The sequence below is a fragment of the Arsukibacterium sp. genome (assembly GCF_018402695.1).
Lineage (GTDB): Bacteria > Pseudomonadota > Gammaproteobacteria > Enterobacterales > Alteromonadaceae > Alishewanella.
In genome coordinates this window covers 1-57,671 of the sequence record NZ_JAGYIM010000019.1, presented here as the reverse complement: position 1 = coordinate 57,671, position 57,671 = coordinate 1, and the positions used below count along the sequence as shown (strand labels likewise).

Here is a 57,671-nt window from a genome sequence, read left to right as displayed (position 1 = left end):
ACAATTACAGAGCATTACCGATCTACCGGTATTTGGTGTGGTATCTCATACCGAGAAAAACGCTATTCTAAAGCAGGTAAGGCTTCACTTTGTGTATTTTACTGCGTTAAGTGGTGCTCTGGTATTGTGTTACTTAGCGTTGCTGAGTAATGAGATGCTGTTTGGCCGGTCAGCAGAGTTGTTGTTAAGGGTGATCCGATGAGTACTATTGAAAAAGCAGTAACCAAGTTAAATCGAGATAACAACGCCCGGACAGAAGAACGCGGGCAACAGCCTTCGCCGCACCATCAGACAGGGAAGGACCTTAATTCTCAGCAGGGTTTGGGGGGGCATGCGGAACAACGTGACACATCCGTACACACTGTACAGCTTGATTTAGCGATGCTGGAGAAAAACAATTTTGTATCGTTATCTAAAGAACGCAGGCTGATCAACGAAGAGTACAGAGTAATCAAACGTAAACTTATTAATAATGCATTTGGCGCGCTCAGTAAAACACTGCAGCACCCCAATCTGATATTGGTAAGTAGCTCCAGACCCGGCGAGGGTAAAACATTTTCGTCAATTAATTTAGCATTGAGTATTGCGCTGGAGCAGGATAAAACGGTGCTATTGGTTGACGCTGATGTGTTAAGACCTAATGTTAGTAAAACGCTTAATATCAGTCATGATTTAGGGCTGACTGATTATTTACAGTCAACCGACGTAACCGTGCCCGACATTCTACTAAGCACGAATATTGAACGGCTGAAGATAATTACTGCTGGCTCGCCCCATCATTTGTCAACTGAGCTGCTTGCCAGTGAGCGAATGTCACAGCTGGTTAATGAGTTTGCGACCCGTTATTCAGACCGCATTGTGATTTTCGATGCGCCGCCGTTACTTGGGGTTAACGAAACGGCAGTCATGGCGGCAATGTGTGGTCAGGCTGTTGTCGTGGTCGAAGAAAACCGTACCCGTCTGGCTGAAATTGAGCAGTCTGTGTCACTGCTGCCAAAAGAAATGGCAGTGGGTTTTCTGATTAATAAAGCACACCGGAACCAGGGAAAAGGTTATGGTTATGGCTATTACTATGGCGCAAGTTAAACGGCGCTTCGTTGTAACTGCTTCAGGCTTACTGGTAACTGCGCTAGCTGTGCGGCCAGCACTGGCTGTGGAAACAGAAATTAGGCCTCAGATCCGGACCAGTAGCTATGCGTATCAGATTGACGAGTTTGATACTGATGGTACAGACGAGGGCCTGGCGTTAGCGGTATCGCCGTCAATTGACTTTTTGTTAACCTCTAAAGTATTGCAAACCCGATTTAGCTGGCAACACGAATCTCTGTTTTACGAAGATAGCCAGCGCAGCAATCGTAGTTACAATGAGTTTGATTTCAGCAATGTGTTGTCGTTATACAATGAGCGGCTGACGTGGGGCGTTAACGCCCGCAACAGCTATCAGGTTCGCAACTCTCAAAGCGGGATTTTTAACGATAAGATCACTTCCGGCGGCGAGCTTAGCGAAGCGACCTCGTATGGCAGTTTTTTAAACCTGGCTACTGCAGCTTACAGCGATCTGAATGCTGCGCTCAGGCTTGAATATAATCACAGTGAATATGACCGGCCTGAGATTGATGATGGGCTACCGGCATTTGATAATGACAGCTATCGCGCCGGTCTGTTGCTGGCCAGCCGTGACCGCTCAAGAACCGCATTCTATCGTTTGGAAGGTGCACTGGGTAAAACGCGGCGTCAGGAGCTTCGTGATTACGACAGCCGAGCCGCCCAGGCAACGTTTGGATTACCCTTGTCGTCGCGGTTATCATTAATAGGTCGTGGCAGCTATGAATATACCGACAACAATAACTTTTACCAGAACGAATTTTCCTCGTATGGGGCTGGTGTTGAGCTTAAGTTAGGCCGGGTATCCTGGATAAATGTGTCGGTTAACAGTTCGACCACAAAGCGATTTGAGGAAGAAGACGAAGACAAGACCTACTGGGCGACGTCGTTTTACCTGGCGCCCACCCGTCGCACTTCGTTGGAAGGCGCTTACGATCGCCGGTATTTTGGTCGTACTGCGAATCTGGCGGGACAATATAATATCAGAGCAGTCACAGTGCGGCTGAATGTGACGGACTCAGTGCAAACCCAGACATCATTAGATCGCGAATTAACTGATTTGGGGATTTTCGTTTGTCCTGATACCGCTGCTGAGGTTACTGACTGTTACCGCCCCCCAAATGCTAATTATACGCCGCAACCTGGTGAGTCTTATCAGCAGGTGTTTGATGTCGGCGTTGAACTTGACCAGGAATTAGTGCTTCGTCGCTCAGCCAGTTTTGCGCTTGGCTACAGCAAACGACGGTTAAGTGTCAATTTGCTACTGAATGCCACGGATCTTGAGTATGTCGAGCGCAACGATGAGCAGAGTAATCTGAGTATGAGTTTACGTACAGGCTGGCGTTTCTCAGAGCGAAGTAGTATTAATGCTGCGTTGCGGGTTTACCAGATTGACTACCAGTTTGCGGACCGGAAAGATGATAATATTCTGATGTCAGTCGGGTATGAGATGACACTTTCTGAACACTCAGAAATGTCTTTGTCGCTGCGCAGGACCGAGCGCAACTCCAGTATTGACAGATTTAACGGCAGTGAAAACAGAGTTTGGCTAACCTATATTTATAGTTTTTAAACGTTAGCCAAACCGTTTTGATAATTAGCTTTCTTTGTGCTGGGTGTCCAGCAGTTGCTTTTGCTTTTTCAGTAACTGATCAAGCTCTTTTGCCAGCTTAACTTTCTGCTCCAGCGAACTATCGAGCATAGCATTAATTTCTGTCAGCACTGTGGGTTTAATTTGTGCAGCACTTTGTTCAGCCACGGGGTGCGGGGCAACCTGATTGGCAACTTCCTGCGATAACTCTGTGATGACAGCCCGCACATCTTGCTCACCGATCGTGGTCAGCTCCTCCAGATAGCCATACAGCATTACTCTGTCCATCAGCAAATTTATCTTTCTGGGAATTCCGCGGCTATATTGCTGGATGTGGGGATAGCAGTCGTCTGCGATAAGGCCAGCTTTTGCGCCTGCCTGATTAAGTCTGAACTCAATATAAGCGCGTGTTTCGTCGGTTTGTAATGGCGTTAAATTAGAGGACGCAATAATTCGTTGGCGAAATTGTTCCATATTAGGCGCCTGAATGATTGGGTTTAATTCGTTTTGTCCCAATAAAAAGCTTTGCAACAACGGTTTACCATTGACCTGAAAATTAGACAACATTCTAAGCTCTTCAATCGATTCCAGTGGCAGATTTTGTGCCTCGTCTACCAGCAGTAGGGCGCGACGGTGTTGAGAATGCAGGCGCTTTAAAAAGCTGTATATAGCATCCAGGTAGCTGGCTTTGTTGTGCTCGGTGACAACCAGGTTAAAGCTTGAAGCAATCATTCTGATCAGGTCATCTGGTGCTAACCTGGACGTAACGATTTGCTTGGCAATAATTTCGTCCTGATTCAGTTGATTGAGTAGCTGATTAGCGATAGTGGTTTTGCCTGTGCCAACATCGCCGGTAATAACGATAAAACCTTCACCCTGAGTTAACCCATATTGCAGATAGGCCAGAGCGCGTTTATGCAGTTTACTGGCAAAAAACCAGCTGGGATTTGGGGTTAGCTGAAAAGGTCGCTCTTTAAGACCGTAGTGGGATTCGTACATAGAAATGTCCTTATTAGTTAGTGAGCGGTTGGCAGAAGTAGAAATCCTTAATCTCTGCATACAGCCCAGCAGATGCACTATGCTTGCAGTGTATACAAAATCGTGGCTAAAGACGATAACTGCACTGGTTTTTGTATCTGCTGACAACGGTATTTAACTAAAAGTAGTGGTTAGTTATTTTCGTTAGCTGATCATAATAAGTTATTGGAAAATCAGCAGGCTGACTGGCTGAATGCTGGAATTTCCGGCAGAGAGTTTAAAAATTGGCCGAACAACATTTTGGCCAGAAAAAACTGTTGACACATTTACGGTGTCACCCTAGAATGCGCCCCGTGTTCAGCGATAACGTTACGACGAAATCGCTTGATGCTAAAGTGTGGGGCTATAGCTCAGCTGGGAGAGCGCTTGCATGGCATGCAAGAGGTCAGCGGTTCGATCCCGCTTAGCTCCACCAAGATTTCCAGTGCGTCCCCTTCGTCTAGAGGCCTAGGACACCGCCCTTTCACGGCGGTAACAGGGGTTCGAATCCCCTAGGGGACGCCACTTAAATCTGCACACTTTGACTGAATACAGCGTCCCCTTCGTCTAGAGGCCTAGGACACCGCCCTTTCACGGCGGTAACAGGGGTTCGAATCCCCTAGGGGACGCCATTTTAGTCATAGACTCAACTTGTTGTTACGTTATTTACTGTTATGTCCCCTTCGTCTAGAGGCCTAGGACACCGCCCTTTCACGGCGGTAACAGGGGTTCGAATCCCCTAGGGGACGCCATCCAATTTTCAATTAACTCCTACACTATTTCTTCTATCGCCGTGAGGGCGGTGTTGGAACACCGCGCTAAACACTTTGGCACGGCGGTAACAGGGGTTCGAATCCCCTAGGGGACGCCATCCAATTTTCAATTAACTCCTACACTATTTCTTCTATCGCCGTGAGGGCGGTGGCATAATTTCTTTCTTTTATTTATTTTGAATCTCTAAGTCTTTTAGTAAATCCGCTACAAAATCACTAATCATCGGCTGGGCTGCAACATTAGGATGAATACCATCCGCCATCATTAATTCGCTGTTTATCGCAATGCTGTCCATAAAAAATGGCCACAGGGTAATGTTATGTTTCTCGGCAAGCTGTGGATAAAGTGCAGTAAATTGTCTGACGTAGCGTGGTCCATAGTTGGGTGGGATCCGTATTTGCATTAGCAGCGGCTGAGCATTATGCTGCTTGACCAGTGTAATGATTTTACTCAGGTTTGCCTGAATCAGCTCAACCGAAAAGCCCCGCAGGCCATCGTTGCCGCCAAGTTCAATCAGCACAACATCCGGCTGATGTTCTGTCAGCAGGGCAGGTAGCCGGGCCAGGCCACCTGAGGTGGTCTCCCCACTGATACTGGCATTGACCAACTGCCATTGGGTGTTTTCCTGCAGCAGCGCTGGCCAGCCCTGGTGTTGTTGCATACCGTATGCTGCACTGAGGCTATCACCCAGAATAAGTAATTTGTCGGCATAAGTGACGTTACTGATTAAACTGATTAACAACAAAAAGATGATGCGCATGAATAAAACACCTGAATTACATATTAAAGCAATAAACCTTGCTAAACGCGTCAAGGTCCCGGAGGGATCACTGACTATCCTGCATGATATCAGCCTTACAATCAATCGTGGGGAAACGGTAGCGATAGTCGGTGCCTCAGGTTCAGGGAAGTCAACCCTGCTCAGTTTACTGGCAGGACTGGACACACCCAGCGAAGGTGAAATTTATATGGCGGGTAAACCTTTGCATCAACTGTCAGAAGACGAGCGGGCTGGGGTAAGAGCGCGGGATGTTGGTTTTGTGTTTCAGTCGTTTTTATTGTTACCCAGTTTAACTGCATTGGAGAATGTTACGTTGCCTGCTGAACTATCGGGTGACAGAAAAGCCCGGGAGCGGGGTCTGGCCTTGTTAGAGCAGGTAGGATTGAGTGCCCGGGCCGACTTTTTTCCATCGCAGTTATCCGGCGGTGAGCAACAGCGGGTGGCTATAGCCAGAGCTTTTATTACTAAGCCGGCCATTTTGTTCGCAGATGAGCCGTCGGCTAATTTGGACGCGGTAACCGGCAAAATGATCGAGGATTTGTTATTTGAACTGAATGATAGTCAGGGCACAACGTTAGTGCTGGTGACCCATAACAATGAGCTGGCACAACGCTGTCAGCGCCAGCATAAGATGCGCTCGGGTAGTTTTGTCACATCTGACGCGGCGACAGAGGAAACTGCTCATGTTGGCTAGAATTGCAGGCCGCTTGTTCTGGCGCGAGTTAAAACGGGGCGAGTTATGGGTGATAGCTTTTGCTTTGTTTCTGGCCGTGGGCTCAGTTGTCAGCTTAAGCGGTATTACCCAAAGTGTGAAAAGTGCCTTGCAGCAGCGCAGTGCGCAGTTTACTGCTGCTGATAGGGTGTTGGGCTCGAGTCAACCGTTTGATGACAGTTTTTTTGAGGTGGCAAACGGGCTTGAAGTCGCTTCTGCCCGCCAAATGCAATTTGATTCAATGTTATTTGCTGGTGAGCAAATGCAACTGGCGACGATTAAAGCGGTCAGCGCCAGCTATCCGCTGCGCGGTGATTTAGTGTTACACCGTTCGGCCAGTATTACCTCCGGTCCTGCTGGCCAATTAACCCCGGGTGAAGTCTGGTTTGAAGCGAGATTACTGGACTTACTGCAAGTGAAGCCGGGCGACAGGGTTGAGCTTGGCGATGCAAAGCTGGTGGTAGCCGGTGTTATTGTCAATGAACCGGATGCACCTCTGAGTGTTTTTGGCGGATCGCCAAGAGTTATAATGCATCTGGACGATGTTGCCGCAACCAATATTGTGCAACCTGGGAGCCGGATAAGTTATCGTTACTTGTTTGCGGGTAGCAACACGGCGCTGGATAGCCTTACTGCCACCCTGAAACCTATGTTAAGCGTTCATCAGCGTTGGCGTAACCTTGACCGGGAGTCTGCGATTGGTAGCGCACTGGAGCGGGCAGAGCGCTTTTTACTGCTGGCAGGGCTGTTGGGGATAGTTCTGGCAGCTTGTGCTGCCGCAGTAGCTGCCAGTCGTTATAGTCAGCGCCATACTCAGGCCGTCGCGATTATTAAGGCGCTTGGTGCAACCACCGCTAAAGCAAGGTTGCTTTACAGCAGCCATTTACTGTTAGTGGTAGTGTTTAGTCTGGTGTTAGGATTGCTGGGTGGCCAGTTAGCCATTTTTGCTGCAGAGCTGGGTATAGGTCACTATATCAGCGATTATCGGCCCGAATTCAGCGTCAGGCCACTGCTGCTTGGCACCCTGACCTGTATTATCTGCGCGCTGCTGTTTGCAGCCAGACCATTATGGCAACTGGCCAAAACCCCGGCTATTGAGGTATTAAAGCAGCCCGCTGCTGCAATAAACCTCGATAAGTGGCAACTCATATTGGGTGCCGCGGCTATCTGGGGGTTGATGTGGTTGTTCAGTGGCGAGTTGCTGATAAGCGTCGGCTTGTTTTTACTTTGTGCACTATTTGCTGCCATTTTGCTGGGGTTTGCAGCTGTTATGGTGAAGCTGGCCCGCCCGGTAGCAGCAGGACAAAGCAGTGCCGGCAGGCTGGCGCTGGCGAATTTACGCCGCCGACTTTGGCCAAACAGTTTTCAGTTAATCACCTTTAGTCTGGCTATCTTCCTGACTCTGTTATTGTATTTTTTACGTGCCGAACTTATTGGTCAGTGGCAGCAACAAATTCCGGATGGCGCACCCAATCATTTTTTAGTCAATGTCAGCGCCGAGCAGCGTGCTAAGGTCACCGCGTTTACTGAGACAAATAATCTGCAGCCAGAGCCGTTTTATCCGGTAGTACGGGGCCGGTTAACCAGTATTAACAGTGAACAGTTGCAGCAGGAGGCGTCTAAAGAGGATCGCAGCGAGCAACGTGTGGGCGTAGGCCGCGAACTGAACCTGACCTGGCTGGCGCAAATACCCGCCAATAACAAGATTCTTGCCGGGCAATGGTTTAATGACGATACCCAGGCTGAAGTATCAGTTGAACAGGAAATAGCTGAGCGATTGCAAATAACACTTGGTGACAAGCTGGATTTTTCAATCGGTGGCCAGCAAATCAATGCAACGGTAACCAGCATTCGGCAGGTCGACTGGAACAGTTTGCAGCCCAATTTTTATATGATCCTGAGCCCTGATGTCCTGGCAACGTTTCCGGCAACCTATATTACGGCCTTTTATCTGGAGCAGGGCAGCGGTAATCTGATTAATCAATTGGCCCGGCAAATGCCTACGGTAACGGTAATAAGCGTTGATGCCATTATTAATCAGGTTAACGATATCATTGCCCAGGTGACTGTTGCCCTGAGCTTTATACTGGTTATTATCGCGCTGGCAGCGGCGTTAGTCCTGGTCGCTCAGGTGCAGGCGACATTAGAACAACGGGAGCAGGAGCTGGCCATTTTGAGGACTCTTGGCGCTAAGTACGTATTCTTGCGAAATGCGCTGTTACTTGAGTTTGCTTTTCTGGGTGCCCTGGCCGGTTTATTTGCGACTGTGCTGGCTGAGTTACTATTGATGATACTGCAGCAGCGGGTTTTTGAGATGCCCTTTCAGTTTCATTTTGCGCTGTGGTGGATGGGCCCCGTGATCGGTATTGTGTCGGTAAGCGCTCTGGGCTGGTGGCAATTGCGTCGCCTGCTACAGATACCGGGAGCGGTATTGATCCGACGGGTTATTCAAAGTTAACGGGTGAGGTTACAAGCCTGAAGCTATAAATCTGTTTCTATAAGTCTAGGTCTGCCAGCGCAGCTGGCAGCTTTGGAAACTGAAATTTGAAACCAGCATCCAGCGCTTGCTGTGGCACTACCCGTTGCCCATACAATAAAATATCTGCCATTTCACCGAACATCAGTCGTAGCATAAAAGCTGGCATCGTTAGCCTGGCGGGGCGGTTCAACCGCTCGGCCAACGCCTGACTGAATTGTTTATTGGTTACGGCTTTTGGTGCAACGGCGTTAAAGGGGCCCTGCAAAGTAGGAGACTGCAGCAAGAAGTCGATTAACTTAACGATGTCATCAATATGGATCCATGACATATATTGCTGACCGTTACCGATGGGGCCTCCCAGGCCAAAGCGGAATGCTGGCAACATTTTTGCCAGGGCGCCGCCCTGATCAGACAACACTATGCCTGTGCGTAATAAGCAAACCCGGGTCTTGTCACTGGCCGCCCGCAGGGCGAGGTTCTCCCAGCGGGCACATATGTCATGACTGAATTCGGGATAAAAGGCACTGTGTTCTTCACAAATAAACTCGGTACCCTGACGGCCATAGTAACCCACTGCAGAACCACTGATCAGGCATGCCGGTGGTGTGGTGGCTGCCTGAATGTACTCGCTCAGTTGTTCCGTAAGCTGCCAGCGACTGTCGCAGATACGTTGCTTTTGTTTGTCCGTCCATCTTTTATCTGCTATCGGTTCACCGGCTAAATTAACAACCGCATCGAGCTGGTTAAAGTCGACTTGTTGCAGGGTATTAACATAGCGTAGTGCTGAAGTTTGCTGCAGGTTGGCAACAGCTTGCCGGGTTAGCACCGTTATTTGATGTTGATCACGCCAGTATTTGAGCAAGGCAGAGCCAATAAGACCCGTTCCACCGGTGACCAAAATATGCATTGTGTGCTCCTGTTTATCCGCAAACTGCAGCTAAGTATAGCCCTTTATAGTGACTATTTTACTTGTTTACCGATAAAGTGAGTGACACAGAGTCAGCAAACCGCAATGCATGAGGCTTATCAATCTCAACTTCAGCAAAGCGGACAGCAGGATGCGCACTAGCCAACGCCAGCACATCTGCTGTTAACTTTTCCAGTAAGCTAAAACGGTTCATTTCTACCAGTTCGATAATTTGCTTGGTAATGGTGCGGTAATTAAGTGCATTATTCATGTCATCACTGTTGGCTGCATTGTTTGCGCTATATTGAATTCTGGCATTAATAATTACATCTTGTTTATTGTTAATTTCATCGTCTTTAATACCAATAAAGGTTCGTAAACGCAGGTTTTTTATCTTAATGGTTGCAGGGTTAAGTTCCATGATGGTTTTTCCTCAAAATATTTCATTGCTTTACGGTAGCAGTAGGCGGGGCGATCAGTGATAGTTTATAACTTGGTTGTTGAAAATTTTATTATTCGGGAAATATAAGTTCGAATTTGGCGCCCCCCAGCGGGCTTTCGGTAACTTGCATTCCTCCGGAGTAAGACGAAACTAATTCTGCAACTATTGACAAGCCAACGCCGTGACCATCTTTGTAGGTATCAAGCCGGGTACCACGGGCAAATAGTTTTTTTCTGTCATCTTTGGCGATGCCCGGACCATCATCTTCAATAATCAGATTAAGCGGGTTCTGGCTTACCGTCAGTTTTACCCGGTGTCTGCAGGCTTTGCATGCATTGTCGAGTAAGTTACCCAGCATTTCCATCAAATCAGTCTCATCGCCCCGGAATGTGGCATTAGCCGGGCAGTCTATCTGGATATCTAAGTCTTTATCCCGGTAAATCTTTTGCAGAGCGTTACAGAGCTTATCGATATGGGGCATAATTTCAAATTGCTTTTTCCAGATATCCTGGCCAGAACTACTGGCTCTTTTCAGCTGATGATCAATCATGGCGCTAATCCGATCAAGCTGTTCTTTCAATTCTGGTTGTTGGCTTAGCACGGAGGTATTTAACACGGCTACCGGTGTTTTTAAGGCATGAGCCAGATCGCTCAGATGGTTTCTGTAACGTTGTTTTTGCCGGTTCTGGTTGGCCAGTAGCAGGTTCAAGTCTTCTTTAATTGTGGTTAACTCTGCCGGGTAGTTACCATTAAGATGGTCCTGCTCACCCCCTTCTAATTTACGTATTTCCTGATCAAGTTTACTCAACGGTTTGGTAGTCCAGTAGTATGCCAGGACGCTAAATAATACCAGGGCCGCACCAATCCAAACAAACCAGGTAAGCAGGGTATTGCGAAAGCTCAGATACGGCGCGGTTAACATGGCATCAGTTTGCACGATGTGAATGGTTAACGGCCGGGTTTGCTCGCCCGAATCGAATAACAGGGCAATACTCAGTAGCCAGTACTCCTGTGCGTCACTGACATAAGGATAAAAAAGGTGCTCACCCGGAACCAGAGTGGTGTCAGGAGGACTGAATTTCTGGCTTAACGATGAGTCTGACTGCCAGACAATACTGTCAGTGTTATTGCTTTCAAAGCTGCTACTGTTGACTGACATACTGTCACTTGCCGCACCGCCAGAACCAATGCTGTCATTGCTGGTAATATAAGCACTTAAACCGGAGTCAGGCCGGAAAAAATCCGGCGATAACGTATTATTGCTGAGTTCTATTTTGCCATCATTAATTTTCAAATCTGACAAAATAGCGTACATATGTACTTCTAATTTCTGCTCGGCATTGGTTAGCAGCTGTGTGAAAAATGCCTGATCAATCGCCACGAAAGAGCTGGGTAATAATAGCATTAGCAATACTATACTTACCAAGCCCTGCCGCAGCTTGAGTGACAGTGTCATGCTTAACTGATCGTCAGATTAAAGCGATAACCACGACCACGTAATGTTTCTATCGGCTTTAATTCGCCCTCAGGGTCGAGTTTTTTACGCAATCGCAGGACAAATACTTCGATAACATTACTGTCTAAATCAAAGTCCTGATCGTAAATATGTTCGGTTAACTCAGTTTTCGAAATAACTTTATTTGGATTCAGCATAAAGTATTCGAGCACCTTATATTCGTATGCGGTCAGACTGATCTCTTCATCATTTACCCATACCTGCTGGGTTCGGCTGTTAAGCGAAACCGGCCCTGCACTGAGTGTCGGATCGGGTTGTCCTGCGGCACGGCGGATTAATGCGTTACACCGTGCCAGCAATTCCTCGCCGTGAAAAGGCTTAGTTAAGTAATCATCTGCTCCGGCATCCAGTCCTTCTACTTTTTCCTGCCAACTGCCACGGGCAGTCAGGATAATAATCGGCGTTTTAATTTCCTTTTGTCTGGCTTTGCGGATCAGCGTCAATCCATCCATCTTTGGCAGACCCAAATCAATAACGGCCAGGTCATAAGGGTATTCAGCCAGTTTAAACCAGCCATCATCACCATCTTTTGCGATATCAACACTGAACTGTTGCTGCACCAGCTGTTGTTTTATCTGATCAGCCAATAAGGTTTCATCTTCAACCACTAATACCCGCATTATTTATCATCCCTTTCAACCCGGCCGGTACGATTATCGACCAGTACGGTAATTACCCTGCCATCAGCCTGAATTAACCGAATCCGATAATGGTGGCTTTCAGTCTGCACTTTTAAAATTTTCCCCGGGTAACGTTGTTGAGCAAGCGTTGCCGCTTGTTCCTTTGTGACGTCGGGTTGTTTGTTACCAAGTGCCACCGCGTCTGGCGTCAGTGATACCACTAACAACATGAGCAACAACAGCAGTGAACGACGCATGCGATTCTCCACATTTGGTTTAAGTCGTATGTTACCTAACTATATCGTAGGCAACAATAAACTTAGTAATGCAATGAACACCCAGCCTATGCCACTCAGCATTAATTGTCGCTGAATAGAGACACTATTAAAATTGATAATTAAAGTTGCAAATATATTGCAAAAGTTAAAATATGTCCTAATTTATATTTGATTGGTATTAAAAATGTTGCTTCTCTGGGTCTTACGCCAGGTCACTGTTTAAAGGACCAATCTAAACAGTTGTAGTGGCTTAAACTTTTTACCTATAGCTTTGCAGGGATGCAACCAAAAAATATTAAGGAAGAAACTATGAAAAACGTAATGATAGCATTGTTACTAACGGGCCTTACTTTAACAGCAAACCAGACTCTGGCCGCTAAAGCGGGTGCCACACTGGATAAACAAACTGCTACTGCTCAGCAACAGCAGAAATTGAATCTTAATAACGCCAGTGCTGAACAGCTGGAAGCCGTACCGGGTATTGGTAAAGCCAAAGCGCAAGCCATATTAAACTATATTCAGGAAAATGGCCCGATAACAAGCCAAAAACAACTGACAGAAGTTAAAGGTATAGGCGACAAACTGGCAGCAAAAGTTGCCCAGTATGTCAGCTTTAACTGAGCGTCAGCTTGTCGATTAAAGACCAGGCCTTAGGGTTAATCTCCTAAGGCTTTCATTTGCTCATTAGCCCACTGCACAGCGGTGTGATAGGCGTCTGGTACTTTGTCACTGGCAATACCAAGTTGATTCATTGCCTGATTTGCCTGCTGCCACTGCGCAGCTTCATAATACTTTATCAGGGCCATATAGTCGGCAAGCACGCCGCTGTTTTCCACCAGCGCATCTTTAATTTCTTTAGCCAGTGGTAACTTCTCCATTACACTGGTAATGGGTTCATCTAAAATGGCATCCATCAGCGACATTAAGCCGGTCAAAAATGCTTTGCCAGTGTCTACTTTGCCATCAATACCCCACAGCGGAGCCTTCTGCCAGATGAGTCAGCGGCGGAGAGTTGTTTTGCTCGGTATAGCTGGAATCGGTATCAGGAATCACAGCCAATTTACAAACGTATTCCTTTCTTACACTCACCACGGTTATGTTCTGGTCGCTCGCTGTTGCTGGACTTTTGCGAGCACAGTCACGCAAGATGCTCATCCTTACGGCCTCACTCTTTATCGTGACTTTGATTGCCGGTTCACTTTTCCGCGAAGCCATCGGGGCATTGCCGGTCTTTGCTTTGATGTTGATCGCGACGTTGCCCGGTTTGTGGTGTTTTGCTCAGAGACGCGTGCTCTTGATTGCCGTTGGATTGTTCTTTTTTGTATTAGGTGCTGCTCCACAGTTTTTGTCCATGCTCTCAGGAACACTCGCTCGTGACCCGTTCCTCACCTTTCGAGTCGACCAGTCGGGTGACCTAGGAGTGCCTCTGTGGGCATTTGTACTTCTTGGTTCGCCCATTTTGGCCACGTGGGCACTGATTCTATGGGTTCAAGTTAAACGCAAGGGGAACGCGGAAATTGCACTTTTGGTTGGCTGGTTCATTTCCTTTGTACTGCTTTCCTTCAATGGCGCGTGGGGTTTTGGGCAGGAGCCCTATCGCTTCTGGATCAACTCCGTCATTGTCTTTGTGGTCGTTGCCGCCCTTACCCTTCCCGTTGGACTGATACCCGCCCTGCGGACCAATATTCCACTTCGGATCTTGGCAGCACTCGCCGCTGTGTTAGTGGGTGCCTCGTTGTGGAATGTGGGAGGGTTCAGGGAATATGTCGGTCAGCAGGGAAACATCGATTTCAGTTCTCCTCGATTCACCGCGCTCGCAGAACTTATCTCCGCGGAGCCTTTAGCTGCCGGACTTCTTACCGCAGAACCCTGTCTGGACCCGCGCGACCTTAAGGTCGTCACCGCAGCCCCCGTTGCCTTTTACAACCTCGGCTTGGCGTGGCCTGAGAATAAGAATGAGATTGACGCGTTGATCGAAGCGAACAATGCTGGCGTACTTGACGTTGAACTAATGCGGGCCGCCGGCGTCTCCTACCTGATCACGGACACAGGGTGCCCCACCCAGTGGTACCCGGCCGGTAATTCCGGTGTCGCACAATTTTCCAGCGTCGAGTACTCCACCGATCAAGGGGATCAACGACTGGAACTGTGGCGAATCAATCAGCCGGTGCCTAATAATTGAGTACATTCAATAATGTTGGATGTGGGACCGAGAAAAATTGCGTCGGAAAAGGGCCACTCGGGTGAAAATACAATCGCACCGGTGCCACTCGGGTTCGATCGACAACCTTCAACGACGCCCTGCAACATTGGCTCCCAGGCTGGCCTTGCTTGGGAACGGAAACCGAAGCGCCAGACAGCTGGCAGGCCTATAAAACAGCTAAAAGTATTCCCACAAGGGTGAACACAATCGCGTTGCGCTTGTGAATTAAGGAATCCGCGATTACGACAGTACCAATTAATAGAACTGCGAGCGGAACCACGAAATAGCGATTATTCGAGTAACCCGCCAATGCAGGAATAAGACCCATGAGAAACCCAACAAAAATTAGCCACCCGGCTGCTGCTTGCTTGCTATTTCCTTTGAGATTGAGAAACACGACAGCCAGAACAAGGGCCAGCAGAATTCCCGCTCCCCACAGAGAGTTGGGAGACACCAAGTCTGATTCGATCAGCCCTGAGCCAGAAAGTCGTGTTAAGGCTGGTGCCAACGTGGCGATCGCCACCGGAATCTGAGACACCCACTGCGTCAGGCTGTCAAATGTGATGGCAATGGGGCGAGAGTTCTCAGCGGTAATAACAACAAGGAACTGAACCAGTAATCCAATTCCGAGAAAGAATAAGTTGACAAGGTTTCGTCGTCGATTCACTTTTGCGGTGAGTAAGAAAAACACAAGAGGAATGGCAAGCACCGCACTTGAAGGGATGGTTAATGAAGTCATTAAGAGAAATATTGGAGTCAGCCACACCGGTAATAATGGGGAAAACCTGAACGAGACAAGAATTGCAGCAATGACAAGCATGATCATGTAGGCGCTGCCTGAGGAATTTATTGCTTCAAAACCTACAATTGGGATTGAGACCGGGATCAGCCCAGCGATCACTGCTGCTCCTCGAGAAACATTCGCTCGGACCAGTAGCCACGCAATGAAACCTGAGCCCAGACCAATTGCTATCGCTGCAACAAGATTTGTTACAAGTGGCCATTCCGACAGTGGAAACAACGAAACAGGCCACGCTAAAGTTCTGGAGAGAAAGAGTAGGTATCCCGCAAAGGGATCTACCAAGCAGGAAAAGTACCCGTAACTATTGATGCAGAGCGGGAAAAGTCCATCCTCAGCCCACACGAGTTCAGATAGAGCTGCTGAGTTTGTTACCAAAATTCTCGACAGTGAAATTACTGCACCTGCAAGGGCAACAAGCACAAACAGTGGCACGAAGGAAAACATACCGAATAGATACATGGAATCACGGTTGATCACGGTGAGTTATCTGCGTGTATTGATCCTGCATTACTGTTGTTCCGTGATCAACACGGGCGAGACACCACTAGTTTCCGTTGTAATCCCGGTTTTTAACGGCATGGCGTATGTTCAAGAAACCATGGACTCAGTCTTGGCTCAAACCTACCCACACGTAGAGCTGGTCGTCGTGGACGGTGGTTCAACCGATGGGTCTATCGATTGGGTGAAACAGTTGCCTGACTCAGTCGTCAAAGACTTTCTGCCTGCAGGTTCTGGGGCCGCTGCTAACTGGACGCGCTGTTGCCAACTTGCTCACGGGAGATTTGTGAAACTCCTTTGTCAGGACGACGTGATTTACCCAACCGCAATCGCTGATCAAGTCTCAGACTTTATAAACTACCCAGAGGCAAAAATCGCTTTTGCACAACGAGACATTATTGGACCAGTTGGGCAAATCCTTAGCAGGTCCCGCGGGTGTCAAGGTATGCCCAATGGGGTTATCAGTGGCAAAGAAGCACTACTTATCGGGTACCGCTCCGGAACAAATATTTTTGGCGAACCCGAAGCTGTCATGTTTGACCGAGAGGCCATGTCCGCCGAGCTGCCGTGGGATGACACGCACCCTTTTCTACTTGATATGTTTTTTTATTCCAAGATTTTGAGAAATCATCCGGCAGTTGTTCGCAGGGAGGCAATAGGGGCTTTTCGTATTAGTTCCGAATCATGGTCCACTCGACTCGTGGGTGAGCAAAGGAAGCAGTTTCGTGCCTGGCAGAAGCAGGCCGCTGTGTACTCTGGGAATGCGCGCGCCCAAGATCACATTCTTGCATTTGTGAACAATGAAAAAACAACACTGCTTCGCAGATCCGCTCTATCTCTGGCTCACTCTGAAAGGGAGCATGGACTAATCGTCGTTTGAATCCGCTTTAACAACGTATAGCGGCCTTTGCTTAGCCTCAACAAAAATCCGGGAAATATACAGGCCCACAACCCCAAGAAAATTAACTGAACAGCCGAGAAGAACATGACTGCCACCACCACCGAAGCCCACCCTCGGACAAGATCTCCCCAACTAAATATGATCGACAAAAGGACGAAGATCAACCCGAGAACAGCTAAGCCCATGGCTCCAAAACCAAATGCGACCGCTAGGTACAAAGGTTTGTCGGAGAAGCCCACGATTCCGGCCAAGCCAAGGCGAACCATGCGGGTCATGGAGTACTTAGAGTCGCCGCTAAATCGCTCTGCTCTATCAAAATACACGGGAACCTGATTAAAGCCAACCCACGCCACCATCCCTCGCATGTATCGGTCTCGCTCTGGCATGGAGCGAAGCACCTCAACGACCTGCCGGCTCATGATTCGAAAATCGCCCGTGTCCGAGGGAATTGGTGTATCGGACAGTTTTCCCAGTAATCGATAAAAAAGAGATGCACTGGAACGCTTAAAAACACTTTCTCCACTCCGAGATCGACGGACCGCGTACGCAACGTCGGCGCCGTTTTCCCAGGCTTTGATTAATTCAGGGATCACCGCCGGCGGATCCTGTAAATCAGAGTCCATGACAATAACCGCCGACCCATGTGCTGCGAAGACACCCGCACTAATCGCGGCCTGATGACCGAAATTGCGGGAAAAGGTAATCACCCGAAGACGCGACTCACGAGCAGTCCACGCCATAAGTTTCTCGGACGTGCCATCGCTGGAGCCGTCATCGACAATCAGAATTTCACACTCGAGTGCAATCTTGTTCACTTCTGCAATCACTTCACTGAGGAATTGATCAACACCTTGTTCTTCATTCCACATGGGAGAAACAATGGTGATAACGGGTGGTTCACTGTTGTGTTTCACATCTGCTCCTGAACGTCCCCGAAACTCCAATGGAGGAAGTGTATTAGGAGGTCATTGCCCCTTGGCACCAATCTCCCTTGCGAAGAAAATCCTTCGGCCGATTGTTCGTGCCTTCAGGTTCAATCGAGCATGCCCTTCCTCCCACGAAGACAGTGTCACGAACTGGCGATCAAGTTCGTGTCGCTTCCACTCTGAAAACTGGGCGGACTGTTGGCCAAGGAGTGACGCACTCCACGAGTGGGCACTCACTCGAAATGATGACTGAACCTTAAAATTGCAAGCTACTGGACCAAACCGCATCACGTCTGCGTAAATCGCAAGGTCTGTCAGATACGGCCACTCCGAAGGCCATGGCATAACTTCTTTGACTAACTCTGATCGAAACATCACCGATGCTGGTTCGCCTAGCAGATTAGTACCTGCGATCAGACACTTTTTTAAGGCAGACTCCCCACTCTCAAGTTCTCGAAATCCATTGAGCCCATGATGCTTTTTTCGCACGATTCCGTTGGAGTCGATAATTCGACGCTTACTTGCGGCTATTGCCGCTGTTGGATACTTTTCTAACAAGCGGACTTGATCTCCCACAATGTCGAGATCTAGGAGGTCGTCAGCACACAGGAGCTTGAGAAACTCACCTGATCCAGATTCAACCGCTTGTGTCCAATTTGCTGCAGATGGCTGCGTTGTGTCCCGGAATACACACCTCACCTTTGGATTCGACAGGGACTTTAACCACTCCGTCGTGCCATCGGTTGAGGCATTGTCCATCACAATGACTTCTGTGTTTTGATAACTCTGATTTAATGCGGAATCAACAGCGGACTGAACGTAGGGCATGCCGTTGTACACCGGGATCACAATTGAAACTTTTGGAGGCATTAGCTGCCAAAACTCCTCGCTGATAAGTGACCAAACTACTGTTTGCAAGATTCAGTTCGAGCAAATTGGGTTAAACATTTGATTGTGTGTTTCCAGAGTAATTATGCAACAACTGAGACGTTATTCCACGCACGATCTCAGTTCGATCTAGCGTGGATATCCACCCGAGGGAAGCCAACCACGAGGCGCTCACTTTTGTTGGAATTACATCTTCAATTCCAAAGCTGGCTAACGGATCTGGTCGACCAATCATCGAGAACGCCTCTTTCACGTCTGAGACAAGATCCCCCATGTTGGCTACATGACCCGGCAGAGTCGCACAAATCCTTGATGGAGGGATTTCTGTCGCCAGCAGCAGTAAGGCTTGGCCAACATCACTTGCACTCACAAATTCTCGGCTGGTCCTGGGCCCAGACCTAACAGTGATCGAACCTGACTCAACCGCTTCTGTCATGAGGGACCAAGGAAGTAGTTTGTTTTGAGGTGAATTCACTCCCTGTGGAACGCAGAAGTAATTTGCGATTCGAAGAACCGAACCACTTGGCCCCGACTCCTTCAACCATACTTCTTCATTCCGGGCATTGGCTTGAGCATATTCTGAGGTTGGCAAGGCTGGGGCATCCTCGGAGGTTGCCTCCGTGTGACCCTCAAGCACCCGCAGGGTGGATAAAAGCACTGACGGTAATCCCGTGGCCGAGACAGCGGGCGTTAACGCCTCACACGTGTTAGTTCCTGAAACGGCAACCCCGCGATGATCACCGCGGGAAGAAGCAATCACGAGAAGGTCAACTTCACCGTGATGGATCAGGTCACTTGCTTGGGAAAGACTTAACGCAGGAGGTTTCTGGTATGAGCTCCTGCTACTCACGGGGGTAACCACATGACCTTCATTCGTCAATGCTTCAGAGACACTTAGGCCCACCTCGCCACGTGCACCCGCAATCAGAATCCGCATGGTGAATCATCCCACACTAATGAGTGGGCACAGCGAAACCAGGCACCAGGATGCAGCGCCTACTGATCGAAGATAAACGGTGATGTGAATTCACCCAGGAGTGGAAGTGCTCGGTCACGCTCAGAGAAGGTGAGGGTATTCATATCACAGCCGAGGTCTAATTCGGACATGTTCACACCTGCGTCAGTATCCACATGGTGGTCCCCTTCCTGAATGTAAACAACACATGCTTCTCCTTCCAAGGTGACAAATCCGTGTGCGCAACCAGCTGGGATAAAAACCCCCATGCTTGCCGGCGTAAGTTCGTCGCTCCATACATTGTGAAATGTCGGGCTTCCCATGCGTAGATCGATCACGAAATCTTGGATTCGTCCACTTGTGACAAACACCAGTTTGCGGCCATCATGGGGAGGCAATTGAAGGTGCATGCCTCGTGCCACCCCCTGTCGCGATTGAGACCAATACACCTGATCGCAGAGAAAAGGGACTTGATCCTCGGGCTGCATTGCCAAAATTTTGTTAAAAGTTCCGCGCGAATCAGAAAACTGAGGGTTCCCCACACGATACAGGCCTGGAATCGACTGCAGGGTCCAAGGAGTAAGCACGAATCGAGTGTATTGGGCAAACTCCCAAGGGTTACTCAACGATAGGCTATGTCCGTGACTGTGGCGAATGGGACAACTACTCACAACATAAGCATTGTGATTCCCGTTTACGACGGATCCAGCACTCTCACCGCACTATTGCAAGAGATCGCCGGGCAGGTGACACCTCAACACTCTCCGCTGGGTAACTCGTTTGTGGTCAGTGAGGTGCTCCTGGTCTGGGATGGTGGATCACAACGGTCCGCCGACGTTGTTCGCCATCTAGATTCCCAATACTCCTGGGTGAGAGCCATTTGGCTCTCACGCAATTACGGCCAGCACGCGGCAACTCTGGCTGGCATGTCTTCCACTGCTGGTGAGTGGGTGGTCACCATGGACGAGGACGGTCAACATGATCCTTCGTACATCGGGCAACTCCTCGATTGCGCCTTGTCCAACTCCACTCAACTGGTGTACGCCTCACCATCAAATGGCAGGCCCCACGGATTATTTCGTAATGCAAGTTCGGCAAGTGCTCGCTGGGCGTTTATGAAGTTGGTCGGTGATAACAATATTGATCAATTCCATAGTTTCCGTCTAATGCTCGGTGAGGTAGCGCGTGGGACTGCCGCTTACACGGGACCCGGAGTTTACCTCGATGTCGCCCTGTCCTGGGTTGTCTCATCCAGTGCGGTCACACCAATCCCCATGCGAAATGAAGGCCACGAGGGGAGCACCTATTCTTTCAAGAAACTTTTGGCGCACTTTGGCCGCCTTGTGATTTCCTCCGGAACGAGACCATTAGTGTACGTCTCCGTAATCGGATTCGTGTTCTTCATGCTCGGAATACTTATTTCATTGTGGGTACTTTTTCAACGGTTATTCGCTGACGCGACTCCACAGGGATGGACATCAAGTTTTGTAGCCACACTGGTTATTGGTGGACTAATCCTCTTGTCATTGGGAGTGATTGCACAGTATCTGCGCACGGCAGTCAACATGTCATTGGGAAAGCCCCTCTATGTTGTCGTTGAGGACCCGTTGAAGCATTTTCCACAGATCTCCCCTCACGAGAAGTAAAAGACTTTGACGCAACACATTCCCGCAAAATCCATGTGGATATTAGGTCAGGGTGGATTTTTCGGCTCGGCAATTGCACATGCGGCAACTCGCCAACATGTGAATGTATTTCCTCACGCAAGGATTCCTTGGAACTCACCAGGTGACCGAGCCTTTGCCCTCAGGGAGCTTGCTCAACAATTCAGTGACGTCGCACCTGAAGCCCCTGCAACGATTATCTGGGCAGCAGGTTCAGAGGGCGTAGGGAGAAAACAACTAACGGGCTGCAGCGAACTCGATGCGTTTGAGGATTTTGTGCAAGCAATCTCAAACGTTGAAAACCTCAAAGGATCAACGGTTGCAATAGTCTCCAGCGCAGGAGGTGTGATGGGTGGATCCGAGTCGCCACCTTTTGATATTCACACACCGGTTCATGCCATAAATCAATATGGTCAAGACAAAATTGCAATAGAAAAAATGGGGATAAGCAGACTGTCTTCCGATTTTCGCGTGCATATTGCGCGTGTGACGAACCTCTATGGACCCTGGTACGGGCCGCGTCAAGGATTGATAAATCGACTCTGCACTGCCGCAGCCAGCCGAGAGGCATTACAAATTTTTGTCCCGCTGGACACAGTTCGTGACTACATTTATGTATCAGATGCGGCTCAACTCCTCCTTCTTGAGATCACTGCCGACCCTTCAGCAATTTCACTGATAGGATCGGGTGAAAATAACTCTGTGGGAACCGTGATCTCCACCGTTTCACACGTAGCTCGCCGAAAGGTTCCCATTACCTTGGCACAATTGGCAATCTCGCCATTGCAGCCAAAGGATTTGCGCATGCACCCAAGTTGGCTCGATCGAGGACTGCATTTCACCCCAATGCCACTCTCACAAGGGGTGAAACTCCTCTTCGATTCCCTAGTAACAGTTCCACGGTGGAATCAGTCAACCCTGTTGACTTAAGACGTTGGGAATTTCCAAAAGCCATGATCATCCACGGTCCAAAACAACAGTGACCGCGGCGCGTACTCATCGAAATACATGAGGGGTGCATAAAAGAGCAACACAAATGGCAATACACCCAATGCCATATCAGCAAGATCATGCGACCTTGCACTCTCTCCCAACCACCAGTACACGACAATCGCAAAGTTAGCCAACACTAGGAAAACCCAGCGATAGATGTCATACCCTCCCGCTATCAAAATAAACGGAGCGATCGATGCAATAAACGCGAGAGTAGGAATCATGAAGGGCTTACTACCTACACCACGATTTCTCAACCCTTGTAACAGCCAGAACAAGCCAATTGCGATCGTGTATGGCGCAGCGATATTGAGTCCTGGGACTTGATTCACATAAACCCAAGTGTCTCGAATACCCATGTCAAAAAGGAGAACTGCATCTTCACGGAATGCGAACGGAAGTGTGCTCGACAATCTTTCGATCGTCGAAGCAGATTGCCCATCCCTCCACGACCCCTGCAGCGCAACAATCACTGCGGCGGCTAAGGGAAGAGTGAATGCAAGAAGTTTCCTTGAGAGCCCGTCTTTTACAATTGCGAGGAACAGCAGTAATGGAACGGTTGTCACCATGGCGCTTTCATGGACAAAAATTGATAAGGTCACCGGAAGAATTGCAACAAAAGCATTCCACCTGCTCCACATCCATACGCTAAAAAACAGTAACGAATACAGCAATTGATCCAAATAGCCAACTTCGTGAAAAAGATAGGCACCCGTTGGCGCAAAAAGCCAAAGCACGATTACAAATCGTTGCGCATCATTCTTAACTCTCCACCCGACGACTGCAATCGTGATCAGTAGGGCGACAAGAATTGCAAATGCTACAGCGGCAAATACCCAATAGGAATAATCAAATGCCCCCCACAATGGAGACAAAACTGTCCCAAGCAAGGAACGTCGGAGGCCGCCATCTTGAACAGAAATGTTGTACAGCGTTACAGTCCAGAGATTAGGTAATCTAAAACCTGTGTATGCCGCTAGCACCACGCCGATCAGAAGCATGGCTCGTAGGACTGTCGTAGTGCTTGGCTTTGTGTCCAATATTTTCCTTAGTTACTGAGGCGACTTCACCTCCGCGTTTTCAACCACAATTATGTCTTTCTCGATTACCTAGGCGGTGCCAGACCCTCTTTAAATACCAATGATTCACATGAGTCGAAATTGCGCAGCCAACAGCCCACTAAATGCGACTATATTCGGGCCCCGTGGAGAGACTCTTTGCACTTGATGCATCCAGCCAACAATCCGATAGAGGACTCATCCCCTTATAGGAAAATGTTTCGTGAGCCTGAAGTATCACGGCGGCATCATATTTAGTTGGAGCATTTGGAGACTGACTTGAAGGTATTGCTTGGCCATCGACCTTAAATTCTGGGATCAGAGGGTCTAGAAAGAAAACGTTGGCTCCGCTCTTCAGTAAATTTCGTATTACACCAATGGCCGGTGAATCTCGCGTGTCCGCGATGTTCGGCTTGTAGGTAACGCCCACCACCAAAATCTGCGCTCCGTTGACAGACAGCCCATTGAGATTCAACAGGTCACGCAATCGAACGACTACATATGACGGCATACTTGAATTGACTTCCTGAGCCAATTCAATGAATCGGAAGGGTAAGCCAAGCTCGGTCTTGACTCGGTGACTCAGGTAATTCGGATCAATCGGTATGCAATGACCTCCAACGCCCGCACTTGGTCGAAATGCTTGAAATCCGAATGGCTTGGTTTCAGCAGCCCTAATTACATCCCAAATATCAATTCCAAGTTCGTGACTGATTTTCGCCATCTCATTTATCAGTGCGATATTCACGTGTCGGTAAGTGTTTTCCAACAACTTGGCCATCTCTGCCTCTTTTAACCCCTTAACCCTCACAATCGTTTTTGTCACCTGTGCATAAAATTCCTCGGCAGCGTCACCGCACTCTTTGGTTAACCCACCTACCACTTTGGGGGTATTTTCAAAGGTCCAACGCTGATTACCTGGGTCTATTCGCTCAGGACTGAAGGCCAAATGGAAATCTTCTGAAACCAACAGTCCATTTGTTTCCAGAATGGGTCGAACAACTTCCTCTGTGGTCCCAGGATAAGTTGTGGATTCCAAGATAACGAGAGGTTTCTTCCCACTTTCTCGAATTCCGGTGAGGCAACTTTCAATCACCTTGGTGGAAGCTTCAACCGAACTCAAATCGGGTCCGCCAGCTTTTGTCAATGGTGTTGGGACACAAATGATAAAAACATCGATGTCAAGCAGGTCAGCAACTTCACTTGTTGGATAAAAACCGCCTTTTAACCACTCTTGAATCTCAATGTCGGAGACGTCATCAACGTAGCTAAACCCACTCCTCAGGCTTTTGACTCTGCCTTTGTCGACATCAAAGCCAATCACCGCAAAACCAGCATTGAGGCAACTACGGATTAAAGGTAAACCCACATATCCAAGGCCAAAAACAGCTACTCGTTGTCCTGCAAGCACAGAGTTATTCCTTAGCATCTCGGGCATTACTATTACGTTCCCTGATCAATTGAATGCTTATCCACGTCATCTTCCTCACCAGATTTCCGCCGTCCTGCTAGAAATTCAATCAAAGTCAAGGCTCCAAGTAATGCTATGGGGTAGTAGGCCGGAATTCCGTACCGCGCAATAGCGCCACCCGTGACTCCATAAGCTAAGATAAGAATAATTGGCGGTGTAAGAAGAGCAAATTTCAGCCTCGATGGCTTGCGGATTAAGCCAAGAATCGCCACTCCTAAAAGTGAAATCCACATCACCCACCCTAATAAAGAAAACCATTGAGGCAACGTTTGTGTGGTCAGTTTGCATTGCGGTGAATTCTGGAATTCACTCACGAACTCCGGGTCGACCGTGATGATCTTTGGTTGCGTCGGCATTGCATCGGAAGATGTTTGAACATACTCCCAAGGAAGTGACTCTGCACAAGCAGAAACAGTATCGGTGAACGGCCTTGAACCAATTGCGAAATTGATGTTTACTTCATCGTCTCGAAATGGATTGTTGTCAATTCCTCTCCAACCTCGGGATTGCGTGATGTCGAGCAAACTAAAGACGGAGACAAAAACCTCCTGCGCGTAATACGTCGTTCGCTGGTATACCCGCTCCCGAATATTGCCCACATAATCTATCTTCCAAAAAGGGTCGAGAGTGTTCTCTTCGTTGAAATCGGGTGAACTGATCGCATTCGAGACAACTGAATTCCAAGCCAAGTGGCTTGCAACAAGACCAGCGGCTGAACCTAAAATGAGTAAGATCACGAAAAACATTGAATAGAGATTTTTAAGCCTTAAAACACGCGATTTACTCAAACGCATAACCGCTATGACGAACGCGCAGCCCACCGCAATCAGGCCATAAACAGATGTTAATAAGTACCCAGCTGATGTCATAAAGAGCCACGCAAAGGCATAGATGGCTATTTTCAGTTTCGAATTTGAATCAAAAGTCGCCGAAAAAGTCACTATCGAAAGGGAACTGAGAAGTAGCAGGTATCCCACCAGCGCTGCCTGTTGCAGTGGGGTCGTGACATAACCACCAAGGTAAAGCCAGAGTCCAACTGCCGGAATTAAGGCCGCCAACCAGAAGGACTTCGCTGGCACATTAGATCCGATGGACCCGCGAACAGTAAGCACGAAGACGGACCACCCCAGTGATATCAGGATGCAACTCAAAAGGACCACAAACCAGACGTTCGCGCCAAAATAAATGGGGACTGCTAACAGAAGTGGCCACAGTGGCTGTCGAACCCAAAAGTAATTTTCCGGCATTGTCCCCGTCAGTATGGATTTTCCCGAGGAGATATATTGCCAGCCGTCATAACCGAACTCGGGGGCGCCAAACATTAAAGCTGTGCCGAATGTGAAAGCCAATGAGACTAGGAAAAGAGCAGCAAAGGATGTCGCGTATCTCCCCCGTGACATACTATGGAGCTCCTAAACTACCCACTAAAAGGTATGATCCTGAGAGCATAGTATAACGAGAGGTTCTTGTTTCCATTGACTAGAGATATTTGGTTCGCTGGAGAAGCTCATGCAGAAAAGTACAACTCTGGGAACAAAATTGCCAACGGATTGGTTAGGCGTTTCCTGTTTGAGATATTCCAGATGGCACAAAGTGTGCAACCTCAGTCAATACACGAAGTGGGTTGTGGTGAAGGGCACGTTTTAGCCGCCCTCAGCGAACTGAATAAGCCACTGCGCGGAAGTGACGTCTCGGAGTCCTCCCTTGCTATAGCCAAACGCGAAATTGAAAAGTATGGACTGGATATTCCATTACATGTTCGTAGTGTTTATGAACTACAAACGGATGATTCAGCGGATCTGATTGTTTGCTGCGAAGTTTTGGAACACCTTGTGGATCCTGATCAGGCACTTCAGTCACTGCTTTCTGTCACAAAAAGCGAATTAATCCTCAGCGTACCTCGCGAACCGGTCTGGCACATTCTAAATATGTCTCGGGGGAAGTATTGGAATGCACTCGGAAACACGCCGGGTCACTACAACCACTGGACTAAAAAATCATTTGTAGATTTCGTCTCGCAACAAGCGGATGTTTTAGAGGTGCGGTCTCCACTTCCGTGGACTCTGATTAGGTGCCGCCCGAAGAAGAACACCCAACAGGGATAGATTCATTGAGGCTCCTAATAGCAGTGCCCTGCCTTAACGAAGAAGAAAACCTTCCCGGCGTCATCGACTCATTGCCAAGGGTTCTTAGAGGGTTTGACCAAGTTGAGATACTGGTCGTTGACGATGGCTCGACCGACCACACTGCCGAAATCGCAAAAAATAAAGGTGTGTTGCTCATTTCGCACATAACAAACCGGGGTGTTGGTGAAGCTTTTCGCACGGCTGTTGATTACGCCATTGCGCAACGATACGACGTCCTTGTAAACATAGATGGTGACGGACAATTTGACCCTGATGACATTTCCCGAATCGTGCAACCAATAGTGATGCGGGATTCCGAAATAGTTACCGGATCGCGCTTCATTCCCGGTGGCCAAGCGGTCGGAATTAGCTCTACGAAGAAGTTTGGCAACAGAATGTTAGCTAATTTCATCAGTTTCCTCGTGGGGCACAAACACTACGATGTCTCTTGTGGGTTCCGCGCCTACAGCCGTGAAGCTCTCCTACGCATGAACCTTCACGGATCATTCACTTACACCCATGAAACTTTTCTTGACTTTGCCGCAAAAAACTACGCAATCACGGAAATACCAATTCGAGTTACGTATTTTCCGGATCGAAACTCAAGAGTTGCAGGTAATCTCGCCGCCTACGCTATTAAGTCGTTCAAAATATTGGCCCGGGGATATCGAGACTACTTTCCTCTCAAATTCTTTTGGGGTATAAGCGCTATCTTGCTTATCCTTGGTGGTGCACTTATCGCCGTCTTTTTTGCGTTATACGTGGCAACGGGCTTATTCAGTGGGAATCTCTATCTCGGTTTCTCGGGGGCCTTCTTCTTGTCCCTGGGGATTCTCTTCTTTGTTGTTGGACTCCTTGCTGACATGCTAGACCGTACTCGAACCAATCAGGAAAGAATTCTATACATACTGCGTTCTTCGGGTGGATCCATTCCAGACAAAGACGAATGGAATTACTCTTAAATGTGTGGCATTTTTGGTGTCGTAATTTGGCCATCCTCACAACTCGACACAACCCAGATACGCCAAGCATTTGAAACAATGGCGAAGCTATCGGAGTCGCGGGGACAAGATGCATCAGGGATTCTTAGCTGGGTTAACGGAAAAGAGCTCATACTCAAATCACCATCACGCGTAGCCAACATTCTACAATCAAAGGCTTACTCCGACCTGAAACCAATGATTGATTCAGTTTCACATCAACCCGTGGTTTTGATCGGTCACACCCGTATGGTCACAAACGGTGATAGGACCTGCTCGGAAAACAATCAACCTGTTCTGATGCCTCGTATGTCTATTTTTCACAACGGAATAATTGTTAATGAGCAATCTCTTTCTACACAGCTTGCCCCTTGGGTCAGAGAGATGGATGTTGACACAGAGGTATTTGGTTTGTTGGTTGAATCGCAATTAAGTGCAGGCATGGAATTGTCTGATGCCATCAATTTTGCCAAAGAGCAGTGCGAAGGTGCGAATACTTATTGCTGTATTTCGCAGCAACTCTATTCGCTTGTTTTAGCGACAACAAATGGCTCCATGTTCTATGCAGAGGACACCACGGGATCCAATTTAATCTTTGGTTCCGAACCAAAGGTCGTACAATCAGCACTCAAGAATCTTGGGCCAGAGTATTTTGAGAATGTTATGAAGCTTGAACCTAATGAGTCATTCACTTTCCAAGTTGGCAGCGTCCCCCAAGATTTCGATAGGGAAGTACAGACGGTTACTCCACGAAACCCCGTCCGCGCAAATGGGAGTTTTCCATCAACAGAATTCACACTACCAGTTGATTGGGACCGAATCGCTAATCTCAAGAGATGTACTTCTTGCCTACTTCCAGACACATTCCCGGGACTGACATTTAATCTTGACGGAGTTTGTAGCAAGTGCCAACATTCAATTACGCGAACAACCTTGGGTATTGATTCATTTCTTCGGCTCTACGAGGCCAATGTAAAGAGTGGCATGAGTGAAGAAGTTCTTGTTCCGCTCAGTGGGGGCAGGGACAGCTGCTATGGACTTCACTACGTGACGAAAGTTTTAGGGCTTCCGGCCATTGCTTACACCTACGACTGGGGCTTCGTTACAGATTTAGCTAGAAGGAATATATCCAGGATGTGTGGGACATTGGGAGTTGAGCACATCCTGGTAGCGGCTGACATTGACATGAAGCGCGCTAATGTCCACCAAAACGTGGAAGCATGGATACGCAAGCCAGAGCTTGGCATGATTCCCTTGTTTATGGCTGGGGACAAACACTTCTTCAAATACGCCTCCAAGTTGAGACTGGAAAGGAATACCTCACTAACGGTTTTCTCGATGAATTGGTACGAACAAACCGGTTTTAAAACTGGGTTCGCGGGTGTCCGTGACGAATCAGTGCACACCAAGACACACGGTATTTCGAACTTCAATAAACTGAAGCTTATTCGTTACTACATTGGACAGTTTCTTACAAATCCGAAATACATAAATTCCAGCATCAAAGACTCGCTATCAGGATTCTCGTCGTTTTATTTGAGTAAAATGGATTACCAACAATTATTTGATTACATTGATTGGGACGAAGACCACGTAAATCAGGTTCTGAAATCCGAATACGATTGGGAGTCGGGAAGCCCGAATCGTTCCACTTGGAGAGTCGGGGATGCCAGTGCTGCTTTCTACAATTATGTCTACCTCAGTGCAGTGGGTTTCACCGAATTCGACACCTTTCGCAGCAACCAGATTCGAGCCGGTCAATTGTCACGTGAAGCAGCCTTGTCAAACCTGCAGCGGGACAACAATCCAAATGTTCAAGAGTTCGTTGACTATTGCAATCTGATTGACATTAATCCTGAATTGTTGGCGCGAACAATCAGGGGTATCGGCGTATCTTCAACATGAGCGATCTGATTCGCCGATTCGCATCTCCCATAAAATACGTCGTTCTCAGTGGAATGATCTACGCATATATTTTTGTATTTCTCTGGCTAGCCGACTCATTTTTAGAGACAAACGCGCGCATTTCCTATGCGGTTATTCTCGGGAGTGCTTACATCATTGATTACGCACTCACGGGAAGATGGGTCTTCCAAAAGAATCTAAATTGGAAAACCGTTATCCGATTTCTCGTATTCATTGTCATTTCGTATGTTTTAAACGTTCTAGTCTTTTCACTCATTTATTCCGCAACGCAAGTTGCTCTTCTTAGTTCGCTTCTCGTGGCTTTAATATTATTTTTACCACGCTATTACTTCTCGAAAAAATATGTGTATCGCGATTGATCTGACCGTGACTAAACAGGCTTAACGGCCGAGCCAGGGACGAGCGCCGCTGTCCCATAGATCATTGAGAATCTTTGATTCCCGAAGAGTATCCATGGGCTGCCAGAAGCCACTGTGCTTATAGGAACTCAAGTTGTTTTCCCGAGCCAGTGTTGAAAGTGGACCCGTCTCAAGAATACAATTTTCCGTGAAATAATTCAGTGTCTGCGGTTTAAGAATCATGAAACCAATATTTATCCATCCCTCTAATCGGGGCTTCTCTTGAAAAGACATGACCTCTCCATTTGCGTCGAGGTCAAGAACGCCAAACCTGCTTGTTGGCTGAATAGTTGTGAGTGTTGCGAGTTTGCCTGATTCCCTGTGTCTGGCTTTCAGTGCATCAATGTTGACATTAGCCAAACCATCCCCGTAGGTCAGAAAGAAGTCTTCGTCCGGATCCAAATATTGTGAGGCTTTGAGAACACGACCACCAGTTTCGGTGGAATCACCTGTGAAAGCAACGGTCACGGTCCAGTCAGATTCATCGTGTTCACCGTGAATTTGGAGTGACTCCCGATCCCCCAGTGAAATGGTGAAATCATTCCCCAACGGTTCGTAATTGAGAAAGTATTCCTTGATCATATTGCTCTTGTAGCCGGTCGCAATAATGAAATCCTTGATCCCATAACTAGAAAGGTGTTTCATGATGTGCCAAAGAATTGGTCTCCCACCAACTTCCACCATAGGCTTTGGCCTGAACTCAGTTTCTTCACGAATTCTTGTACCCAGACCACCTGCCAATAGAAGCGCTTTCATAAGTCGATGGTATCGGTTAGTTCAATTTCCGGTGCTAATGTCATGCCGTGGGGGTTACAAAAAATATAAAAAAGCGGGTTGACCCTTGGGCCGTTGGCTGGGCCAGCGGTGCAATCATTTTCGCTGTCGTCGTGACATGGCAGAATCGCGGCCTAACTTTCTTTTGGGATGAGTGGGACGTTGTATCGGCCACTCTTGAAAGCCCTTACTTCGGGATTCTGCAAGACAATGGCGGAAACTTTTCCCGCTCAGTCGAATATTTTTTGGAATTGAGCTCGTGATCTTTGGTACGTGGTACCCCGGCTACATGCTTGTAACAAGCCTCTTGTTTGGCAGTACCGCCTTCGCATTTAATCTGCTGTTGGACGACGGCACCAAGATTCGACGGATAGCACTGAGTGCGTTTGCCGTGATCTATCTTTCTTCAACCGGAGTTCTCTTCGCCTCCAGCATGGGCTTCATGCTCAAATGGGGGCTCAGCCCCCTACTTGCCATCATTTCGGCAGCTTTCTTTCTTCGATCCCAAGAAGAAGGTCGTAGTCAAACCAAAATGCTCATTCTTGGTTCGCTCTTTTTCATATTGTCTTGGGCTTCTTTTTCGAGTTCGATCATATTGATGGCGTTGTTAATCGTGGGCCTTATTCATTTCGCGCCGCGGGGCCCAGATCGCTCATTCAGTACGTCATTACACATTAAACTTTCCATTGCAATTCTCTCAGCCTCTGCGGTTCTGGCTATTGCAGGGATTCGAATAGCTGCCCTGAATCCGCCGACAAACCCGCTCATTGGGAGTGCTCAGGGGGTATTCGACAGCATCCTGTTACAAAATCCGCTGGATTCAATCCTCCTCGCACTTGCCGCCACACTTGCAGGGCTTGCATCCGTCTTGATCGCAGCCCCCCTTCACAGTAACGATTTCAACTCCTGGTTCATTATCGCCTTTCGAGACTATTTGGGCTTTGTTGTTGGCATCCTATTTATCATTCTCGGAGTCATCTACGCTTCCAAGAAGTCCCTTCCGACTAGGCAACTCGTCCTGCTATTTGGGCTTTTGTTTACCGCCATGGCTTTCATCACCGTGGCTCGTACACCTTTTATTCATCGATATCAATCACTGTGGATTCCTATTGCGATCCTGGTGATCCTGTCAGCGTTTTCGTGGCTGAGTTACCTAAATTTGGCTCTCATAAGGAATCTTGTCCTTGGAGTCGTCATAGCTGCAGCCATCCTTTCAGGTTGGCATATTGGAACAAGTTCGCTAGGAATGGCAACGATTGAAAGGCAAAGGGACGTGGCTAATTCATCGACTTTGGGAAACCCTGAAGAGTGTCTCAACGAAGCCAGCAGAACGTTGGAGCAAATTGCCCCAACTATCACAGCGCAACGACTGTGCTCGATTCTTAATGCTCTCAATCAGCGGGAGTGGGTTTTGGAACGTCAAGTTTTACCGTGAATCTACCCCTGCTCCTGAATCGAAAGTATTCCATTGTCACCAAATCCGGAGCGGAGAAAACTCATCGTATTCAGTGACATGCGTTCAGGGACGGTTCCATTTCGCATGCAAAAAGCTGTAGGCTCAATGAATGCTGGGCCCAAGGATTGTGACAGCCACCTTGGACTCCCTGGGACTGAGTCAAAATTCAGGTCTGCGTTATCGAATCAATCAACACATTTCTTGGCGGAGGCACGCCAAGAGCTTGAGAAAGATCAGACCTCTCGACTCTTACGGACAGTTCGGTGAAGATGCCATGCTTCAGGCACTGTTACCCGCTAAAGCAGGGTTCTATATTGACATTGGTTCTGGTCATCCGATTCTTGGGTCGAATACATACGCCTTGTACCAATTGGGTGGGAGAGGAATACTTGTTGATCCGGTGAGCGCTAATGTCGATTTGTCTCGAAGGGTCCGACCTGGAGATAAGTCCATTCATGCCGCCATTGGTTTGAGTAACTCAGAATCAATTAATTTCATTGAGTTCGAGACGTACCAGTATTCGACAACATCAGAGTCCCGCGCTGCAGAGGTTCTGCACTCGGTCATAAAATCGCAGCCCGATATTCGGTCAGGGTTCTTCCCCTACGAGAGATTCTCCCACTTGAGATTCCACCTGGTCCCACAGTCATGACAGTCGATGTCGAAGGTGAGGAGATGGGTGTTCTGGTAATGAACGACTGGGTGAAATTCAGGCCCGACTTTTTGTTAATCGAGGACCTCACACCACCAATTCAGAGGAAAACCGCAGTCTCCGAATTTCTCAGTTCCAAAAATTATGAATTGATTGGAATCGCAGGTGTAACCAGCCTGTATAGAAGGCTGGAATAGTGTTGTTTAGTTCTTAGGCAATAGAGAGAATCGACATCGGGAGTATGCAGTGATTAATCGGCTGAGAGCATGGGGCAACAGAAAATATGTTGACCTAATTATTTGGCGAAATCGACGAACTGCATATAAAGAACGAGTTCTCGTTGTTTCAAATCACTGGGATGGTTCCGTTCAAGTCTTCTACCATTTCTTGCTTGGATATTTTGCCCCACTCGCATTGTGGCTGCGAAAGACTGGAACCAAGACAATTGCTGTTCGCGACTGCGGTCCAATGAACCAATGGTTCGAGTTTCTCGAACCCGAGATAAGCGTGGAGATTGTAAAACCGGGTGTCGCCCTGCACACACTCGCAGGAAATAGGAGTCGTCACCACGTGGTAACCGGCTTAGACTACCCACGCAAACACAAGAAACAACAGCTACCTGTGGCGATTGAGGCTATGCAGTCTTTTCTTCCCAAGTTAGAAATTAGTTCAACTCCAATTCTCATTATCGATAGAACCACAACTGATGATTTTCACAGCAGCTCAATGTCTGAAACGGAAATGTCAGGAGCCCAAAGACGATCAACCCCCAACCTCCGTGACGTTTGTGACGAAATTCTTGTTCAAGGATCATTTGTATTCGCAGACATGGCGACAATCGCGCCGGAATTGCAGGTTTCCCTTGCTCAACATTCTCAAGTGCTAGTTGGTCAGCATGGAGCTGGATTGACGCACATGATTTGGATGCAAAAAGGTTCTACCGTTATTGAAATTCAACCACCACTCCCAGAAGAGGCCATCGATGTGTTCTGGCTACTCGCGAAGGCCCTCGGGCATAATTATCTTCGGATTCCTCAGTTCCATGTGCACGCCAATCTCGATTCGAGTGACTTGATTGAAGCGTTCAGGTCAGTGAACCCAAAGTATTTAGGTACTTCGAATGGGAGCTGACGACAATGTGGTCTTGACTAACGATTGATTGATCAATCTAGACCCACAAATGGAAACGCAGCCTTGTTTGTGGTCTCTGGCTTCAGTTAACCGATACCATACGGTTCCCGCCTCAGTTCGGAGTAAAAGTATGTCAGACAACCTCGCCAAGGAACGCGCCGAAATTTTGCGGCTCGTTCAGTCCTACGGAGAGAAGTCACTTGCGACCTTTGAGTTTATTCCCGGAGAAAGTGTTGTTCCCGTGTCAGGAAAGGTATTGGATCCGGGTGATTTAAGTGCACTCGTTGATTCGAGTCTCGATGGCTGGTTGACCGCTGGTCGCTTTCATGAACAGTTCCAGCGCGAGTTGGCTAAGTACGTTGGATCGCGCGGAGCATTGATGGTAAACAGTGGGTCGAGCGCAAACTTGGTTGCGTTGAGTGCTCTGACCAGTCCCAAGTTAGGCAAGAAGGCTTTGAAGCCAGGCGATGAAGTTCTCACAGTCGCAATGGGTTTCCCCACAACAATTAATCCGATTATTCAAAATGGTTTAAAACCAGTGATGGTCGACGTCAATTTAGGCACCTATGACGCTATTGCAGATCGAATGCGTGAGGCGGTTGGTCCCAAGACTCGCGCGATCATGATGGCGCACGCTTTGGGTAATCCATTTGATCTGGATACTGTGCAGGAACTTTGCAAGGAACACGGCATGTGGTTGATCGAAGACTCGTGCGACGCATTGGGTTCCGAGTATCGGGGCAAGCGCACCGGAAGCTTCGGTGACACAGCCACTGCCAGCTTCTATCCCGCTCACCACATAACGACCGGTGAAGGTGGTGCGGTCTTTTTCAAATCGCCCTTGGTGGCACGGCAAATCGAATCCTTCCGGGACTGGGGCCGAGATTGCTACTGCGAAACAGGGTGCGACAACACTTGCTTGAAACGGTTTGAATGGCAGTTGGGTGAATTACCCGAAGGCTACGACCACAAATACATTTACAGTCACATTGGTTACAACCTCAAAGCTACCGACATGCAGGCCGCACTAGGTCTTTCCCAACTTAAGAAACTTGACGGCTTCGTTGCTGCTCGTAAAAAGAACTTCGACTTCTTATATGCGAAACTTTCTGGCGTTTCCGGGTTGATCATGCCGCAAGCAACGGAGCATTCAAAGCCCTCGTGGTTCGGTTTCCCCCTCACTTTGGATCCCGAACTTGACGTGGATCGTGAAGAACTCATGCGGTTTCTTGACGCACGCAAAATTGGCACCAGACTCATGTTCGCTGGCAACATCTTGCGGCAACCCGCCTATAAGAACGTCGAAGCACGGGTTGTCGGTGATTTGACCAACACCGACATTGTCATGCGCCGCACCTTCTGGGTGGGGGTATATCCGGGGTTGACCGAACCCATGCTCGACTACATTGCCCACAGCATCACCGAGTTCGTGAACGATCCCAATGTCAAGCCCTAGCCTGCCCCTAGTATTGAGGGCATGCATTACCTGATCACCGGGCACACCGGCTTCAAAGGTGCTTGGTTGACCTTGATGCTAACCCAGCAGGGTCATCAGGTCTCGGGTCTCTCTTTGGATCCTGAGCCGGGATCCCTCTACGTAGTCGGTGCGGTTGGCGAACTTGTCCAGCAGGATATTCGCGGAGATATCCGATCCGCTGGCACTGTAAGAACAGCCCTTGAGGCCACTTCACCTGATGCCGTGTATCACCTGGCTGCCCAACCGCTTGTTCGTGAGTCCTACCTAGATCCAAGGACCACCATTGAGACAAACGTGATGGGCACCTACAACGTCATAGAGGCCATTTCCACTGTTCCTTCGATTAAAGCCTCGGTAATTATCACGACCGACAAGGTGTACCGAAATGTGAATCAAATCCAGGGGTACATCGAGTCTGATCCACTCGGGGGCCACGACCCCTACAGCGCCTCAAAAGCAATGGCCGACATTCTAACTCAGTCATGGATGCTGAGTTTCCCGGGCTCACCCATGGCAATCGCTAGGGCCGGCAATGTGATCGGTGGCGGCGATGTCTGCCGGGACCGGCTCATGCCCGACCTCATGCGCGGATTTTCAGAGGGTACTGAAGTGTCCTTGCGATACCCCGAGGCGGTCAGACCATGGCAACATGTTTTGGACTGTCTCACTGGGTATCAACTTCTCATGCAGGAACTACTGGCTCATAATCCCAAAGTCTTGGGGCAACCAACCTGGAATTTTGGCCCAGGCCCTAAAAACTTGAGAACAGTTGGTGAAGTTGCTGACCTCGCATCACAGATGTGGGGTTCACCAGCTTCCTGGTCGGTGCCTGCACAAACCCACCCACACGAAGCCGAACTGCTCGCACTCGACGCCACCCCGGCTCGGCAAAAACTGGCTTGGGCGGATCGATTGGACTTCGGTCAGGCAATTGAATGGACCGTTGAGTGGACCAAAAGCGTCAATGCCGGAACTGATCCTCGCGCCACGACAACCGCGCAAATTAAAAAATACGTGTCGTTGGTAAATCAATGATTGACGACAACGTGGAGTTCGATCCGGTCACGGGCACGCCAGTGAGTGACACCCCCCGGGATCGAACGTTAATCGAGTCGGTACGCGCGTCGTTCGCGCTACTCACAAAGCGGGATCGTCGCTTATTCGGCTTGGCCACCGTCGCTCAGATGCTGCTCAGCATTCTTGACCTCGCAGGAATCCTTTTAATTGGTGCTATCGGGGCCGTAGCTATTTCCGGCATTGACCCCAACGCTCTCCCTGCATCACTGCTTGACTGGAAAGAAAGATTCGGCTTAGAGAGTTTGACTGCCTCACAACTCATTGGCCTGCTGGCCGCAACTGCAGTTGTGCTTTTGTTAACCAAGACGCTACTTTCGGCATTGATTACCCGACGAATGTTCCGATTCCTTGCTAACCGTCAGGCAGATGTTTCGGCCCGACTTGCCCGAAAAATCCTGAGTCGACCACTTCTTGAAGTGCAGAGGTGGAGCACATCAGAAGTGCTTTATGCGCTCACCGGTGGTGTCTCAGCAGCAATAACAAGTTTGTTGGGGTCAACACTCATCATTGCCACCGAGGTTTTCTTGTTTGTGATTATTGGTATTGGTCTTTTCATTGTGGACCCAGTACTTACCATCAGCGCCGCCGGTTTCTTTGCAGTTATCGTGTACTTCCTGCAAATCTGGTTGGGTCGCGCGTCCGCGCGCAATGCTTCGATCCAAGCCAACCGCGGAATGTCCACCATCACTACGGTTTCTGAAGCTCTCACCACCTACCGGGAAACCACCGTATTGAACCGACGTGATTTTTATATCGATCGCTTTGATCGGCTAGCACGTGAATCCGCTCGAGCGGGCGCAACAAATTCATTTCTTGCGGAAATCCCAAAATATGTTCTGGAGTCTGCTCTGGTTGTAGGTGCATTCGTGTTGGCGATTGTTCAGTTCCTTACCAAAGATCTTGCCGCGGCAGCTGCAACAGTTGGTTTGTTCCTCGCCGCCGGATTCCGAATTATTCCGGCACTTCTGCGACTTCAAGGTGCTGGAATCTCGATTCGATCCGCGGCTGCAGCTGCTCGCAAGACATTTGAATTGGCGTTTTGGTTCGGCCTCAAAGACGGACAAGGCGAAACCAACAACCAGATCAGCGATTCACAAGCTCGGGCGATCCGCGAAAGAATTGCCGCAGGTCACGGTGACTTCAATGCCGAGGTTGTTGTTACTGACGTTAGCCTGATCTACCCCAATGCTGAACGACCGGCAGTTAAGGACGCCTCTGCCAAGGTGAGTTCGGGTCGATCACTGGCGCTGGTGGGGAGTACTGGTGCTGGGAAATCAACACTCGCTGATCTCATCTTGGGTGTTTTGGAACCTGACTCAGGTGAAGTGCTAATCAGTGGGGTCACACCCCGAGAGGCGGTCGTTCGCTGGCCTGGAGCAATCGCATACGTTCCCCAAAGTGTTGGCCTGACCGAAGGGACAGTGCGTGAAAATGTTGCTTTGGGTTTGCCTGACCTTGCAATCGATGACGAACTTGTTTGGGAAGCGCTAGAGCGGGCTCACCTTGCTGAGTTCTTGCGAGATACGCGCGAAGGCCTTCAGACCGTGATTGGTGAGCGAGGGGTTCGCCTCAGTGGTGGGCAACGCCAACGACTGGGGATTGCGCGCGCATTGTATACACGACCACGTTTACTCGTACTCGACGAAGCCACCAGCGCTCTCGACGCCGAGACCGAACAGGCAATTACCCAGACACTGCGGGAACTCGAAGGTGACGTCACCACAATCACTATTGCCCACCGACTCGCCACAATTCGATTTGCCGACGAAGTTGTGTTTATGCGTCATGGCGTGATCGAGGCACGAGGATCCTTCGATGAAGTACGTGCCAGCACTCCTGACTTTGAGCGCCAAGCACAGCTTCTGGGACTGTAAGGCTGAACGTGTCTATTCTCCTCGCTTCTGCAGTGATCTTGGTCCAAATCGCAACAGGAGCTCTCTTACTTCTGCTCGTACCTCAGATAAACATTCGAAGCAAGTATGCAATCACGGGACTTGGTCTAGCACTCGGAACTCTGCTGTCAATGCTCTCTTCAGTAATACTTAACCCCACCATATTGGGCTCAATAGCTTGGTTAATTCCGACCATCTTGGTGGGCTTGGTCTGCACGCTGAGAATTACCGCACTGCGTGAAAAATCGCGCGAACTTGAGGCCCAGCGAAGTGAATCTATTGGAGTTGTAGTCGGACTTGCTGCAGGATTGATATTGCTTGCGGTCAATTGGATTCGCGTACCACTGAGTTCCATTCGCGCCGGGTCATCAGTTGACATGTATTTCCTAGAGGCGCTCTCGCGGGGGATCAGTCAATTTGGCCCCGAGCACAGTATTTTGATGTCGGGAGGAGCTCTTAGGTACCACTGGTTCACGTATGGGTGGGCTGGAGAACTCACCCAAGTAGCTGGCCTAGATTCTTTCGTGGCCCTCACGCGATTCCTACCCCTTGTCGCACTACTAGGAATGATCCTGATTGCTGCCTCGTGGGCGGCATCGATTCGAGTTAATGGTAAAGCGAGCCCTTGGTGGGTTCCGTCCCTAGCCGTCCTCTTGATCGTTGTCGGCGGCTACACCGGTGCCCTCTATGGTGTGATTCTCAACTTCGATTCGCCTTCACAATCACTCACGACCGTTTGGCTCCTCGGACTGGTCTTTCTGTTTTTGCACGGTTTAAGAACGGAATCACGACCTGCACTTATTTTTATTTGGTTCGCAATTGGTCTGCTAGCTCTTGGGACAACCGGAGGGAAAGCCAGTCACGCCGTTGTTGGGCTCGGTGGGATTGGACTGGTGGTGATAACCTCGCTGCTGTTTCGTAAGAGTGATTGGAAAAGAGCTATTTCACTCGGACTGGCTGCCATCCTCGGAGTCGGAATTGCGTATTTCTGGGTTCTGTTTGGGGTTGGAGTTCAAGAGAACCTCTCAGAAGTAATTGCGGTACGTGCGTCTACCTGGCAAGGCCTCGATCCTGTTTCTGGTAGATGGGGTCCGTTGCTCGGAACCATTGCAATGCTGTTGGCAATATTTGCTCGCCTCGCAGGAACTACTTGGTTATTCACAAGCGCCAGTGGAAGAAGGTTACCTGAACTTATATTTTCTTTGGGCGCCTTTCTCACAGGCGCGCTCGCACTGCTTTTTTTGCGGGAAGGGATCAACGAATTGTGGTTCCTACTTGCGGCATCGGCACCTATCGCAGTGATCTCTGCGTACGGGGTGGGTCAAGCGCAAATTTCACTTATTGGCAGAATCGGAATGCGCAAAGCCGTGCCGATAACCCTTCTCATTGCCGGAATTGCTTCCCTAGGTTCACTAATACTAAGTCGGAATTGGGTTTTCGAATCAATCCCCTCCCCGTTTTTTCAGTGGCCAGGTGTCCTGTTTTGGTTAGCGATAGTCTCGGTGTGGGTCGTAATACCCGCACTCGCATTCTTGTTCTTGCGAAAACTGACCAAGTCAGGGAAACAATCACTTCATTCAATTGCACTGCCAATTTTTGCCGTGAGCGTTAGCGCACTGGTGCTGACATCGATTCTCACTCGACCATCCGTTTTATGGACAGAGTCCCGTCCATTGACAACGGGGTTTGGGACAGTGAAACCAAGTGAACCGTCTAGAGCAGGCGAAAACAAGACATCTGAGCGCACAGTTGATTCACTGGGACTCGAGCCCCGGATTAACGCGGCGGATTGGTTGAAAGAGAATTCACAAGTTGAGAACGTTGTTGTCACAAACCGCCCTGACATCTCCTTCATTCCGGCATTTACTGGTAACCAGATGTATTTAGCCGGTGAGCCGTACCAATACGGGCTTGGCGCAGCAGACCAACGGGCGGAAATAGAACGGCGTTCGCTTCTATCTCGAAGTCTGACGGCGGGACTAACTCCGGTGTTATTGAACACCCTTTGTCAAGAGGGAATTGACTTCGCCTGGATCGAATCGCCGGATGAATCTTTTCCACCCAATGATGTAGTTGCCTCTGAAACTTTTGGGAATATAAGTATTTACGACCTGCGTCAAAACTGCATGATCAACTATTGAAATCTTGTTCTAGCAATACGTAGTATCGGGCTTTCGAAAATACGCCAGGAAACCAAGGCAACGGACCATGAAATCGCGGTAGACGCAATAAACATTCCGAGCAGTACCAAGATATTCCAAAAGGATGAGGCGCTGGGCTCAATACCGAAAATATTTCGGTAAATGACCTCCAGTTGACGCAAGACCAAAAAATGAAAAAAGTACATAAAATATGAATAGCGGCCAATACTCCAAAAAACAGAATTCACATGAGGGATGCGATCAATAGCGATACCCAGGAGTACGGAAAAAATGACGAACCCAAAGACGAAATAGCTCGGAGTCTCCATGGAGTAAAGGATTTGAGTGCTCAGCAGAACAGTGACCAGAACGAGAACACCAGTTCTGAAACTGAAATCCATTTGCCCCGATGAGGATTTTGCACGCCAGGTAGTAAATGCCAAATAGGCTAACCCACCAAGCACAAAAAACGGCCACGAGGTAAACAGGCTCAACCGCAACCAAGCTGTTGCGGCACTCTGAATATATGTCTCCCCGGCTAGGGCGGTGACCATCCACTTTGCCAAGAAAAAGGTCAGGTATCCCACGATCACCGATACAAGGAAAAAGTCGACACTCTTCTTTCGGAAAAGCCAAAACAAGGCGTAATGGCCCATTTCCTGCTGAATCGTGAGTCCACCGGTGGGGATAGCCACTAACGAACCCACGGTCCACCCGAGGAAAAGTAAACATAGAACGATGGCCAGCCACGTGGGCAGCCCCGCCGTGTCCTGGTCGTAAAGAATGAAATATAAAAGAACGAATAGGGCCCATAGAGGCCAGATGCGGGCTATCCGGCGGGCCCAATAATGCGAGCCACTCACCTGTGGTGATTTCCGGTAGTAGAGACTGAAAATTAGCCATCCTGAGAGAGCGAAAAATACTTGTACACCAAATTGACCGTAGTCAAACAGCATGAAAACAGATTTTGGGAAGTCATAACTCTGCGTTACTGCGACCGAGGCACTCAGGGAGTGGGTAGCAATTACCCCCAACACAGCTATTGCTCGAACCGCATCGAGGGTGCTTACTCTGCCCTTTTCTGAGGGTAAATCAGGAGTCAACGCGCATTCCTCCCATCATTCGGCGTACCCTTTTCGGTAGTAGTAAATGTCGAGCCTAGTGAATCAGGAGCCCACGTGTCACTCATCACTCAACTAGCGGATCGAGCAACCGGCGGCCGCATCACTAAGCGCGATTTCGAGAACAGGCTAGAAAGATATACAGCTACGGGAAAAAGTGCCCCCGGTGACGCTGAATCCTTGAACGATGCCTTTCTTAAGTCCGCTGGAGCTTGGCTGACGCAGGGTTCACGCAATATCGCAACCCATAATGGCCGTTCTGACTTCTCCGATGCGCAGGACTTTCTCCACCTGTGGCAGGAGCCAGGGTCCATGGAGCGCGCCCTTAGCCAACTAAATAATGATGGTTACGCGATTTTGGATACTAAATTTGACCCCGAAATTGTGCAGGAGCTTTCCACCTATTTTGCATCTGCTCCCTGCACGTTGACCTCGGATCAAGAGTTGAACATGGCCCCTGAGGATCGCGTCGTCGTTGACTTTGAGAATCCGCTAGCGGTGAAGTACTCCGTTGATACGAATACATTGTTAATGAACGCCACGGTGCGCAAGATGCTGCTTGATCGCGGGCTGCTTCAGATTGCGCAGGAGTATCTGGGTTCAACCCCCATTGTGGACATCGTTACGGCTTGGTATTCCTTCCCCTCAGCGAATCCAAGTCACGAGGCAGCGCAACTTTTCCATTTTGATCTGGACCGCGTCCGCTGGCTCAAGGTGTTTCTGCTGCTCACTGATCAAACAATTGACACTGGGGCGCATGTTTACATTCCGGGAACCCAACGAGATGGTGGGATCTCTTCTGATCTGTTGGCTAAGGGGTATGCCCGACTAGAAGACCCGGAAGTTGAGGCTTTCTACCCCAAAGACGCTTGGAAATCCATGGTGGCGCCTGCCGGTTCGATCTTGCTTGAGGATACCCGCGGGTTGCACAAAGGAATCCCTCTGCAACGAGATCACCGTCTCATGCTGCAGTTTGAATACGCCCAGACCCTTTTTGGTCATGTTCCATTCCTAGCAACAGTGTCGTTGGACGACTACCAGGATGAGTACTGGAACACCATGAAACACAATCACCCAGAAGTTTTTGCCGCACTGCGTCGATAGGCGCGTTTATTCAATCGTTGGGCAGCGATCCTGGTGGCAACCCTCACCGGTTGCTCCCAAAGCCATTTGAATTTGTTCTGCCTTGTAGTTAGATAGCGGCGCTTAATCGCTTCACTCTCTTCGAGAGACTTACTGCGATCACTTACCGTGAGTGATTCAGGGTGCCACCGAAAACACGAGACAACATGGTCGACAGGTGTGAATTCACCTTGATTCTTCAACTTCAAAAGTAGATCCAGATCAAATGCGTGACTTAGGCTTTCGTCCACGCCACCCACCAAGTCCCATGCCTCCCTACGTATCAACATGCCGGGTTGCGGAATCAAGTCCGGTCCCCAGACAAGGATGCGGCCAGCCCACTTACCGGCCTTGCTCACCCAGAGTTCTTTTCCTTGGGGGTCGATATACCGGCAGGATCCATAGGCAACCACCGCACGTGGATTGGCCCTGAGCGCTCCGACTGTGGATTCAAGGGACTGATCGGTGAGGAGGTCGTCATCACCCAACCAATTCACATAACGGTGCTGCATACCGGCTTCGGAAACCCCCTGATTGATTGCAGCTGGGAGTGAACCGGGGTCATCAATCACCTTGGCGGCGAACTCATGGGCCAGTGTTCGGGCCGCCGTTGCACTCACTGGAGTAACGACCGTGATGTCCGCTTGCACGTGCTGGTTCCTGATGGACTCGAGCGTCTGCCTTAAGTAGTCGACTCGCTGACCCAGGGTAGGAATGACAATTAACACCTCGGTGGCCACATGGGAACTGTAGCGGAGCGGTCGCTACAGGTACGCTTTCACGAATTAACGTCCGTTGAACTGGTTGGAGAGGCGCGACTTGTGAGCAACCTGATCTTTGGCATTGGCCTGATCGGCATTCTCGCGGTCGCAATTATTGCCAGTCGCTCTTTGGCTCGATTCGCAATCTTGACACTATTTACGGTCATGGTGTCAGGGGCCATACTGCAGTTTTTCAGCTCCCACTCGCTCGACGTCACATTTGGTTTAACACAATGGTGGCTTTTGGTAACGGGCTTGGTTTTGGCACTGCTGTCCATTTACTACGGCCGAGCCCGCGGGCAGGCGGCCTTGTGGAGCAGAGCCAGTAACACAGTTCTCATTGGGAGTTCGGCACTGATCGCCGTGGCCTTCTTCACCTCCCGACTTCTCGCTCCCGGGGAATTGGCGCCGTTGAGTTCGGTCGGATATTTTGTTCAAAAAGTCGCAGCCGAAGACAACGCCAAATGGCTCAACGCAACTTCACAACTTGCCGATGCAAGTGTGATCGATACCTGGGCAAATGTCGGTGGACCGATGCTGCTCATCATGTCATTCGCCGGGATCATGATCGGGACAGTTTCATTTCTACTGTATGGATCCGTTAATGAAGTAGCAGTCTCCGCTGGGTCAGTTATTTTTGTCCAAATCTTTTTCGTTGTTATTGCACCTTTTGCACTAGCACCAATTGTTGAGAGAACATATAGGAAAATAGCAGGCGGAGCACAACTTCCCATGTTGTACTCGTTACTCAGTATCGCAATTATTAGCGCTAGCAATGCAGTTTTGCTGACCTACGGTCACATCACACTTCAATTTACAATCATTGCCATAACCCTATGGATAGGTGCTTTCCTAGCGCCCATTTCACGTTTCCCTGCACGTTTATTCACCACCTTGGCCGTGGTAGCGGCCTCAATGGTGTGGTTCCCCCTCGCTGGACTTTCTCTCGTTATTTTGCTGGGGGCCTTAGTTTATTTTGGGCGAGGACTTTTCAGCGGACCCCGTGAATCACGCAAGAACTCTGCGATTAGTTTCACCCTGAGCCTGATACTCGGTGCTTTAACAATCGAATTTCTCAACAGTGCATTGCGCTACTCCCTCGGTGTAGACAGTGCGAGTGCTGCTCCCATTGGTGGTGAATCCGATACTGGCTTCGCCGGTGGAATCTCCACTGCGGTGCGCACGATCACTGCACCGACTCTGCCCCTCTTTGACGACCCGGGAGGCACCGAACAGATCACGACTCTGCTTCTCGTTCTCACGCTAGTCTCGATCCTGGGACTTGTGTGGGTACGCGTTGGCCGAAATACATTCACCCGCGGTCGGCTAAAACCATTCATTCCCATTGTGTTATCTGGCGGCTACGCCTTGGCAATTGCCTTTACGGATTTCTGGGCTGTGGGCGATGGCCCCAACTACGGTTCACTCAAAATCAGTTTCGCCGTTTTCCTCCCAATTTTGGTGTGTTCCCTTCCGTTTGCTCTCATGACTTTCCACCGAGGTTCGGCCAAGGTAAATGGTCTCGGTGTAGGTGCTGTCGCGTTGATTGTGATCATGTTGACCTTGGACACACTCTTTCCTCGGGCAGTTCTACAACTCAAACCGACAAATTGGCCCGGTGTTAGCGGATCGCCCTACTGGTACCCAGCCGAAGTGCGCGACACCGGTGATCAAACACTTGCCAGCAATCCCATTGGTTGTGTGTTCCTTCCACGAGGGGCGATCGCTCCCACCGGGTTGCCGCAAGGACAACTTATTTACACCTGCACCAGGCTCCTCGCCGGAGTGGCCGGAGTGGAAACTCTCGCTGCACCAATAGTGAAATGGGAACTGGATGAGTGGCTGCAGAATCGCACCATGTGGAGCGAAGTCCACCCACAGTTCAGTGCCCTGAGTCCGGAAATTCAAAGGCGAAACCTGATCCTGTTGGACAACGACCGTCAAGTGGTTGGCCTTGAATCCCTCGGGATTTTGCTTAATCGGTTCCCGCCGTTGGAACCGTGATGCGCATGAAAAGAAATAGGTGGTGTGTGTGAGCTGGCGATCCTGGGTGGTGCCAGCAGGTGTCAGCGACTGGGCAGCACAGCGGAGCAAATACCTCACTCAATTTGATGATTCCGGCGGTACGTGGGAAGCGGCGCAAGCTCAGAGCTCTGGGTATGACTCCCGTGAAATTCTCAGCAGGGTTACGACAAGTACCCAGGCGGTATTACGAGCAGAAGCTGCCTTTGAGCGAGATGGTGTTGCGTTCACTGCACCCCAATACCGCTGGCCAGTTTTGGCCGGATTGCTTGAAGTGGCTGCGCGTGACGGTGAACTGAAGGTGCTGGATTTTGGTGGCTCTCTGGGATCCCTGTACTGGCAACACCGCAAATTTTTTTCAGGGTTCAAGGTTTCATGGGGTGTGGTAGAGCAGCCTGAATTCGTTGCTGTCGGTAAAGGTTTGGATCAAAGTACTATTGAGTTTTTCTGCAGCGTCACCGAATACTTGGAATCGGTCACTCCCAATGTGGTGCTCCTCTCCAGTGTTCTGCAGTATCTGCCAAATCCGGAGCAGACTTTGCGAGAGTTACTCGCAACCCCTGCAGACACCGTGATTCTCGACCGAACTCCCATTAGTACCGCGACTTCCAATGTTCCCTGCTTACAGGTAGTGCCACAGCACATCTATGCAGGCAGTTACCCGGCTTGGATTTTCTCAAACACCTGGCTGCGCAATCAATTTGCAGGATGGGAAATCGTTGCGGAATTTGACGGAATTGAGCCGGCCGGTCACACACAAAATGGTATTCATTTCAGTTGGGATGGCCTAATTGCCCAAAGGAAAGCCAATGACTGAATTGGCTCTGCTAGTCAAGAGCTATCACAACGACTTCGAGTATGCCGAGCGCCTAATGCAGTCGATCAATGATCACAATGTTGATGCGTTACCCGTCTACATTGTTGTTCCCGAGAACGATCTTCAGCAATTCAATGTTTTTGCTAGTGACACCACAAAAATTTTGAGTGAAAACCTATTTGCTAACCACTTAGTTCACGAGGAAACTGCAGGCTTTCGACCTGGCTACATTAATCAAGAGATAATCAAACTTGCATTTTGGGAACTTAATTTGTGTGACAACTATTTCTGTGTCGATTCAGATGCGGAATTTATACGCGACTTCACCCGCGCTGACTTTATGGCGCAACAGGGAATTCCCTTTACCTTTTTAACGGAAGACCGTGATCTAGTTGTTGAACCCGAATATTACCAATCCACGTGGGTGAACCGCATGAACTCTCTAGAAAAAATCCGTGAAAACATTGGATACACCGGACCGTGGCTGTTCACCGTGCACGGTCACGCAGTATTTTCCGCAAAAGTCTTGCAATCCTTCGTCTCAGATTTTCTAGAACCACGCGACTGGGATTACAAAGATGCACTCGCAATTTCACCTTATGAACCAACGTGGTACAACACGTGGCTGCTGCACACGGGTGTGATTGAGATTTTTCCTCGCGAACCAATTGTCAAAACTTTTCATAATGCGCATCAACACTTGGAGTATCAACTCCGTGGAATTCGCAAGAAAGATGCAGCGCGCGGATTTTTGGCATTAGTGGTGAACTCGAATTACTCTCGCGGACACGGTGTGATGAATGCGGAGAACTTACTGAAGGACACTCTCGCTGCCTATGTTCCCTTGCCACAGTTACTTCGGGCATTCGGTTTCAAATTGAAGCGCGACGTCTTTATTCGACGCACACCACTGCGCAAACTCCGGGTCTGGTTGGGTGCAATCGCTTTGAAGATTCCCGGTGTGCGACGATTCGTTCAATCCGGTTGACAACATTCGGTCACGACTTTCCAGAAAACACTGTTGTTGACGTAATGCGTCATGGTGGCATGACCGGTGTCTGCGATTCGCTGACGAAAATCGGAATCCGTTGCAAGGGCAGTGAGTGCGGCAACGGCTTGATCAACACCCTCAAACTCGAGGTAGTCCGCGTCCTTGGTGAAGTACGGAAATCCACCTTCAACACACTGTGCAACTATCGCCGTTCCTGCAGCCATCGTCTCGGCATAGCGGAACACTGCCTGGCGGACCCAAATCCAATCCATGTATGCACGGGTGGGACCTTGCAGTGTGGTGGTAAAAATAATGTCCGATTCGACCAAAACCCGCCAGTAATCGTCATTGGATGTTCCGGCTTTATCTGAATTGATCGTGAGCTCTATTCCTTTTTCAGCCAGTTTTTCTTTAACCACCTGAAGGAATTCATCCCGGGGTGAATACATAGAGCCGATGAATTGAACGACCAATGGTGTTGTCAAATCACGGCTGGCCTTAAAACGAGCTTTTGCCAATTCCAATTCAGCGACACGTTTTCGAGAAATTGGCATGAATAGGGGGCCACGTATTCGAGAGTGTGGGAAAATTTTGCCCGCAATATCTGTATGAGCAAAAGTAACAACGCACCCGTGGAAAGCGGTCAGTACCGCGGCCTGCCAGCGATGCCGACGATAAAAGGCATCGGTGAGAACCACAATTGGTGTGATTCCATGTCGGTTCAGGTACCAAGCCACCCGAAATCCCTCGGACAATGACCGTGGCCAACTCTGTCCAGGAGTTCGTACGTCGAGCACCACGGTATTTGCGTTACTTTGCCCTTGGTTAGCCACAAATTGCGGGTAGTACGGCTGATCACGGTCAATCACTTGCTTATGCACTTGATTCGATCCAAAAAAATCCTGGGCCGAACCCAGAAGTTCCTCGAAGTACACGTGGGTCCAGCCAATGATTCCTGACTCGATCGCTACTTGTGGTTTTTGGTCGCGGTTGCGGCGACGAGCACCCGCCCCCAGCACCCGAGCGGGTAGTAGAACCACCCAATAGACCCAAAATAAGGGAATAACCAATCGGGGCAAAATCTGATCCCGCCAAAGTCGGTGTGTTTCGGGCGGGTTGAACCCGCGCGAATACAACTCAGCCTGCTCCACCCGCCTAGGCTAGTGGGGTGATCACCGCTCAGCCGATTGCCGTTATTCCGGCACGCGCCGGATCCAAGCGGATTCCGGGGAAGAACTCTCGATCCATGCTCGGGATTCCCTTGATTACCCGGTCGATTCGAATCTGCCAGGAATCAGGGATATTCGAATCAGTTGTGGTCAGCACCGATTCAGAGCAGATCGCTGACCTAGCCCGAGGTGCAGGCGCCCAGGTTCACAAACGGCCGGCTGACCTGTCCGATGACCACACACCCCTAATGCCGGTAATTGCAGAGGCCACGGTGGGTTATGACCCGACCACACCAATCTGTTGCTTTTACGCCACCGCAGTCACTGTGAACCCCGGTGAACTTGTCAACAGTTGGCAGGTCTTTGAGGCGATACTGGCTGATCCCACCAGCGCCAATTCATTCCTCACGGCGGTTGTGCGTTACCCGCATCCCATCCAACGGGCATTGGAGATCAAAGCCAATGGAGAGTTGACCATGCTTTCCCCGGAATACGCCTCGACGCGCACCCAAGATTTGCCCGAACGTTGGCACGATGCAGGGGCATTTATCTGGGGCAGTGCACTCACTTGGTCACAGAGCGAACCCGCATTAACCAGAGCCCATGGGTTCCCGCTTCCACACTCCGAAACTGTGGACCTCGATACCGAGGAAGACTGGGCAAGGGCTGAAACGCTGCTCATGGTGCGAGAAAACGCATCTGCACAGGCGCCCGATAGTCTTAGCAAGCACGGAGAATACAAATAAGGAGACCAAGTGTCAGTCATTGATGAATCGTCGATCTTGATCACCGGGGGCACGGGTTCCTTTGGCAAGGCCTTCCTCCAAGAGATTTTGACAAATCACAATCCTCGTCGGGTTGCGATCCTTTCCCGCGACGAACTCAAGCAATCAGAGATGCGGGCACACTTCACCGACAAGCGGATGCGCTGGTTTCTCGGAGACATCCGCGACAAGGATCGTTTGATTCGGGCCTTCCACGGTGTGGACTACGTGGTCCACGCGGCAGCCCTCAAACAAGTTGACACCGCTGAGTACAACCCATTTGAGTACGTACAAACAAATATTCTCGGTAGTCAAAATGTTATTGACGCCGCAATTGATGCCGGTGTGAAAAAAGTCGTTGCACTCTCAACAGATAAGGCGTCCTCACCCATTAACCTATACGGGGCAACGAAACTCACTGCCGACAAATTATTTATTGCAGCTAACAACTACAGCTACAGCTACAACACCGCAATGTCCGTTGTGCGCTACGGAAATGTAATGGGCAGCCGTGGGTCAGTGATTCCGTTCTTCCAAAAATTGATCGCCGAGAACAAACCCCTACCCATTACCGATCCCAACATGACCCGGTTCTGGATCACCCTGCCACAAGCAGTTCAGTTTGTGATTGACTCATTTGATTCAATGCACGGTGGAGAACTGTACGTCCCACGGATACCCAGCATGCGAATCATGGATCTGGTCGAAGCCCTCAAACCTGGCGCCGAAACTTATGTTGTTGGTATTCGCCCGGGTGAGAAACTCCACGAGGAAATGATTGCCTCTGACGATAGCTACCGGACACTGCGCCAATCAGATCGCTACGTGGTGCAACCAACGGTCAAAGAGTGGTGGTTCAAAGATTCAGAGGGAGAACCGGTTGCAGAAGGTTTCTCTTACTCCTCCCACACTAATGACCAATGGTTAACGATCCCAGAATTGCAAAACTGGATCGCTAAAGGCTAAGTGAGCCAATCCATGATTCCTTATGGCCGGCAACAGGTGGATGCCGCTGACATTGCCGCCGTTGAAAAAGTTCTTAAAGGCGACTGGCTGACCAGCGGTCCTGCTGTCACCCAATTTGAAGAGGCTCTCGCCGACTACGTTGGCGCAAACTACGCGGTCACATTTTCATCGGCCACCGCGGCCCTGCATGCCGCTTGCGCTGTTGCAGGCTTGGGACCAGGAGATCTGGTTCACACAAGTCCTTTGACTTTCATTGCCAGTGCAAATTGTGCGCGGTATGTCGGCGCAACACCGGCGTTAATCGATATTGATCCATCAACCTTCAATATTGACACCAACCAAATCACCGACAACATTCAAGCCGTGATTCCCGTGCACTATGCGGGACTCCCGGTGGAACTGGGCGCTCTACCCACTCGCCCTCGCGTGATCATCGAAGATGCATCCCACGCTCTCGGTGCGCGCAGCACAACTGAAAAGGTTGGCTCCACAACACATAGTGATATGTGTGTTTTTTCATTTCACCCGGTCAAACCAATCACCACGGGCGAGGGTGGCGCAGTCACCACCAACAACGCGGATTACGCACAAGCGCTGACAGAATTCCGCTCCCACGGAATCAACGCAAATAGGGATCCGCTGTCTTGGGAATACAACGCGGCTACCCTCGGTTACAACTACCGGTTGACTGACATTCAAGCCGCTATGGGTCTGAGTCAATTAGGGAAAATTGACCGATTCATTGCCGAACGTAACGCTATTGCCGAGCGATACCGAGAGAAACTCTCAGTACTACCACTTGAATTACCCCCAGCTGCACCTGCAGGTGCACTGCACGGCTACCACCTTTTTGCTATTCGGGTTCCCCAGCGACGCGAAGTATTCGCTGAGTTACGCAAACGTGGAATAGGTGTCCAAGTGCACTACGTCCCCGTTCACCACCACGGTGTGAGCTCTGACATCGAGATGCCACCGGGTGGCTACCCGCACGCCGACTCCGTCTATAGCGGGCTAATCAGCATTCCTACTTTCCCTGGGCTCACCGAATTAGAACAGGACATTGTGGTTGCAACATTGGCAGACGTCCTGGAACTTCATGGTTGAGCATGACCCCCAGTGGGATTCGGGCTATCACTTCTTCCCCGAATTCGCCGCCACAAGTGCCGATAACCGATACCTACTGCGACCCATTCACTGGAATGATCGCGATGCAATCCGGGAATGGCGCAATGCACAGATTGACGTCCTGCGGCAACAAAATCCTTTATCGACCAGTGAACAAGATAATTACTTTTCGAATTTAGTTCTGCCGCAACTTACTCAAGAGCAGCCTGAGCAAATTCTGTTTGCTTTCCTCGAGGATTCCCAACTTGTTGGTGACGGCGGCTTCGTGCATATTGTTTGGTCTGATCGCCGCGCTGAAGTGTCGTTCTTAACCGACGTGGATCGGTCGGAGCAAAATGTATTTTCGCAGGATTGGTCTATGTACCTAAGCCTTCTTGTGCAACTTGCTCGCAGAATTGGCTTTCACAAACTCACCACCGAGACGTACAGCATTCGGCCAAAATTGATTGAAATACTCGAGGATTTCGGTTTCACCCAAGAAGGGATCTTGCGTGATCACCATCTCATCAACGGTGAACCGGTTGACAGCTTCGCCCATGCGTACCTGATCAACTAGAACTTGTCCTGCGTCCTTTGCCAAGGAGAGTGCGAACACGTGGCGCGCGTACGAACATTCTCTCGAATATTGCACCCATCAAATCCCGATAGTCCACGTAACTACCCAGAACCCTCTCCAGCGGCGCATCGAGTTGTCCTTCACCTGAGGAACGCGAAAATCCAGAGTTGATAACCACACCAACATAACCGCGCGCAAGATCCTCTTGCGAGACCGATTTTATGGCAAGTGCTAAATACTCACTCTGTATGTGAACTGTTTTAAAGATTGGCTCCCTAATGATCCGGGACTTTGGATAGTTCTTTTCCACCCAAAAGTTGTACCAACTGAATTCATAAGGACAAATTTCTAAAGCGCCTGCAATTGTCATGTTCTTCTGTCGCAGGTAGCTCAACAGACTCTGGGCGTATTCGCTGTGCAAGACCGCGAAGCCGTGACAAGTGAGGTAGTTGTCCTCTGGAAGTTGGAAAAACTCTCTCAATGTCTTGAGCCACTTATCTCTATGCTGCCAATATGTGTCAAAGTAAACCGGATCAACGTGCAATTCATGGTCTTCGGTAATGAATGAGTACGGGACTCCGGTGAGGTCCATGAAGTCGCGGGAACTAAACGGGCGAATAAAGACAGCCTCCGAATCGACACATAGATAGTTTCTGAGAAATCCACTTTCGGCAAAAGCTAATTTGATGATCTCTTGATTGATGTAACCAGGACTATTTCCGTGGATTGAGTAGTCCACTAATTGATCCCCCCACATTGATTCGGGCAACACTGTTGCATGACTGGTAAACATCTCGGTAAATGCATAGATGTCTTGGTCGGGGACAACAATGAAAAGCGGGATCGGTTCAGTTGCATATGCAAGAAAGGACTCAAGAAAACGCTGGGCATATGGCAGGTCGGGACCATACGACTTGAGCATGATCCCAAAGTTTTCCATTGACACAGCTTTAGTAGCCAACAACTTCAAGGTCGGGAAGGGGGAAAATCAAGCGGCCACCGCCAGCCAGATAGGGCTGCAAGCGATCCATGAAAGTTTCACGGAAATGCCACGGCAGAATCAAAAGGTAGTCCGGGTTCTCCGCGAGCACCTCTTCTTCGCTGACAATGGGGATCTGGGACCCGGGCAGGAACCGTCCGAACTTATAAGGATTAACGTCACCAACCTTGGACATGAGTTCCTTGGTTACCGGCGTAGTCATAACAAGAACATTGCCTTTGGTCGATGCTCCCAGTCCCATGACGGTAGCTCCGGACTCTTTCAGTCGTTCGAGTAGTGATTTAAGGTCATGTTGACGTTCTTCCACCCTGGTGCGAAATTCGACCCATGTTTGCGGGTCATGGACTTTTGCTTGCTCTTCTTGTTCAAGGAGCCATTGGGCGTAAATAGAAATCCCTGCCCCTGGTGAAGGTGAGGCGAGTACTGAGACAGAACCGCCATTAACCGCGTTGGTTGCTGCATCAATTAAATACAGCCCGGCTTCATCAAGGATTCGCTTGATTGTGGTCAGGGAGTAGTACTCCAAGTGTTCGTGGCAGATCGTGTCGTAGGCGCCGCTGCGAAGCATCCAGGGCATGTAGCTTTGCTCGAAATACCAAATTCCCTCAGGAGCTAGGCAATGCTTCACGTCTTGGGCAAAAGCCACCGGGTTATCAAGGTCATAAAACATGGCAATTGAGGTGACGATGCTCGCCCGGTCCTGACTCACCGCATCAAAGTTTTTGGCGTTGAAGAAGTCGGGAACCGTGGTGACCGGGTTGGTGGCCTTTTCTGCTTCGTAGAACTCACTGAACTTAGCAATAGTTGGATCAATTCCGATCTTCTTGAGCCCCGAAACACTGTAACTGCGGAGCAAAGTTCCATCGTTTGCCCCAATGTCGAGAACCGTTTGGCCGGGGAGCAGGTTGGCCCGGACTTCCAGTCGGCGGGCAATTCTGGCCAAGTGAGCCACCATCGAGGCATTTAGCCCGCTGCGGTAGCCGTAGTTGTCCCCGTACATTTCCTCGGGTGGGAAGGTGTCGCCGAGTTGAACCAGACCGCAGTCATTACACACCATGAGGCGCACTTCACCGGAGGAGATTTCCTCTTCACGAGTAGCGGGGAACACCCCTGTTAGGGCCAGATCACCGAAATTGAGGACTTCAATGAGGTCCGTTGTGTCACAGACCCGACAGTTCTTCAACTTCGCCACAGTTTTGGCTCTCTCTCAGATTACAGGATTCACGGCTAACTAGGTCAAAACGGTCTCAGTACACCGTTTAAACAATTGTTGTCCCGTCCTAGACTAGCGAAGTCAGTAGAGCGATCCAAAGAACTAAGGGGTACACGCGGGTGAGCCACGATCACGACGAGCACGTTGATAACAGCCTGTTGGCTAAAGCGAAACGAACCTTCCCCCTGGTGCCTATCTCCCGTGGTTTGAGCCGGGCTAGCCGCAAGGCTGCTTCAGCTGCCCACAAACTGCAATTCCAAGTGGAGTGGGGAGCAGATAACCCCGAATATTTTGATCACTTCATTGACCAACACTGGCAGTGGTCAGCGAATAGACAGTCATTCCCGTGGGAGCGCGGTGTCTACTCCTCGCTTGCCCTGCAAGCAACCCGTTGTGGGAGCCGACTGCCCAAGGTTTTGGAACTCTGCTGTGGCGACGGTTTCAACACCTATCACTTCTACAGTGCTCAAGCCGAATCAATTACCTCGATCGATTTTGATCCCTCGGCGATCGCGACAGCTAAGAAGAATTGCTCCTACTCAAATATTCGCTACCTCCTCGGTGACATCAGAACCGATATTCCTGAGGGGTTCTACGACAATGTTATTTGGGACGCGGCTATTGAGCATTTCACGGAAACTGAAATCAAGGCGCTGATGGGAACCATAAAGTCGCGGTTGGCTGAGGGCGGAATTCTTTCCGGTTACACCATCATTGAGCCCGACGACGGTGGCAAGCACCTGCACCAGCACGAATACGAATTCCACGACAAATCCGATCTTGTTCGCTTCCTTGAACCATGGTTTAAGAACGTTCAAGTCTTGGAAACCGTGCACCCGCAACGTAGAAATCTATACTTCTGGGCAAGCGATGGGCCACTGCCCATGGATCGTGGAATCGCGCTGACCGCGGTCACCGAATGACGTCAGCATTTACTATTGAAAAATACCTAATTTTCCTTCATCGATGAGACCCGAAATGAAAGGTGTTACGGCACTCAAGTCTGCGGAGTTATGATTCAGAAAAGCCTCAACTTGACCAGCACGCACAACCTCAACTCTTTCGTACTCACCCGGCACAAATGTGCTTACAAAGTGTGCCACACTGAGGTTAACCCGCAATGGGATGATCAGGTCGGCGGTGAATGCACTGGAATCTACAAACAGTGCCACAGGGCTACCAATGGACAATGAATCGACCGAGACACCAAGCTCCTCCGTCGCTTCTGTAAGAATCTGATGCTCAATGGGCAGTCTCTGCACCCCCCCGGATGGAGCGAATTCCCAGATACCCCCATCAGTGACATCGTTCGCCCGCTTGCCGAGGACAAGGCCCTCACCAATTCGGGTTACACCGGTCACTGCGAGGAAGAGGGGATCACTCGGCCCACCCCCCCGCCTAGCAGCGGCCAGATGCCCATAGGAGCTAGGGACTACTGTCAGTGAAACTTCAGAAAACTGAGTGACTCGCAATAACGATCCATTCCACTCTCCATCAGACAAGGCACCAATGTCTACTTCGGGGTCCGGTGTAGGAACGAGTTCAAGTGCCGGCGGTGATGACCATAGGATACTGGCATTGCCACGCATAACTACAGACTATATGGCAGAGATAGGTCGAGCATGAATAAGGAAGAGATATACGACCATTGGACCAGTTGGGCTCAAGAACACGGTGAAGCGATCGAAGCGACCACTCGAACCCAGAGCGCCAAATCCATTGAGTTATCTGCCTTGAACAGTGCATTTGCTCGGTACACGTCAGTTGACGCAACGCCAACCACTGTTCTCGAAGTAGGGTGCGGAAACGGAGTTAACTGCGTCTACATTGCATCAAGTTTTCCAAAGAGTCAAATATTCGGTATCGATTTTGTTCCCGAGATGGTGGAACATGCTCGCGGTTCTGCACGATCCGCGCACACCTATGAACGTTGCACTTTCCGCGTTGGTGATGCCATGCAACTTGAGGAAATTGAAGATTTACCCACCGACTTTGATATTGCCTTCACCGTTCGCTGTCTCATCAATTTAGAGTCTGATGAGAACCAGAGGCGAGGACTGAAGTCCATTGCCGAGCGAGTTGCTACTAACGGTTACATCTTTCTGATTGAGAATAGTCAACAATCGTATGCACGCCAAAATAATCTCCGCACAACTCTGGGACTTCAACCTCGCACTCCGGCTTCCTTTAATCACTTCATCGATGAAGTGTCATTCCTTGAGTTCGCCAAGGAGTGCGGACTCACACTTCAAGGGATTGTTGACATTTCAAGTTTGCATGACACGGTGCTATACGCACTTGCGCCATCGACTAACGGCGGGACAGATTGACTACAAACATCCGCTAGTAGAAGCCGCAACAAAGCTAGAGATCGCCCACCACACAGAGTTAGGATCCCCGTTCGGTGACTTCGGTCAAAACAGGCTCTTCATCTTTCACAAGAAATCATGAAAACTGCCCTATTCCTAGATTTCGATGGAACACTCGTTGACTCCATTTCGGCACTGCACTCGGCGTATCTCCAATTTCTCCGTGAATTCAACATCGAAGGATCCACTGCTGAGTTCCAAGAGTTCAATGGGCCGCCACTGCCCATCGTTGTTGCTGAACTGAAAAAAAGATATGACCTCCGCGAGCCTGAACTAGAGCTCTTCGATAGATATTTGGAGATTATTGACACAAGTGACACACAACTACAACTAGCACCCGGAGCCGGATCGCTCCTCACTGCAGCGCAGACCCTAGGCATCGAGCTTGCAATTGTTACCTCTAGCCCGGTGAACCGGGTTTCCAAATGGCTTGACCGGCATCAATTGGAATCCATGTTCCAATGTGTCATTGGGGCGGATTCCACCGAATTTGGAAAGCCGCATGCTGATCCATATCTACTTGCGCTCCAGAAACTCAATGTGACTCCAGACCAGGCGATCACGGTCGAGGACTCAGCGAAAGGTGCAGCAGCCTCACTTGCTGCGGAAATAACTACGATTCTCCTCGGCAGTCACCCGGACACTCTCGAACATGCACTCCTCATACCCATGAAATCTCTTGATGACGTTACCTGGTACTTGCAGCTGGGTGCATAGAGTTATCTCATGGAGTCTTTGAAAATTGGTGGCACTGACGTTGGTCCAGGCTTGCCGACTTACATCATTGCTGAAGTCTCCGCGAATCACCAGCAGGATTTCGGCAGAGCCCAAGCAACCGTTCGTGCTGCTGCCTCTGCAGGCGCCAATGCTGTGAAGTTTCAGACCTATCACCCGGACCTCATCACCTTCGAGTCTGATTCTCCGATTTTTCGTATTGACCACGGAACAACATGGGACGGACGCACTCTGCATTCCGTTTACTCCGAAGGTTATATGCCTTGGGAATGGCATGCTCCACTATTCGAACTTGCCCACTCACTTGGTATCGATGCTTTCAGTTCACCT

56 protein-coding genes and 4 tRNA genes (1 of these 60 running past the window's edge) are annotated in these 57,671 nt (G+C 49.5%); 37 read left to right on the top strand and 23 right to left on the bottom strand.

Translation table 11 applies throughout. From position 1 onward, the window contains the following. The 3 genes in view from KG631_RS11735 to KG631_RS11725 are tightly spaced (each overlapping or abutting the next) and all read left to right on the top strand, a layout consistent with a single transcriptional unit that may run on beyond the window. A protein-coding gene (locus KG631_RS11735; RefSeq protein WP_213999905.1) for an XrtA system polysaccharide chain length determinant crosses the window boundary here: on the top strand, positions 1-202 show its final stretch. Its footprint begins 1,391 nt before the window's first position; 202 of the gene's 1,593 nt are visible here — the last part of the coding sequence; the start codon falls outside the window, past its left edge; its stop codon occupies positions 200-202. After that, positions 199-1,086 carry an XrtA-associated tyrosine autokinase gene (locus tag KG631_RS11730; RefSeq protein WP_213999904.1) on the top strand — a complete coding sequence of 296 codons (888 nt, stop codon included), beginning with the start codon at positions 199-201 and terminating at the stop codon, positions 1,084-1,086. Before KG631_RS11735 ends, KG631_RS11730 begins: the two co-directional genes overlap by 4 nt. Continuing rightward, the gene (locus KG631_RS11725) at positions 1,061-2,677 is read left to right on the top strand and encodes a hypothetical protein (RefSeq protein ID WP_213999903.1); all 1,617 of its coding nucleotides are present in this window, start codon (positions 1,061-1,063) and stop codon (positions 2,675-2,677) included. Before KG631_RS11730 ends, KG631_RS11725 begins: the two co-directional genes overlap by 26 nt. Before the next feature lie 24 nt (positions 2,678-2,701). On the opposite strand, the gene KG631_RS11720 is transcribed toward KG631_RS11725, so the two are convergent. Continuing rightward, positions 2,702-3,694 carry an XrtA/PEP-CTERM system-associated ATPase gene (locus KG631_RS11720; protein ID WP_213999902.1) on the bottom strand — a complete coding sequence of 331 codons (993 nt, stop codon included), beginning with the start codon at positions 3,692-3,694 and terminating at the stop codon, positions 2,702-2,704. Between the two features lie 378 nt (positions 3,695-4,072). On the opposite strand from KG631_RS11720, the gene KG631_RS11715 reads away from it, so the two are divergent. The 4 genes from KG631_RS11715 to KG631_RS11700 all read left to right on the top strand — a co-directional run bounded on the left by KG631_RS11715 (position 4,073) and on the right by KG631_RS11700 (position 4,464). Next, positions 4,073-4,148: transfer RNA gene (locus tag KG631_RS11715), tRNA-Ala, on the top strand. 13 nt (positions 4,149-4,161) lie between these two features. Beyond that, positions 4,162-4,237: transfer RNA gene (locus KG631_RS11710), tRNA-Glu, on the top strand. 31 nt (positions 4,238-4,268) lie between these two features. Next, positions 4,269-4,344, top strand: a tRNA-Glu gene (locus KG631_RS11705). 44 nt (positions 4,345-4,388) lie between these two features. Then, positions 4,389-4,464, top strand: a tRNA-Glu gene (locus KG631_RS11700). Positions 4,465-4,652: 188 nt separating this feature from the next. Here the strand turns inward: KG631_RS11700 and KG631_RS11695 are convergent. Further along, positions 4,653-5,246, bottom strand: a complete 594-nt coding sequence (locus KG631_RS11695) for an arylesterase (protein ID WP_213994803.1) — start codon at positions 5,244-5,246, stop codon at positions 4,653-4,655. Here KG631_RS11695 and KG631_RS11690 point away from each other — a divergent pair. Both KG631_RS11690 and KG631_RS11685 read left to right on the top strand, forming a co-directional pair. Further along, complete coding sequence (locus KG631_RS11690) at positions 5,245-5,961, top strand: ABC transporter ATP-binding protein (RefSeq protein ID WP_213994802.1); 717 nt, start codon at positions 5,245-5,247, stop codon at positions 5,959-5,961. The two genes, KG631_RS11695 and KG631_RS11690, sit on opposite strands and share 2 nt — an antisense overlap. Beyond that, entirely contained in the window at positions 5,951-8,437 is a 2,487-nt protein-coding gene (locus KG631_RS11685; RefSeq protein ID WP_213994801.1) for an FtsX-like permease family protein, read from the top strand. The genes KG631_RS11690 and KG631_RS11685 overlap by 11 nt, the downstream gene beginning before the upstream one ends. A gap of 37 nt (positions 8,438-8,474) precedes the next feature. Here KG631_RS11685 and KG631_RS11680 read toward each other — a convergent pair whose 3' ends face one another. The 5 genes from KG631_RS11680 to KG631_RS11660 form a co-directional block, all read right to left on the bottom strand. After that, positions 8,475-9,365: a TIGR01777 family oxidoreductase gene (locus KG631_RS11680; protein ID WP_213994800.1), complete on the bottom strand. Its 891-nt coding sequence runs from the start codon at positions 9,363-9,365 to the stop codon at positions 8,475-8,477. A gap of 58 nt (positions 9,366-9,423) precedes the next feature. Next, complete coding sequence (folX, locus tag KG631_RS11675) at positions 9,424-9,789, bottom strand: dihydroneopterin triphosphate 2'-epimerase (RefSeq protein ID WP_349678698.1); 366 nt, start codon at positions 9,787-9,789, stop codon at positions 9,424-9,426. A gap of 88 nt (positions 9,790-9,877) precedes the next feature. Further along, on the bottom strand, positions 9,878-11,263 hold the full coding sequence (locus KG631_RS11670; protein WP_213994799.1) for an ATP-binding protein: 1,386 nt from the start codon (positions 11,261-11,263) through the stop codon (positions 9,878-9,880). 2 nt (positions 11,264-11,265) lie between these two features. Beyond that, positions 11,266-11,943 (bottom strand): response regulator transcription factor, encoded by a 678-nt coding sequence (locus tag KG631_RS11665; RefSeq protein WP_213994798.1) that lies wholly within the window; start codon positions 11,941-11,943, stop codon positions 11,266-11,268. Next, positions 11,943-12,200 (bottom strand): PepSY domain-containing protein, encoded by a 258-nt coding sequence (locus KG631_RS11660; protein WP_213994797.1) that lies wholly within the window; start codon positions 12,198-12,200, stop codon positions 11,943-11,945. The genes KG631_RS11665 and KG631_RS11660 overlap by 1 nt, the downstream gene beginning before the upstream one ends. A 330-nt stretch (positions 12,201-12,530) precedes the next feature. On the opposite strand from KG631_RS11660, the gene KG631_RS11655 reads away from it, so the two are divergent. Continuing rightward, the gene (locus tag KG631_RS11655; protein ID WP_213994796.1) at positions 12,531-12,842 is read left to right on the top strand and encodes a helix-hairpin-helix domain-containing protein; all 312 of its coding nucleotides are present in this window, start codon (positions 12,531-12,533) and stop codon (positions 12,840-12,842) included. A gap of 35 nt (positions 12,843-12,877) precedes the next feature. Here the strand turns inward: KG631_RS11655 and KG631_RS11650 are convergent, their stop codons facing one another. Continuing rightward, on the bottom strand, positions 12,878-13,156 hold the full coding sequence (locus tag KG631_RS11650; RefSeq protein WP_301003779.1) for a hypothetical protein: 279 nt from the start codon (positions 13,154-13,156) through the stop codon (positions 12,878-12,880). A gap of 161 nt (positions 13,157-13,317) precedes the next feature. Between KG631_RS11650 and KG631_RS11645 the strand changes: the two genes are divergently transcribed. Next, positions 13,318-14,403 carry a hypothetical protein gene (locus KG631_RS11645; RefSeq protein ID WP_213999901.1) on the top strand — a complete coding sequence of 362 codons (1,086 nt, stop codon included), beginning with the start codon at positions 13,318-13,320 and terminating at the stop codon, positions 14,401-14,403. Between the two features lie 187 nt (positions 14,404-14,590). Here KG631_RS11645 and KG631_RS11640 read toward each other — a convergent pair whose 3' ends face one another. Next, positions 14,591-15,703 carry a hypothetical protein gene (locus KG631_RS11640; protein ID WP_213999900.1) on the bottom strand — a complete coding sequence of 371 codons (1,113 nt, stop codon included), beginning with the start codon at positions 15,701-15,703 and terminating at the stop codon, positions 14,591-14,593. On the opposite strand from KG631_RS11640, the gene KG631_RS11635 reads away from it, so the two are divergent. Beyond that, positions 15,684-16,604, top strand: a complete 921-nt coding sequence (locus KG631_RS11635; protein WP_213999899.1) for a glycosyltransferase family A protein — start codon at positions 15,684-15,686, stop codon at positions 16,602-16,604. The two genes, KG631_RS11640 and KG631_RS11635, sit on opposite strands and share 20 nt — an antisense overlap. On the opposite strand, the gene KG631_RS11630 is transcribed toward KG631_RS11635, so the two are convergent. The 4 genes from KG631_RS11630 to KG631_RS11615 all read right to left on the bottom strand — a co-directional run bounded on the left by KG631_RS11630 (position 16,568) and on the right by KG631_RS11615 (position 19,981). After that, entirely contained in the window at positions 16,568-17,539 is a 972-nt protein-coding gene (locus KG631_RS11630; protein WP_213999898.1) for a glycosyltransferase, read from the bottom strand. The genes KG631_RS11635 and KG631_RS11630 overlap by 37 nt on opposite strands. 51 nt (positions 17,540-17,590) lie before the next feature. Continuing rightward, positions 17,591-18,421 carry a glycosyltransferase family A protein gene (locus KG631_RS11625; protein ID WP_213999897.1) on the bottom strand — a complete coding sequence of 277 codons (831 nt, stop codon included), beginning with the start codon at positions 18,419-18,421 and terminating at the stop codon, positions 17,591-17,593. A gap of 70 nt (positions 18,422-18,491) precedes the next feature. After that, on the bottom strand, positions 18,492-19,376 hold the full coding sequence (locus KG631_RS19255; RefSeq protein ID WP_213999896.1) for a sugar nucleotide-binding protein: 885 nt from the start codon (positions 19,374-19,376) through the stop codon (positions 18,492-18,494). 59 nt (positions 19,377-19,435) lie between these two features. After that, entirely contained in the window at positions 19,436-19,981 is a 546-nt protein-coding gene (locus KG631_RS11615; RefSeq protein WP_365869129.1) for a dTDP-4-dehydrorhamnose 3,5-epimerase family protein, read from the bottom strand. 48 nt (positions 19,982-20,029) lie between these two features. Here KG631_RS11615 and KG631_RS11610 point away from each other — a divergent pair, with 48 nt between their 5' ends. Further along, complete coding sequence (locus KG631_RS11610; RefSeq protein ID WP_213999894.1) at positions 20,030-21,040, top strand: glycosyltransferase; 1,011 nt, start codon at positions 20,030-20,032, stop codon at positions 21,038-21,040. Between the two features lie 6 nt (positions 21,041-21,046). Continuing rightward, positions 21,047-21,988 carry an NAD-dependent epimerase/dehydratase family protein gene (locus KG631_RS11605; RefSeq protein ID WP_213999893.1) on the top strand — a complete coding sequence of 314 codons (942 nt, stop codon included), beginning with the start codon at positions 21,047-21,049 and terminating at the stop codon, positions 21,986-21,988. Here KG631_RS11605 and KG631_RS11600 read toward each other — a convergent pair. The 3 genes from KG631_RS11600 to KG631_RS11590 all read right to left on the bottom strand — a co-directional run bounded on the left by KG631_RS11600 (position 21,985) and on the right by KG631_RS11590 (position 25,902). After that, entirely contained in the window at positions 21,985-23,091 is a 1,107-nt protein-coding gene (locus KG631_RS11600) for a hypothetical protein (protein ID WP_213999892.1), read from the bottom strand. The genes KG631_RS11605 and KG631_RS11600 overlap by 4 nt on opposite strands. Positions 23,092-23,230: 139 nt before the next feature. Beyond that, positions 23,231-24,520, bottom strand: a complete 1,290-nt coding sequence (locus tag KG631_RS11595; RefSeq protein WP_213999891.1) for a nucleotide sugar dehydrogenase — start codon at positions 24,518-24,520, stop codon at positions 23,231-23,233. 32 nt (positions 24,521-24,552) lie between these two features. Further along, a complete protein-coding gene (locus KG631_RS11590) occupies positions 24,553-25,902 on the bottom strand; it encodes a hypothetical protein (RefSeq protein ID WP_213999890.1) in 1,350 nt (449 codons plus the stop codon). A 153-nt stretch (positions 25,903-26,055) separates the two neighbouring features. Between KG631_RS11590 and KG631_RS11585 the strand changes: the two genes are divergently transcribed. From KG631_RS11585 to KG631_RS19250, 4 genes are all read left to right on the top strand, one after another. Further along, positions 26,056-26,685, top strand: a complete 630-nt coding sequence (locus tag KG631_RS11585) for a class I SAM-dependent methyltransferase (protein ID WP_213999889.1) — start codon at positions 26,056-26,058, stop codon at positions 26,683-26,685. Next, entirely contained in the window at positions 26,652-27,668 is a 1,017-nt protein-coding gene (locus tag KG631_RS11580) for a glycosyltransferase (protein WP_213999888.1), read from the top strand. The genes KG631_RS11585 and KG631_RS11580 overlap by 34 nt, the downstream gene beginning before the upstream one ends. 78 nt (positions 27,669-27,746) lie before the next feature. Beyond that, positions 27,747-29,591: a hypothetical protein gene (locus KG631_RS11575; protein WP_213999887.1), complete on the top strand. Its 1,845-nt coding sequence runs from the start codon at positions 27,747-27,749 to the stop codon at positions 29,589-29,591. After that, complete coding sequence (locus KG631_RS19250; protein ID WP_213999886.1) at positions 29,588-29,971, top strand: GtrA family protein; 384 nt, start codon at positions 29,588-29,590, stop codon at positions 29,969-29,971. Before KG631_RS11575 ends, KG631_RS19250 begins: the two co-directional genes overlap by 4 nt. A gap of 21 nt (positions 29,972-29,992) precedes the next feature. Here KG631_RS19250 and rfbF read toward each other — a convergent pair whose 3' ends face one another. Further along, complete coding sequence (rfbF, locus tag KG631_RS11565) at positions 29,993-30,766, bottom strand: glucose-1-phosphate cytidylyltransferase (RefSeq protein WP_213999885.1); 774 nt, start codon at positions 30,764-30,766, stop codon at positions 29,993-29,995. A 307-nt stretch (positions 30,767-31,073) separates the two neighbouring features. Between rfbF and KG631_RS11560 the strand changes: the two genes are divergently transcribed. The 7 genes from KG631_RS11560 to KG631_RS11535 all read left to right on the top strand — a co-directional run bounded on the left by KG631_RS11560 (position 31,074) and on the right by KG631_RS11535 (position 40,610). Then, complete coding sequence (locus KG631_RS11560) at positions 31,074-32,219, top strand: hypothetical protein (RefSeq protein WP_213999884.1); 1,146 nt, start codon at positions 31,074-31,076, stop codon at positions 32,217-32,219. Between the two features lie 549 nt (positions 32,220-32,768). Beyond that, on the top strand, positions 32,769-33,089 hold the full coding sequence (locus KG631_RS19245; RefSeq protein WP_365869127.1) for an FkbM family methyltransferase: 321 nt from the start codon (positions 32,769-32,771) through the stop codon (positions 33,087-33,089). Positions 33,090-33,138: 49 nt separating this feature from the next. After that, complete coding sequence (locus KG631_RS11555) at positions 33,139-34,023, top strand: glycosyltransferase 61 family protein (protein ID WP_213999883.1); 885 nt, start codon at positions 33,139-33,141, stop codon at positions 34,021-34,023. A 130-nt stretch (positions 34,024-34,153) separates the two neighbouring features. Next, a complete protein-coding gene (gene rfbH, locus KG631_RS11550) occupies positions 34,154-35,479 on the top strand; it encodes a lipopolysaccharide biosynthesis protein RfbH (protein ID WP_301003777.1) in 1,326 nt (441 codons plus the stop codon). A gap of 21 nt (positions 35,480-35,500) precedes the next feature. Continuing rightward, complete coding sequence (rfbG, locus tag KG631_RS11545; RefSeq protein ID WP_213999881.1) at positions 35,501-36,535, top strand: CDP-glucose 4,6-dehydratase; 1,035 nt, start codon at positions 35,501-35,503, stop codon at positions 36,533-36,535. Continuing rightward, positions 36,532-38,451 carry an ABC transporter ATP-binding protein gene (locus KG631_RS11540; RefSeq protein ID WP_213999880.1) on the top strand — a complete coding sequence of 640 codons (1,920 nt, stop codon included), beginning with the start codon at positions 36,532-36,534 and terminating at the stop codon, positions 38,449-38,451. Before rfbG ends, KG631_RS11540 begins: the two co-directional genes overlap by 4 nt. An 8-nt stretch (positions 38,452-38,459) precedes the next feature. Beyond that, positions 38,460-40,610, top strand: a complete 2,151-nt coding sequence (locus tag KG631_RS11535; protein ID WP_213999879.1) for a hypothetical protein — start codon at positions 38,460-38,462, stop codon at positions 40,608-40,610. Here KG631_RS11535 and KG631_RS11530 read toward each other — a convergent pair. Continuing rightward, positions 40,604-41,713 carry an acyltransferase gene (locus tag KG631_RS11530; protein ID WP_213999878.1) on the bottom strand — a complete coding sequence of 370 codons (1,110 nt, stop codon included), beginning with the start codon at positions 41,711-41,713 and terminating at the stop codon, positions 40,604-40,606. The genes KG631_RS11535 and KG631_RS11530 overlap by 7 nt on opposite strands. 75 nt (positions 41,714-41,788) lie before the next feature. Here KG631_RS11530 and KG631_RS11525 point away from each other — a divergent pair, with 75 nt between their 5' ends. Beyond that, positions 41,789-42,835, top strand: coding sequence for a phytanoyl-CoA dioxygenase family protein (locus KG631_RS11525; protein WP_213999877.1), 1,047 nt, complete (start codon positions 41,789-41,791; stop codon positions 42,833-42,835). On the opposite strand, the gene KG631_RS11520 is transcribed toward KG631_RS11525, so the two are convergent. After that, complete coding sequence (locus KG631_RS11520) at positions 42,802-43,581, bottom strand: glycosyltransferase (RefSeq protein ID WP_365869125.1); 780 nt, start codon at positions 43,579-43,581, stop codon at positions 42,802-42,804. The genes KG631_RS11525 and KG631_RS11520 overlap by 34 nt on opposite strands. Positions 43,582-43,674: 93 nt before the next feature. On the opposite strand from KG631_RS11520, the gene KG631_RS11515 reads away from it, so the two are divergent. The 3 genes from KG631_RS11515 to KG631_RS11505 are packed head-to-tail and all read left to right on the top strand — an operon-like array spanning position 43,675 to position 47,441. Next, positions 43,675-45,618, top strand: a complete 1,944-nt coding sequence (locus tag KG631_RS11515; RefSeq protein ID WP_213999875.1) for a hypothetical protein — start codon at positions 43,675-43,677, stop codon at positions 45,616-45,618. A 28-nt stretch (positions 45,619-45,646) separates the two neighbouring features. Next, positions 45,647-46,453 carry a methyltransferase, TIGR04325 family gene (locus KG631_RS11510; RefSeq protein WP_213999874.1) on the top strand — a complete coding sequence of 269 codons (807 nt, stop codon included), beginning with the start codon at positions 45,647-45,649 and terminating at the stop codon, positions 46,451-46,453. Then, a complete protein-coding gene (locus KG631_RS11505) occupies positions 46,446-47,441 on the top strand; it encodes a DUF6492 family protein (RefSeq protein WP_213999873.1) in 996 nt (331 codons plus the stop codon). The genes KG631_RS11510 and KG631_RS11505 overlap by 8 nt, the downstream gene beginning before the upstream one ends. Here KG631_RS11505 and KG631_RS11500 read toward each other — a convergent pair. Then, the gene (locus tag KG631_RS11500) at positions 47,429-48,523 is read right to left on the bottom strand and encodes a hypothetical protein (protein ID WP_213999872.1); all 1,095 of its coding nucleotides are present in this window, start codon (positions 48,521-48,523) and stop codon (positions 47,429-47,431) included. The genes KG631_RS11505 and KG631_RS11500 overlap by 13 nt on opposite strands. A gap of 89 nt (positions 48,524-48,612) precedes the next feature. On the opposite strand from KG631_RS11500, the gene pseF reads away from it, so the two are divergent. From pseF to KG631_RS11480, 4 genes are read left to right on the top strand one after another with little or no spacing between them, the layout of a single operon-like run. Then, positions 48,613-49,359, top strand: coding sequence for a pseudaminic acid cytidylyltransferase (pseF, locus tag KG631_RS11495; RefSeq protein WP_213999871.1), 747 nt, complete (start codon positions 48,613-48,615; stop codon positions 49,357-49,359). Positions 49,360-49,368: 9 nt separating this feature from the next. Beyond that, positions 49,369-50,343, top strand: coding sequence for a UDP-N-acetylglucosamine 4,6-dehydratase (inverting) (gene pseB, locus KG631_RS11490; protein ID WP_213999870.1), 975 nt, complete (start codon positions 49,369-49,371; stop codon positions 50,341-50,343). 12 nt (positions 50,344-50,355) lie between these two features. After that, positions 50,356-51,447, top strand: coding sequence for an aminotransferase class I/II-fold pyridoxal phosphate-dependent enzyme (locus tag KG631_RS11485; RefSeq protein WP_213999869.1), 1,092 nt, complete (start codon positions 50,356-50,358; stop codon positions 51,445-51,447). Then, entirely contained in the window at positions 51,440-52,024 is a 585-nt protein-coding gene (locus KG631_RS11480) for a GNAT family N-acetyltransferase (protein ID WP_213999868.1), read from the top strand. Before KG631_RS11485 ends, KG631_RS11480 begins: the two co-directional genes overlap by 8 nt. Here the strand turns inward: KG631_RS11480 and KG631_RS11475 are convergent. Together KG631_RS11475 and KG631_RS11470 are read right to left on the bottom strand one after the other, a co-directional pair. After that, positions 52,017-52,964 carry a DUF6492 family protein gene (locus tag KG631_RS11475; RefSeq protein ID WP_213999867.1) on the bottom strand — a complete coding sequence of 316 codons (948 nt, stop codon included), beginning with the start codon at positions 52,962-52,964 and terminating at the stop codon, positions 52,017-52,019. The two genes, KG631_RS11480 and KG631_RS11475, sit on opposite strands and share 8 nt — an antisense overlap. 10 nt (positions 52,965-52,974) lie before the next feature. Beyond that, entirely contained in the window at positions 52,975-54,216 is a 1,242-nt protein-coding gene (locus KG631_RS11470) for a methyltransferase domain-containing protein (protein WP_213999866.1), read from the bottom strand. A 140-nt stretch (positions 54,217-54,356) separates the two neighbouring features. Between KG631_RS11470 and KG631_RS19240 the strand changes: the two genes are divergently transcribed. Beyond that, the gene (locus tag KG631_RS19240) at positions 54,357-55,160 is read left to right on the top strand and encodes a methyltransferase domain-containing protein (RefSeq protein WP_213999865.1); all 804 of its coding nucleotides are present in this window, start codon (positions 54,357-54,359) and stop codon (positions 55,158-55,160) included. A gap of 12 nt (positions 55,161-55,172) precedes the next feature. Here KG631_RS19240 and KG631_RS11460 read toward each other — a convergent pair whose 3' ends face one another. Then, on the bottom strand, positions 55,173-55,598 hold the full coding sequence (locus KG631_RS11460) for a hypothetical protein (protein ID WP_213999864.1): 426 nt from the start codon (positions 55,596-55,598) through the stop codon (positions 55,173-55,175). A gap of 261 nt (positions 55,599-55,859) precedes the next feature. Here KG631_RS11460 and KG631_RS11455 point away from each other — a divergent pair, with 261 nt between their 5' ends. The 3 genes from KG631_RS11455 to KG631_RS11445 form a co-directional block, all read left to right on the top strand. Next, positions 55,860-56,567, top strand: coding sequence for a class I SAM-dependent methyltransferase (locus KG631_RS11455; RefSeq protein ID WP_213999863.1), 708 nt, complete (start codon positions 55,860-55,862; stop codon positions 56,565-56,567). Positions 56,568-56,684: 117 nt separating this feature from the next. Continuing rightward, complete coding sequence (locus KG631_RS11450) at positions 56,685-57,323, top strand: HAD family phosphatase (RefSeq protein ID WP_213999862.1); 639 nt, start codon at positions 56,685-56,687, stop codon at positions 57,321-57,323. Positions 57,324-57,332: 9 nt separating this feature from the next. After that, on the top strand, positions 57,333-57,671 hold a 339-nt coding region (locus KG631_RS11445; RefSeq protein WP_213999861.1), incomplete at its 3' end, for an N-acetylneuraminate synthase family protein.

Coding starts and splice junctions, on each gene's coding strand:
- KG631_RS11730 (WP_213999904.1), top strand. CDS start 199: ATGAGTACTATTGAAAAAGCAGTAACCAAGTTAAATCGAGATAACAAC.
- KG631_RS11725 (WP_213999903.1), top strand. CDS start 1,061: ATGGCTATTACTATGGCGCAAGTTAAACGGCGCTTCGTTGTAACTGCT.
- KG631_RS11720 (WP_213999902.1), bottom strand. CDS start 3,694: ATGTACGAATCCCACTACGGTCTTAAAGAGCGACCTTTTCAGCTAACC.
- KG631_RS11690 (WP_213994802.1), top strand. CDS start 5,245: ATGAATAAAACACCTGAATTACATATTAAAGCAATAAACCTTGCTAAA.
- KG631_RS11695 (WP_213994803.1), bottom strand. CDS start 5,246: ATGCGCATCATCTTTTTGTTGTTAATCAGTTTAATCAGTAACGTCACT.
- KG631_RS11685 (WP_213994801.1), top strand. CDS start 5,951: ATGTTGGCTAGAATTGCAGGCCGCTTGTTCTGGCGCGAGTTAAAACGG.
- KG631_RS11680 (WP_213994800.1), bottom strand. CDS start 9,365: ATGCATATTTTGGTCACCGGTGGAACGGGTCTTATTGGCTCTGCCTTG.
- KG631_RS11670 (WP_213994799.1), bottom strand. CDS start 11,263: ATGACACTGTCACTCAAGCTGCGGCAGGGCTTGGTAAGTATAGTATTG.
- KG631_RS11665 (WP_213994798.1), bottom strand. CDS start 11,943: ATGCGGGTATTAGTGGTTGAAGATGAAACCTTATTGGCTGATCAGATA.
- KG631_RS11660 (WP_213994797.1), bottom strand. CDS start 12,200: ATGCGTCGTTCACTGCTGTTGTTGCTCATGTTGTTAGTGGTATCACTG.
- KG631_RS11655 (WP_213994796.1), top strand. CDS start 12,531: ATGAAAAACGTAATGATAGCATTGTTACTAACGGGCCTTACTTTAACA.
- KG631_RS11645 (WP_213999901.1), top strand. CDS start 13,318: ATGTTCTGGTCGCTCGCTGTTGCTGGACTTTTGCGAGCACAGTCACGC.
- KG631_RS11635 (WP_213999899.1), top strand. CDS start 15,684: ATGGAATCACGGTTGATCACGGTGAGTTATCTGCGTGTATTGATCCTG.
- KG631_RS11625 (WP_213999897.1), bottom strand. CDS start 18,421: ATGCCTCCAAAAGTTTCAATTGTGATCCCGGTGTACAACGGCATGCCC.
- KG631_RS19255 (WP_213999896.1), bottom strand. CDS start 19,376: ATGCGGATTCTGATTGCGGGTGCACGTGGCGAGGTGGGCCTAAGTGTC.
- KG631_RS11610 (WP_213999894.1), top strand. CDS start 20,030: ATGTCCGTGACTGTGGCGAATGGGACAACTACTCACAACATAAGCATT.
- KG631_RS11590 (WP_213999890.1), bottom strand. CDS start 25,902: ATGTTTGGCGCCCCCGAGTTCGGTTATGACGGCTGGCAATATATCTCC.
- KG631_RS11575 (WP_213999887.1), top strand. CDS start 27,747: ATGGCGAAGCTATCGGAGTCGCGGGGACAAGATGCATCAGGGATTCTT.
- KG631_RS19250 (WP_213999886.1), top strand. CDS start 29,588: ATGAGCGATCTGATTCGCCGATTCGCATCTCCCATAAAATACGTCGTT.
- rfbF (WP_213999885.1), bottom strand. CDS start 30,766: ATGAAAGCGCTTCTATTGGCAGGTGGTCTGGGTACAAGAATTCGTGAA.
- KG631_RS11560 (WP_213999884.1), top strand. CDS start 31,074: ATGCTTGTAACAAGCCTCTTGTTTGGCAGTACCGCCTTCGCATTTAAT.
- rfbH (WP_301003777.1), top strand. CDS start 34,154: ATGTCAGACAACCTCGCCAAGGAACGCGCCGAAATTTTGCGGCTCGTT.
- rfbG (WP_213999881.1), top strand. CDS start 35,501: ATGCATTACCTGATCACCGGGCACACCGGCTTCAAAGGTGCTTGGTTG.
- KG631_RS11540 (WP_213999880.1), top strand. CDS start 36,532: ATGATTGACGACAACGTGGAGTTCGATCCGGTCACGGGCACGCCAGTG.
- KG631_RS11505 (WP_213999873.1), top strand. CDS start 46,446: ATGACTGAATTGGCTCTGCTAGTCAAGAGCTATCACAACGACTTCGAG.
- KG631_RS11485 (WP_213999869.1), top strand. CDS start 50,356: ATGATTCCTTATGGCCGGCAACAGGTGGATGCCGCTGACATTGCCGCC.
- KG631_RS11480 (WP_213999868.1), top strand. CDS start 51,440: ATGGTTGAGCATGACCCCCAGTGGGATTCGGGCTATCACTTCTTCCCC.
- KG631_RS11475 (WP_213999867.1), bottom strand. CDS start 52,964: ATGGAAAACTTTGGGATCATGCTCAAGTCGTATGGTCCCGACCTGCCA.
- KG631_RS11455 (WP_213999863.1), top strand. CDS start 55,860: ATGAATAAGGAAGAGATATACGACCATTGGACCAGTTGGGCTCAAGAA.
- KG631_RS11450 (WP_213999862.1), top strand. CDS start 56,685: ATGAAAACTGCCCTATTCCTAGATTTCGATGGAACACTCGTTGACTCC.